The 57,671-nt window shown below is 58.8% G+C and carries 45 protein-coding genes (1 of these 45 running past the window's edge); 24 read left to right on the top strand and 21 right to left on the bottom strand.

Going from position 1 to position 57,671, the window contains the following annotated elements; translation table 11 throughout:
- Positions 1-451: 451 nt before the first annotated feature.
- From EI77_RS00005 to EI77_RS00025, 5 genes are all read right to left on the bottom strand, one after another.
- Positions 452-1,357, bottom strand: coding sequence for a TIM barrel protein (locus tag EI77_RS00005; RefSeq protein WP_208300220.1), 906 nt, complete (start codon positions 1,355-1,357; stop codon positions 452-454).
- 87 nt (positions 1,358-1,444) lie between these two features.
- Positions 1,445-2,269, bottom strand: coding sequence for a sterol desaturase family protein (locus EI77_RS00010; protein WP_166646921.1), 825 nt, complete (start codon positions 2,267-2,269; stop codon positions 1,445-1,447).
- 127 nt (positions 2,270-2,396) lie between these two features.
- A complete protein-coding gene (locus EI77_RS00015; protein WP_133792711.1) occupies positions 2,397-3,629 on the bottom strand; it encodes an RNA polymerase sigma factor in 1,233 nt (410 codons plus the stop codon).
- A gap of 12 nt (positions 3,630-3,641) precedes the next feature.
- Entirely contained in the window at positions 3,642-3,995 is a 354-nt protein-coding gene (locus EI77_RS00020; protein WP_208300221.1) for a YciI family protein, read from the bottom strand.
- A gap of 49 nt (positions 3,996-4,044) precedes the next feature.
- Positions 4,045-4,491: a YciI family protein gene (locus tag EI77_RS00025; RefSeq protein WP_166646922.1), complete on the bottom strand. Its 447-nt coding sequence runs from the start codon at positions 4,489-4,491 to the stop codon at positions 4,045-4,047.
- Between the two features lie 250 nt (positions 4,492-4,741).
- On the opposite strand from EI77_RS00025, the gene EI77_RS00030 reads away from it, so the two are divergent.
- Together EI77_RS00030 and dnaG are read left to right on the top strand one after the other, a co-directional pair.
- On the top strand, positions 4,742-6,070 hold the full coding sequence (locus EI77_RS00030; protein ID WP_133792714.1) for an MFS transporter: 1,329 nt from the start codon (positions 4,742-4,744) through the stop codon (positions 6,068-6,070).
- Positions 6,071-6,118: 48 nt separating this feature from the next.
- A complete protein-coding gene (gene dnaG / locus EI77_RS00035) occupies positions 6,119-7,930 on the top strand; it encodes a DNA primase (RefSeq protein WP_133792715.1) in 1,812 nt (603 codons plus the stop codon).
- An 18-nt stretch (positions 7,931-7,948) separates the two neighbouring features.
- On the opposite strand, the gene EI77_RS00040 is transcribed toward dnaG, so the two are convergent.
- The 5 genes from EI77_RS00040 to EI77_RS00060 all read right to left on the bottom strand — a co-directional run bounded on the left by EI77_RS00040 (position 7,949) and on the right by EI77_RS00060 (position 13,687).
- Positions 7,949-8,302 carry a VHL beta domain-containing protein gene (locus EI77_RS00040; RefSeq protein WP_133792716.1) on the bottom strand — a complete coding sequence of 118 codons (354 nt, stop codon included), beginning with the start codon at positions 8,300-8,302 and terminating at the stop codon, positions 7,949-7,951.
- A gap of 173 nt (positions 8,303-8,475) precedes the next feature.
- Positions 8,476-9,423 carry a tRNA lysidine(34) synthetase TilS gene (gene tilS / locus EI77_RS00045; protein ID WP_166646923.1) on the bottom strand — a complete coding sequence of 316 codons (948 nt, stop codon included), beginning with the start codon at positions 9,421-9,423 and terminating at the stop codon, positions 8,476-8,478.
- Positions 9,424-9,491: 68 nt separating this feature from the next.
- Complete coding sequence (locus EI77_RS00050; RefSeq protein WP_208300276.1) at positions 9,492-12,023, bottom strand: ATP-dependent Clp protease ATP-binding subunit; 2,532 nt, start codon at positions 12,021-12,023, stop codon at positions 9,492-9,494.
- Positions 12,016-13,137 (bottom strand): protein arginine kinase, encoded by a 1,122-nt coding sequence (locus EI77_RS00055; RefSeq protein ID WP_133792719.1) that lies wholly within the window; start codon positions 13,135-13,137, stop codon positions 12,016-12,018. The genes EI77_RS00050 and EI77_RS00055 overlap by 8 nt, the downstream gene beginning before the upstream one ends.
- A 67-nt stretch (positions 13,138-13,204) precedes the next feature.
- On the bottom strand, positions 13,205-13,687 hold the full coding sequence (locus tag EI77_RS00060; protein WP_133792720.1) for a UvrB/UvrC motif-containing protein: 483 nt from the start codon (positions 13,685-13,687) through the stop codon (positions 13,205-13,207).
- A 669-nt stretch (positions 13,688-14,356) separates the two neighbouring features.
- Between EI77_RS00060 and EI77_RS00065 the strand changes: the two genes are divergently transcribed.
- The 4 genes from EI77_RS00065 to EI77_RS00080 all read left to right on the top strand — a co-directional run bounded on the left by EI77_RS00065 (position 14,357) and on the right by EI77_RS00080 (position 21,354).
- On the top strand, positions 14,357-16,723 hold the full coding sequence (locus tag EI77_RS00065; protein WP_133792721.1) for a PSD1 and planctomycete cytochrome C domain-containing protein: 2,367 nt from the start codon (positions 14,357-14,359) through the stop codon (positions 16,721-16,723).
- A gap of 105 nt (positions 16,724-16,828) precedes the next feature.
- Complete coding sequence (locus EI77_RS00070; protein WP_133792722.1) at positions 16,829-18,187, top strand: DUF1501 domain-containing protein; 1,359 nt, start codon at positions 16,829-16,831, stop codon at positions 18,185-18,187.
- A gap of 96 nt (positions 18,188-18,283) precedes the next feature.
- Positions 18,284-19,723: a neutral/alkaline non-lysosomal ceramidase N-terminal domain-containing protein gene (locus EI77_RS00075; RefSeq protein ID WP_208300223.1), complete on the top strand. Its 1,440-nt coding sequence runs from the start codon at positions 18,284-18,286 to the stop codon at positions 19,721-19,723.
- A 17-nt stretch (positions 19,724-19,740) separates the two neighbouring features.
- The gene (locus tag EI77_RS00080; RefSeq protein ID WP_133792723.1) at positions 19,741-21,354 is read left to right on the top strand and encodes a sialidase family protein; all 1,614 of its coding nucleotides are present in this window, start codon (positions 19,741-19,743) and stop codon (positions 21,352-21,354) included.
- Between the two features lie 96 nt (positions 21,355-21,450).
- On the opposite strand, the gene EI77_RS00085 is transcribed toward EI77_RS00080, so the two are convergent.
- Together EI77_RS00085 and EI77_RS00090 are read right to left on the bottom strand one after the other, a co-directional pair.
- The gene (locus EI77_RS00085) at positions 21,451-21,711 is read right to left on the bottom strand and encodes a hypothetical protein (protein WP_133792724.1); all 261 of its coding nucleotides are present in this window, start codon (positions 21,709-21,711) and stop codon (positions 21,451-21,453) included.
- Between the two features lie 85 nt (positions 21,712-21,796).
- Positions 21,797-22,237: an NYN domain-containing protein gene (locus EI77_RS00090; RefSeq protein WP_133792725.1), complete on the bottom strand. Its 441-nt coding sequence runs from the start codon at positions 22,235-22,237 to the stop codon at positions 21,797-21,799.
- Between the two features lie 182 nt (positions 22,238-22,419).
- On the opposite strand from EI77_RS00090, the gene EI77_RS00095 reads away from it, so the two are divergent.
- The 9 genes from EI77_RS00095 (at position 22,420) to EI77_RS00135 (ending at position 37,775) form a co-directional block, all read left to right on the top strand.
- Complete coding sequence (locus EI77_RS00095) at positions 22,420-24,525, top strand: ATP-binding protein (RefSeq protein WP_133792726.1); 2,106 nt, start codon at positions 22,420-22,422, stop codon at positions 24,523-24,525.
- Positions 24,509-25,144, top strand: coding sequence for a response regulator (locus EI77_RS00100; protein ID WP_133792727.1), 636 nt, complete (start codon positions 24,509-24,511; stop codon positions 25,142-25,144). The genes EI77_RS00095 and EI77_RS00100 overlap by 17 nt, the downstream gene beginning before the upstream one ends.
- 193 nt (positions 25,145-25,337) lie before the next feature.
- Positions 25,338-30,281, top strand: coding sequence for a DUF1800 family protein (locus tag EI77_RS00105; RefSeq protein WP_133792728.1), 4,944 nt, complete (start codon positions 25,338-25,340; stop codon positions 30,279-30,281).
- Between the two features lie 35 nt (positions 30,282-30,316).
- Entirely contained in the window at positions 30,317-31,957 is a 1,641-nt protein-coding gene (locus EI77_RS00110) for a DUF1501 domain-containing protein (RefSeq protein WP_133792729.1), read from the top strand.
- 176 nt (positions 31,958-32,133) lie between these two features.
- Complete coding sequence (locus EI77_RS00115; RefSeq protein WP_133792730.1) at positions 32,134-32,793, top strand: hypothetical protein; 660 nt, start codon at positions 32,134-32,136, stop codon at positions 32,791-32,793.
- A 711-nt stretch (positions 32,794-33,504) separates the two neighbouring features.
- Positions 33,505-34,962 (top strand): circularly permuted type 2 ATP-grasp protein, encoded by a 1,458-nt coding sequence (locus EI77_RS00120; protein ID WP_133792731.1) that lies wholly within the window; start codon positions 33,505-33,507, stop codon positions 34,960-34,962.
- Positions 34,963-35,028: 66 nt separating this feature from the next.
- Positions 35,029-36,102, top strand: a complete 1,074-nt coding sequence (locus tag EI77_RS00125) for an alpha-E domain-containing protein (RefSeq protein ID WP_208300224.1) — start codon at positions 35,029-35,031, stop codon at positions 36,100-36,102.
- Positions 36,103-36,220: 118 nt separating this feature from the next.
- Positions 36,221-37,105 (top strand): transglutaminase family protein, encoded by an 885-nt coding sequence (locus tag EI77_RS00130; RefSeq protein WP_133792732.1) that lies wholly within the window; start codon positions 36,221-36,223, stop codon positions 37,103-37,105.
- Positions 37,106-37,238: 133 nt separating this feature from the next.
- On the top strand, positions 37,239-37,775 hold the full coding sequence (locus tag EI77_RS00135) for a pyridoxamine 5'-phosphate oxidase family protein (RefSeq protein ID WP_133792733.1): 537 nt from the start codon (positions 37,239-37,241) through the stop codon (positions 37,773-37,775).
- Positions 37,776-37,797: 22 nt separating this feature from the next.
- On the opposite strand, the gene blaOXA is transcribed toward EI77_RS00135, so the two are convergent.
- Positions 37,798-38,589 carry a class D beta-lactamase gene (gene blaOXA, locus EI77_RS00140; protein ID WP_133792734.1) on the bottom strand — a complete coding sequence of 264 codons (792 nt, stop codon included), beginning with the start codon at positions 38,587-38,589 and terminating at the stop codon, positions 37,798-37,800.
- A gap of 130 nt (positions 38,590-38,719) precedes the next feature.
- Here blaOXA and EI77_RS00145 point away from each other — a divergent pair, with 130 nt between their 5' ends.
- Both EI77_RS00145 and EI77_RS00150 read left to right on the top strand, forming a co-directional pair.
- Positions 38,720-40,345: a hypothetical protein gene (locus EI77_RS00145; RefSeq protein ID WP_133792735.1), complete on the top strand. Its 1,626-nt coding sequence runs from the start codon at positions 38,720-38,722 to the stop codon at positions 40,343-40,345.
- 18 nt (positions 40,346-40,363) lie between these two features.
- Positions 40,364-40,876: a hypothetical protein gene (locus tag EI77_RS00150; RefSeq protein WP_133792736.1), complete on the top strand. Its 513-nt coding sequence runs from the start codon at positions 40,364-40,366 to the stop codon at positions 40,874-40,876.
- 84 nt (positions 40,877-40,960) lie between these two features.
- Here EI77_RS00150 and EI77_RS00155 read toward each other — a convergent pair whose 3' ends face one another.
- Positions 40,961-41,587: a response regulator gene (locus EI77_RS00155; RefSeq protein WP_133792737.1), complete on the bottom strand. Its 627-nt coding sequence runs from the start codon at positions 41,585-41,587 to the stop codon at positions 40,961-40,963.
- On the bottom strand, positions 41,580-43,682 hold the full coding sequence (locus EI77_RS00160) for a sensor histidine kinase (protein WP_133792738.1): 2,103 nt from the start codon (positions 43,680-43,682) through the stop codon (positions 41,580-41,582). The genes EI77_RS00155 and EI77_RS00160 overlap by 8 nt, the downstream gene beginning before the upstream one ends.
- A gap of 629 nt (positions 43,683-44,311) precedes the next feature.
- Here EI77_RS00160 and EI77_RS00165 point away from each other — a divergent pair.
- Both EI77_RS00165 and EI77_RS23945 read left to right on the top strand, forming a co-directional pair.
- Positions 44,312-45,760 carry a DNA-3-methyladenine glycosylase 2 gene (locus EI77_RS00165; protein ID WP_133792739.1) on the top strand — a complete coding sequence of 483 codons (1,449 nt, stop codon included), beginning with the start codon at positions 44,312-44,314 and terminating at the stop codon, positions 45,758-45,760.
- Positions 45,757-46,266 carry a methylated-DNA--[protein]-cysteine S-methyltransferase gene (locus EI77_RS23945; RefSeq protein ID WP_133792740.1) on the top strand — a complete coding sequence of 170 codons (510 nt, stop codon included), beginning with the start codon at positions 45,757-45,759 and terminating at the stop codon, positions 46,264-46,266. The genes EI77_RS00165 and EI77_RS23945 overlap by 4 nt, the downstream gene beginning before the upstream one ends.
- Here the strand turns inward: EI77_RS23945 and EI77_RS00175 are convergent.
- Positions 46,253-48,130: a monovalent cation:proton antiporter-2 (CPA2) family protein gene (locus tag EI77_RS00175; protein WP_133792741.1), complete on the bottom strand. Its 1,878-nt coding sequence runs from the start codon at positions 48,128-48,130 to the stop codon at positions 46,253-46,255. The genes EI77_RS23945 and EI77_RS00175 overlap by 14 nt on opposite strands.
- 302 nt (positions 48,131-48,432) lie before the next feature.
- Between EI77_RS00175 and EI77_RS00180 the strand changes: the two genes are divergently transcribed.
- Positions 48,433-49,392, top strand: coding sequence for a class I SAM-dependent methyltransferase (locus EI77_RS00180; RefSeq protein WP_133792742.1), 960 nt, complete (start codon positions 48,433-48,435; stop codon positions 49,390-49,392).
- A gap of 27 nt (positions 49,393-49,419) precedes the next feature.
- Here EI77_RS00180 and EI77_RS00185 read toward each other — a convergent pair whose 3' ends face one another.
- From EI77_RS00185 to EI77_RS00195, 3 genes are read right to left on the bottom strand one after another with little or no spacing between them, the layout of a single operon-like run.
- On the bottom strand, positions 49,420-50,361 hold the full coding sequence (locus tag EI77_RS00185; protein WP_133792743.1) for an N-formylglutamate amidohydrolase: 942 nt from the start codon (positions 50,359-50,361) through the stop codon (positions 49,420-49,422).
- Entirely contained in the window at positions 50,358-51,218 is an 861-nt protein-coding gene (locus tag EI77_RS00190; protein WP_133792744.1) for an NlpC/P60 family protein, read from the bottom strand. Before EI77_RS00190 ends, EI77_RS00185 begins: the two co-directional genes overlap by 4 nt.
- On the bottom strand, positions 51,215-51,916 hold the full coding sequence (locus EI77_RS00195) for a BPL-N domain-containing protein (protein WP_166646924.1): 702 nt from the start codon (positions 51,914-51,916) through the stop codon (positions 51,215-51,217). Before EI77_RS00195 ends, EI77_RS00190 begins: the two co-directional genes overlap by 4 nt.
- A 293-nt stretch (positions 51,917-52,209) precedes the next feature.
- Here EI77_RS00195 and EI77_RS00200 point away from each other — a divergent pair, with 293 nt between their 5' ends.
- On the top strand, positions 52,210-54,192 hold the full coding sequence (locus tag EI77_RS00200; RefSeq protein ID WP_133792746.1) for a sensor histidine kinase: 1,983 nt from the start codon (positions 52,210-52,212) through the stop codon (positions 54,190-54,192).
- A gap of 36 nt (positions 54,193-54,228) precedes the next feature.
- Positions 54,229-54,888, top strand: coding sequence for a response regulator (locus EI77_RS00205; RefSeq protein WP_133792747.1), 660 nt, complete (start codon positions 54,229-54,231; stop codon positions 54,886-54,888).
- 62 nt (positions 54,889-54,950) lie between these two features.
- On the opposite strand, the gene EI77_RS00210 is transcribed toward EI77_RS00205, so the two are convergent.
- The gene (locus EI77_RS00210) at positions 54,951-55,409 is read right to left on the bottom strand and encodes a NanQ anomerase/TabA/YiaL family protein (RefSeq protein WP_133792748.1); all 459 of its coding nucleotides are present in this window, start codon (positions 55,407-55,409) and stop codon (positions 54,951-54,953) included.
- 204 nt (positions 55,410-55,613) lie between these two features.
- Here EI77_RS00210 and EI77_RS00215 point away from each other — a divergent pair, with 204 nt between their 5' ends.
- Both EI77_RS00215 and EI77_RS00220 read left to right on the top strand, forming a co-directional pair.
- Positions 55,614-56,462 (top strand): RNA polymerase sigma factor, encoded by an 849-nt coding sequence (locus EI77_RS00215; protein WP_133792749.1) that lies wholly within the window; start codon positions 55,614-55,616, stop codon positions 56,460-56,462.
- 69 nt (positions 56,463-56,531) lie between these two features.
- Positions 56,532-56,951: a DUF1398 family protein gene (locus tag EI77_RS00220; protein WP_208300225.1), complete on the top strand. Its 420-nt coding sequence runs from the start codon at positions 56,532-56,534 to the stop codon at positions 56,949-56,951.
- A gap of 17 nt (positions 56,952-56,968) precedes the next feature.
- Here the strand turns inward: EI77_RS00220 and EI77_RS00225 are convergent, their stop codons facing one another.
- Positions 56,969-57,671, bottom strand: the 3' portion of a protein-coding gene (locus tag EI77_RS00225) for a L,D-transpeptidase family protein (protein WP_133792750.1). It continues 284 nt past the right edge of the window; the window shows 703 of its 987 coding nt (coding positions 285-987); its start codon lies beyond the right edge, outside the window — the gene reads right to left on this strand; its stop codon occupies positions 56,969-56,971.

Raw genomic sequence — 57,671 nt, forward strand, 5'->3', positions numbered from 1 at the left:
AGGCGCGGCAGGGATGCAGAGATGGCGGGTGAACTCATGAGAGAAGAAGGCGTGAGGATGAAGTCTTGATGAAACCAGGACAGCAGGTGGGAGTCCCCGGCATGAGTTCGAGCTTGTCTGCGGGCTGCCATTCGGTGAGAATGGGCCCTGGATATGGTTCGGCTTCACGGCCGGGCATGGGACAGACACCCGCGCCAATCTAAACTGTAGGATCGTGACTCCTGAGCCGGTGGGCGGTCTGCGGGTGTCTGCTCCCACTTCCGAGTCCATGGGCCATCGCTATCGCGATGGCTTGATCTCTTCAAGGAGGACTCAATGTAGAGACAAGCCGGTGGTGAAAGGAGCGTAGCGACCGAGAACCACCGGACTTCCACACCACACACCACACACCACACACCAACCGCCAACCGCCGTTGCGTCCCGGAGGGACGCCGGAAAGGCACTCCCAATCCTACACATCACAAACCATGCACGCATGCCTTAACGCCAGCACCGGATCGTCCCAGGTCGGGATGAACTCATGGGCCACGTAATCGTGGTAACCGATGTCCAGCACGGCCTTCATGATGGCGGGGTAGTTGATCTCCTGGTTTTCATCCAGTTCACAACGGCCGGGATTCCCCGCCGTATGCAGATGGCCGATGTACTCCTTGTGCTGGTGCAAGCGGCGGATGACATCACCATTCATGATGCTCACGTGGTAAATATCAAAGAGCAGCTTGAAGTTGGGACTGCTCATTTGCTTGATCAGGTCCACGCAGAAATCCACATCATCGCCAAAGTAGCCTGGGTGGCCTTTCATGGGATGCGTATTGTCCCGGCTGTTCAGGTGCTCCAGCACCAGGGTGATGCCTTTTTTCTCGGCATGCGGCAGGACCACCTTCCAGGTATCCAGGCAGTCCTTGATGGCCTGATCACGGTCCATGCCGTCAAACTTCATGCCGGTAAAGGTAATCACCTTTTTACACCCCACATCGGCGGCCACATCAATGCTCTCCGTGAGGGCCTTGATGACCTCGTCTTTAAACTGGGGATTGCAGGGCCCTTTGGCAAAACCATGGGAGCCCACCAGACTGATTCCCAGTCCCAGCTTTTTCACATCTGGATACAGCTTCTTATCGATCCCCTCGATCCCGACCAGCCCGATGTCCTTCGCCTGCTGGGCCAGGACCAGCATGTCCATCGGCTTCCAGCACCAGCCCATCAGCGTGTGTTTGATGCCGCTGTTTTTGATCTTGTAGGCTGGATCAGCCGCCGCTTTGTCAATGGACACAGCAGAGGCCTGCGAGGCCATCGCAAGCCCGGTGGAGGCAGCGGCCAGGGCCGAGGAAGAGCGGAAAAAGGAGCGGCGGTTCATGAGACAAAAAGGAACGCACCCAAGAACACAAAACCATCATCTCGTTGCAAGCGCGGAATGGGCCGGCGGGAAAAAAGATACCGGATGTCACGGGTCCACAGAGCCCGACTTCCTCACCCAAAGTCGCCTCACCGGTTCCCACAACTGCCCCGGCAGGTGCTGCGGAAAATCCTCCGTGATGCCGAAGTCCTCCGGCACGCGGCCACGGGGCATGTAAAAGGTGCCAAAGATCAAATCCCACACGGGAAACAAACCCGCGAAGTTTTTATCCCAGGCCTCCCGCTGGCGGCTGTGATGCCAGCGGTGAAAAACGGGAGTGGAAATGACATACCGAAACGGGCCGAAATCCCAGTCTACCCGCGCGTGCAGAAAGATGGCATAGAGTGTGAAAAACGGCGCAGTGGAAAGGGTCACCCAGGGATTAAATCCCAGCAGTAGCAGTGGCGTCACCTGGATGAACTTGTTCACCAGATCATTCACCGGATGCACCCGAATGCTGCTCAGCCAGTCCAGATCCTCCGAGCTATGATGCACCGCATGAAAAGCCCACCAGCGCCCGCCATGGAACAGGCGATGGCTCCAGTAACCCAGGAGGTCCGCCAGCAGATAAATCTGCACCCCTTGGAGCCACAGCGGCTGACGCGAAACCGGACCAAAACCCGCATACGATTGCTGTCGAAAATCCTCCACACTAGCCACCCCGCACCAGACCAGCAAGGCTGCGGGTAAGATCAGCCCCGCCTTCGAAAGCACCCGCGTTACAAAAGGGGTGAAAAAGAAATAGCCCACATCCGTCAGCCACCCCCGCCGCAGCAGCGGCCCCCGCGCCCTCCCCAGCCCCCTTTCAATAACCAGGAAAAGAACAGTCAAGAAGAGTAGACCGAAGAGGATGTTTTGGAGGGAAGTGGACACACTAATGTAAACGGCGAAGAGGCGGAGTAGTAACGCCGGATTTGTTTTTTTTGGCGGGTTTTAAGTTCTCAGTGCACCGTTCGTAGGGCCCGGACTGGCTGCGGCATGAGCGGTCAAGGCGGGACGGTTATTCCTTTTTTAAATGGATGAGCCGCTGCGATAAAAAGGTCCGGACAGCAGGATCTTCAGTCAGCCCCAGGGCGCGTTTGTAAGCGATGGCAGCGGCATCGCGGGAACCCAGCCGCGTGAGCAGATGTGCCCGTGTGGCCCAGTACGGCTGGTGATCACGCACCATGGAGGCAGGCAGTACATCCAGGAGCTGCAAACCGGTGCTAGGCCCGTGCAGCTCGGACTGCGCCAGCGCCCGTCCGATCCGCGCCCCGATCGCAGGTGTCTTTTGAATCAATGCGTCATATAGCATGGCAATCACTCCCCACTCAATCTTTCCCGTGACCGCGCGCTGCGCATGCACGGATTGAATGGCCGCCTCGATCTGGTATCGCCCCAACTGCTGATGCTGTGCCGCGCGGCGGATCAGGGCTTCCGCCTCGGCGATGAGCGGCGCTGACCACCGCCGTACATCCTGTTCGGGCAAGGGCACAAAGGCGCCTTCGTTGCTGCGCCGTGCCGGATGCCGTGCGTGGGAGTGCAGCATCAGCGCCAGCAGGCCAAGGGCCTCAGGTGAATCCGGCAGCAGATGCACCAGCAGCCGGCCTAACCAAATGGACTCCATGGCCAGTCCACCGCCGGGCCCGCCGGAGCCCGCAGCCTCATCCCATCCGGTGGTGAAGGCGGCATAGAGGCTGTCCAGGACAGACTCAAAACGCTCCGGCCATTCATTTTCACCCGGCACATAAAATGGGATGCGGGCATCGCGGATCTTCGCTTTTGCACGCACCAGCCGCTGGCTCATGGCCGCAGGGGAGACGAGAAAGGCGGAGGCAATGCGGTCCGCCTGGATTCCCAAAACCGTCTGCAAACTCAGCGGGGCGCGTGCAGCGGGATCAATGGCCGGATGGGCGCAGACAAACAGCAGTTTGAGTCGTTCGTCAGGAAAAGTCAGGTCATCCGCCGCCTGCTCGGCCTCAAGCGCGGCGCGTTCCAGTTCCTCGGCCGCCATCTCGCGCGTCCTCTTTCGCCGGTACGCATCCACCTGCTTTCGTTGTGCGGCGCGCAGGATCCAGGCCCGCGGGTTGTCCGGAATCCCGTCCGCCGGCCACTGCCGCAGTGCCGCCAGAAAAGCGTCCCCGAGAGCATCCTCAGCAGAGGCCACATCACCATAACGGGAGGCCAGATAGGCCAGAAGCTGGCCATAGGCTGTCCGGGCGACTTCGTCCACCGCTTCTGCTGAGGATGTCATGGAGTCCAGGAATCAATCGCGGTTCATAGGCGGCAGCACGGGGCGCACTTCCGTGGAGCCACAACTGGCGGACGGAGCCCGTGCCGCCCACTCCAGAGCCACATCCAGATCCGGCACCTCAATGACAAAAAAGCCGCCCAGCATTTCTTTGGATTCGGCATAGGGACCGTCATGGACATGGCGCTGGCCATCCCGAATGCGCACGGTTGTGGCCGTCTCCGGAGGCTGCAGCCCGGCTCCGCTGACCATGATTCCAGATTCAACCAGCGCATTGCAATAGGCTGACCAGGCTCCCCAATAAACGGGCGCCTGGTCAGGATCCTGGCGCTTGGCGAATTCGGCGGCGGTCTCGGTGAAAATGAGCATGTATTCCATAATGTTTGGTTAGGCTAAGGTGAATGAATGTGAAGGTCTTTTACTGAGCAGGCATGGTTGGATTGATAAAATGGGGATGAATCTCCACATATCCGGAAGCGATTCCAGGTGACTTTTTTGCCCAATCCAGGGCCGCCTCCACGTCCGCCACTTCAATGATGAAATAACCTCCGAGCTCCCATTCGCCCTCGGCCCCGGCCGTTGGGTTTGCGGCGGCGGCAGGCCTGCCATCCATCCCGTGAACTGTCCGGACGCCTGCCTTTCCTGGAAGCGCCGTACCACCACGCAGGATGCCTGCCTGGGTCATCGCCTGCGCGTAGGCACCATAGGCCGCCCAGTAGGCCGGTGCTTTTCCAGGATCTGATCGGGCGGACAAGTCCGCCTTGGTTTCATAGATCAACAACGTGAATGGGTCTGCCCATGCCGGGCCGGTGAAAACCAGGGACAGGAGTAGCAATAATGGCGTTTTAAGGAGGTGTTTTTTCATGGTGAACAGATGATATGCCTGATGTGAATGAGGTCGGCCGGTTGCCGGCCTCATGACAGGGTCGTTTCAGCCATCGCCTGTTCGACATTGCGGATAAAAAAATGATGCCGCTGGTGAATTTCTTCCTTTTGAGTGACCGGAACAGCAGGAAGCCGGTTTCAGTTTTCGGTTTTCAGCATTCAGTTTTCCGAGTCCAGGGTCTGAAACCTGCATACTGTAAACCGCATACTGACTCCCCCTCCTCCCGCCAATGCCCCTTAACGCCCGTCTTTTCATCTGGTTCCGGTTGCTGTTTAACTGCCGCCTTTATTACCCCATCTTCACCGTCCTCTTCCTGGACCTGGGCCTGAGCATTGGCGAGTTCGCCGCGCTCAATGTCGTGTGGGCCATCACCATTGTTCTTCTTGAGGTACCTTCAGGCGCACTGGCAGACCAGTTTGGCAGACGTCCCCTCATCGTTGCCGCAGGCTGGCTGATGGTCGCCGAAATGGCCGTGCTCTGCCTCATGCCGGTGGGAAATCATGACGTGGTATTGTGGCTGTTCATTTTGAATCGCATCTTAAGCGGCACCGCAGAAGCCGCCGCCAGCGGGGCCGATGAAGCGCTGACCTATGACTCCCTCCCACAGGCGGAACGCCAGGTGCTGTGGCCCAAGCTTATGGCCAGACTCAGCCGGGCCATCGCCATTGGCTTCATCATCACCTCCGTCAGCGGCGGCCTGCTCTATGATCATGAAAAAGTGAGCGTGGCCCTCGGCTGGCTGGGCTTTGCGGACATCAGCCGCGCCTGGACGATGAAGATCCCCCTGGTGCTGAATTTCATCATCGGCATCGCCTGCCTCCTGGTGACTCTGCGCATGAAGGAACCCGTCACCGCCGAAACCCTGGCCGCCCAAGCACGCGGGGGCTGGCTCCATGAGGCGCGTCTGGCCCTGGGCCGCATTTTGGAAACGGGCCGCTGGATCTGGAATACGGAGGCCGCTTTTACGCTGATCCTGCTTGGCGTCCTGTTCGATAGCATCATCCGCCTCTTCCTCACCGTCTCCAGTAACTTCTATCGCCTCGTCGGCATCACGGAAGCCTGGTATGGCGTCATTGGCACGGTCGCTTCCCTGCTAGGGCTGGCCACGGCCGGTCTCATGGAGCGGATGGCCACCAAGGGGACCCTGCGGGGTAACTTCACCTGGCTTGTGGTCATGACCTTCGTAGGCCTGTGGTTCGCCGCGTATCCGCAGCCCGGATTCCTCGGCGTCGCCCTGGTGGTGCCGCTCATGCTGGGCATGCGTTTTTTGCAATTCTTCCTCTCCCATTACCTGAATGCCATCGTGGATTCCTCCCGCCGGGCCACCGCCCTGAGCTTTCGCGGACTGACCATGAATCTGGCCTATGGCGTGATGACCCTCCTTTTCGGCTGGCATACCGGCTGGCTCCAGGGCCAGCTCGGAGTGTCCTCGGAGGATCCCCAAGTATTCGCCACCAGCCTCACCTGGTGGCCGTGGTGGTTCCTCGGCACTTTGGCCGCTTCTCTCCTCTGGCTACGCTGGCGGCGCTATGGAGCGCAGACGAATCGTCGGCTTTAAAAAAAAACCGATGCCGACGGATCGTCGGCGCTCCATGTTGGGAGTCCCATGCCTCGCATTCCGGAAGAAACTTTGCAGCAAGTGCTCGCCGCCACGGACATCGTGGATCTGGTGGGGCGCTCCGTGAAGTTGCGCCGTGCCGGCACAAACTGGGTGGGCCTCTGCCCCTTTCACAATGAAAAGTCGCCGTCGTTCAACGTACGGCCTTCCACCAATTCGTATCATTGCTTTGGCTGTGGTGCGGGTGGCAATGCTTACCGCTTTGTCATGGAGCATGACGGCCTGACTTTCATGGAAGCGGTGAAACGCCTGGCAGACAGCGCAGGCATCCGCATCGAGGAAGAAGTGTGGGACGCCAATGCCGAGGCCATCGCCAAGCAGCGCACGGCCATGATCCGTGTGCATAAGGAGATCTCCGCCTGGTATCACCAGCTCCTGATGAAGCATCCCATGGCCGATGCCGCGCGGCAGTATCTGAAGAACCGAGGCATCACGGCGGAGGTGGCCAAAAGCTGGCAGCTCGGTTATGCCCCACCGAATACCCAACCACTGCGGGAATGGGCCATGAAGAACAAGTTCGGCTCCGGCTTGCTCATCGAGGCCGGTATCCTGGCCACCAGCGAGGAACGCGGGGATGCCTATCCTCGCTTCCGCCACCGGCTGATGTTTCCCATCCGCAATGACAATGGCGAAGTCATTGCCTTCAGCGGCCGGGTGCTCGAAGCCGATGCCAAGGCCGCCAAATACCTGAACTCGCCCGAGACCCTGCTTTTCAATAAAAGCAAAGTACTCTTCGGCTTCGACAAATCGAAACGCGCCATCTCCAAAGCCGGTCAGGCCATCGTCTGTGAAGGCCAGATCGATACCCTCATGGTCTTCGAAGCCGGGTTTCAAAACGTCGTCGCCGGACAAGGCACCGCCTTCACCGAATTCCATGCCCGCGCTCTGAAGCGTCAGGCGGATGAAGTCGTTCTTTGTTATGACTCCGACAACGCTGGCTATAAAGCGGCCGAGCGTGCATTCCAGGCCCTGGCCCCCTTCGGCCTCATTGTCAAAGTCGCCATGTTGCCCAAGGGAGAAGACCCGGATTCGTATATCCGTAAGCAGGGCGTCGAAGCATTTGGTGCACTGATCAAAGAGGCAAAGGACTTTGTGGACTATCAGTGGATCAGCGTCGGCTCCCGGCGTGACCTCACCGAGATGCGCGAGCGCATCAAGTTCGCCGAAGAGATGGCCGAAAACGTCAAGCTCTTCGATACCCCGATGGCCAAGGAGACCACCATCCAGCGCGTGGCCCGCAGCCTGGGCATCTCGGAAGAAGTCATGCGCAAGCTGGTGGCCCGTGCGGAAAAGAGCACCGGCAAGGCCAAGAAAGAAACTCCCAATGAGCGGCCCGGCGAGAAGCTCCTCGCCGCCCAGGATGCCACCGCCCTACTCCTCTGCCGTCTCGCCATCGCCGATGCCGAAGTGCTTCTCTGGCTACGTGAACATGGAGACAAAAACATCCTGCACGACCTATCCGGGACGGATCTATTGTCACGCGTCTGGTTAGACGACTACGATCCCGCCGTGCCGGATGCCTTCAACAGCTTCCTCATCAGCCTGGACCGGGATGAAGAAGCCGCCTTCAACCAGATCCTCCACATGCCCGCGCCCCCCGGCAATCTCGCCGATGCGCAGCATGCCGTCCAGATCCTCTCCATCAATCGCTTGCAGCAGCAAAAACAGCGCCTGCAGACCCAGCTCAAACAGCCAAACCTCGACGCCCAGGAAGCCGCCGACATCCAACGCGAAATCATGGACCTGCACAAAGAGCTGACGGAGGCGCAAAAGAGCGTCGCACCCCTCAAAGGTGCATGAGGCACCCGTAGAACACGGTTACCTCACCGCGGGAGCGATGATTTCGATTATTCGTGGCTGAGCGTCGGCATAATAGAGATGCCAGGCATTTCCATCTGTGTCTGTGATAAGCCATGGATGAGTCAGAAAGGTAATTTGCGCCAGCGCCTCCTGACTTTGGAGAGTTTTGTACAGTACCCTTTTGCCTGCATAATCCAGCCAGTAAATTTTTACCGACTCACTGCTCCGGTTGTGAAAAGTGATGAGGCTTTCAATGTCGCCGTTTTCAGACCTGATGCCTTTGCCCTCAGCAGGATGCGCCGGTGCAGCCATCAGAGGCAGGCAGGTCGTTAATACGAGCGATATGGACAACCCTAGTATGGACAGTTTCATGGTATGGATGACTCGATTGACTGATAGTGATAAACGTCGGTTGCATCAACAACGTTAGACTCGGCACTTCCTTAGATATCACGCTTGGACTGGCCACTTGCTGGACGATTCATAATATGTCCATGGCCAATATCTCATGGAAGCGGAGGCCTTTTGCCTTCGCCTCCAGGCTCTCACGCCCCTTCCACCCACATTCTCCCCGCCTTCCGACGCAGGTGGCGATTTTCGGGAAGGTTGATTTTGGCCGGGCCGCCTGGATGCAGCATAGACAGCACAGCGTCCATAATCACTGCATCCATGCCGGGCAGACCGAGGACGTAACCTAACCAATGATGCAATACACGGCTCAACACCGCCGGATGCAACGACCGCAGTTCCTGGCCTGCCCGTAGGGAGCCATCGGATTCGATGGCTCCTGCAGCGCTAACAAATTCCATCGCCTGCTCCCACAGACAGCCGTCATCGCGGGCTGCCTGGCGGCCGAGGCGGACAATCAGCGGGGCCACTTCCCGTTGATAAACCTGATTCAGCAAGGGCAGCACCTCATGCCGCAGCCGGTTGCGACGATGCGCCGGGCTGACGTTGCTGGAGTCTTCCCGATAGTCCAGACCATGGGTCTCGATATAAGCTTCGATCTCCTGCCGGGGCATGCCTAACAATGGACGGCAGAGAACCGGGCCGCCGGAGGTCTCGGCCAGCATGCCCTTGAGACCGCCGATACCCGTGCCGCGACAGAGGTTGGCCAGGATGGTCTCCGCCTGGTCATCGGCATGATGGGCCAGGTAGATGCGGGCCGCCTCGTGCTTCACCGCCATGCGCTGGAGGAAGTCGTAACGGGCATTGCGGCCGGCCATCTCCAGAGAGATACGCTGCGCCTTCGCCATGCCTGCGACGTCAGCTTTGGCGATCTCACAAGGCAGTTCATAACGCCGGGCCAGACGGCGGATGAAGACGGCATCCTGGCCGGACTCGCGGCCACGGAGGCCATGGTTGAGATGGCAGAGGATGAGCTGGTGATGCCCGGCGGTGACGAGCATGTGCAGCAGAGCCACGGAGTCCCGTCCGCCTGAGATGGCCAGCAATGCAGGTCCGGCGGGAGCTGGAAGGGTGACGGGATTCACAAATGCAAGTGGCCTTAATGACAAAAAAGGCGGGCCTTTGCAGGCCCGCCTTTTGATTGAACTATTGGTTAGACTGAGGTAGCCTCGACCACCTCGGCCTCGACGTTCACGGGCGTTTCCGCAGAGAACTTGAGGCGCTTGTTTTCGGCGTCGAAGGTCACCTTCACGTGATCGCCCTCGTTGATCGTTCCACCGAGGAGATGCTCGGCCAGAGGATCTTCGATGTTCTTCTCCACGGCACGGCGCATTGGACGGGCACCATACTGAGGATCGAAACCTTCCTTCATGAGGAACTCCGTGGCGCTCTCGTCGAGCACGATGTGGATGTTCTTGTTCCTGAGGCGGGCGACGACTTTGTTGACTTCGAGGTCCACGATCTTGACGAGCTGGGTCTTCTCAAGCATGCGGAAGACGATGAGGTCATCCAGACGGTTGAGAAACTCAGGCTTGAAGAACTTCTTGGCCATCTCAGACAGCTTGTCCTTGATGCTGGCGTTGTCCGCCTCGCCCTGGGCCATGGCGGCAAAGCCGAGGCTGGACTGCTTCTTGATGGTTTCAGCACCGACGTTGGAGGTCAGGATGACGATGGTGTTCCGGAAGTCGATCTTGCGGCCGAAGTTGTCCGTCACCTGGCCTTCTTCCAGAATCTGGAGGAGGAGGTTCATGACATCCGGGTGAGCTTTTTCGATTTCGTCAAACAGCACCACGCTATACGGACGGCGGCGCACAGCTTCGGAAAGCTGACCACCTTCTTCATAACCGACGTATCCGGGAGGCGCACCAATGAGGCGGCTGGCGGTGTGCTTCTCCATGTATTCGGACATGTCGAGCTGGATGAGAGCCTCGGCACTGCCGAACATGAATTCAGCCAGGTTCTTGGCCAGGAAGGTTTTACCAACACCGGTTGGGCCGAGGAAAAGGAAGGAGCCGATAGGGCGGCGGGGGTCCTTGAGGTCGGCACGGGAGCGGCGGAGCGCCTTGCTGATGGCGACCACAGCTTCGTCCTGACCGATGACCTTGCCTTTCAGCTCGGTTTCCATCTTCAGCAGCTTCTGGGCTTCGGCAGTCTCCATGCGCTGGAGCGGCACGCCGGTCCACTTGGAAACCACGGACATGATGTCGTCCTCGGAAACGTCCACGATACGCTCGGTATTGTTCTGTCTCCAGGTTTCCAGGATGTCGTCGTACTTCTTCTTGGTGTTCTTCTCGCTGTCACGCAGACGCGCGGCTTTTTCGAAGTCCTGATCCTTGATGGCGGTTTCCTTCTCGATGCGGATGGTCTCGATCTCAGCTTCGATGGTCTTGAGTTCGGGCGGACGGGTCATGGCGGCGATGCGGGCCTTGGAGCCAGCTTCGTCCATGATGTCGATGGCCTTGTCAGGCAGGAACCTGGAGGTCAGGTAGCGTGAGCTCAGCTTCACCGAGGAGGTGATGGCTTGGTCAGAATACTTGGCCTTGTGATGCATCTCATACTTGCCCTTCAGACCCATGAGGATCTGGATAGCGTCTTCCACGGAAGGCTCTTCCACCTTCACCTGCTGGAAGCGGCGCTCGAGGGCGGAGTCCTTCTCGATGTATTTGCGGAATTCGTTCAGCGTCGTGGCACCGATGACCTGGAGCTCACTGCGGCTGAGGGCGGGTTTGATGATGTTGCTGGCATCCATGGTGCCTTCAGCAGAGCCGGCACCGACGATGGTGTGCATCTCATCAATGAAGAGGATGATGTTCTTGTTGCGACGGATCTCGTCCATCACAGCCTTGATGCGTTCCTCAAACTGACCGCGATATTTCGTACCGGCGACCATGAGGGCGAGGTCAAGGATGACGACTTTTTTATCGCGCAGGATTTCGGGGACGTTACCGGCGGCGATTTCCTGGGCCAGGCCTTCGACGATGGCGGTCTTGCCGACCCCGGCCTCACCGATGAGGACGGGGTTGTTCTTGGTGCGGCGGCAAAGGATCTGGATGACGCGGGCAATCTCTTCCGTGCGTCCGATGACGGGATCCATCTCGCCTTTCTGGGCGATTTCGGTCAGGTCACGGCCAAAGGCACGGAGAGCGGGCGTCTTCTCGTTCTTTTTCTTCTTCTTGTCGTCTTCGGTATTGCCAGATGGGGAGACGGGTTCTGAATCCTCTTCTTCCTCTTCGCCGTTACCGCTGGTGAAGTTGGGGTCCAGTTCCTTGAGGATCTCGTTGCGGGCCTTGTCCAGATTGATATCCAGATTGCGCAGGACCTGAGCGGCCACGCCTTCGCCTTCACGGAGGAGACCGAGGAGGATGTGCTCCGTGCCGACGTAGCTGTGATTCAGGGCTTTGGCCTCCTTGCTGGCGAGGGCGAGCACCTTTTTCACGCGTGGCGTGTAAGGGATGTTGCCCACCATCTTGGTTTCCGGGCCGGAGCCGACCTGCTGCTCCACCTGGAGACGGACGGTTTCCAGGTCGAGACCGAGCTTGGTGAGGACGTTCACCGCCACCCCTTGGCCGAGTTTAATGAGGCCAAGAAGCAGATGCTCCGTACCGACGTAGTTATGGTTGAAGCGGTCGGCCTCCTTGCGAGCGAGGGCCAGAACCTGTTGGGCGCGTGGGGTAAAATTATTCATCATTGGAATCAGAGGGTTTTTCCTCCGAGGGTTGGTTGATTGTCGAAACGTTAGAAGGGCCAGTCAGCAATTGCAAACGCGTCCGGGTAATTTCCGCGCGGCGGGTGTCCCGCTCTTCCGGCGACAGGTCGCGCTCGGCACTGAGCTGGAGGTGGGCGGGCTGGATTTCGAGTAAGAGCATGTCGAGCAGACTCCGGTCGCAATTGGGGATCAAATCCATATCTGCCCCCAGTCTTAACAAAGAAAGCAGGTTGAGTGCCTCTTTCGAGGTCAAAACGTGCGCGTAACGCAAAATAGCAAAAGCACGGCCGACTTGGTCATGCAGCATGGTGGGATTATCCTCCAGGAGCTTCTGGCGGGCATTGACCTCCGAGCTGACGACGCGCTCGATGACTTTTTCGATCTGGGAGATGATTTCGCCCTCCTTTTCCCCCAGCGTGTGCTGGTTGGAGATCTGGAAAAGATTTCCCAGGGCCTCCGTGCCTTCGCCATACAGGCCGCGCACGGCCAGGCCGATCTTGCCGACTGCCTTGATAACGGGATTGATCTGGTCAGACAGGACCAGGGCAGGCAAATGCAGCATGACGGACGCACGCATGCCGGTGCCTAAATTGGTGGGGCAGGCGGTCAGGTAGCCCAGGCGGTCATCATAGGCATAAGGCAGCATGGATTCCAAGGCGGTATCCACTTTATCCACCAGGGAATAGGCACTGCGCAGGTTCAGACCGGCACGTATCCCCTGGATACGGAAATGGTCCTCCTCATTGATCATGATGGAAAGGCTCTGCTTACGGTCCACCACGACGGCGCAACCGGCAGCACGGGCGGCATGCTCCCGGCTGACGAGGTGGCGCTCCACGAGCACCTGCTTGCGGATTTTGCTCAGGCCGGAGTATTCCTCGCTGTAACCATCGGCCATTTCAGGCAGGGATTCCACACAGGGGCGGGCCAGTTCCAGCAGTTCCACGCGCTGGCGCTCGGCGGAATAGCCAGGAAAACTGAAGCCACGGAGGTTGCGAGCCAACCGTACCCGGGAGGTCATGACGACATCCGAGTGCAACCCGCTGCCTTTCATCCAGTCAGCTGGGTGTTTAATGAGGGTCGTGAATCGCATTGGGGGGGTGATTCTATAGAAGGGATAACGTCCTGGATTGTTCGATCAGATGCAGAACGATGATAAGTCAGGCGTGACTGGGATGGCTGGATTGCAGGGACTCGATTTCGGACTTGAGGCGGGCGGCGTCTTCGTAGCGCTCGTCACGCACCGCACTGGCCAGTTCCTCACGCAAAAGGCCCAGGTTTCCAGCGATGGCATTTTGGGTGACGATCTGGTGCGGTACCTTGCCGACATGGCGGGTGCCTTTGTGCATGGATTTGAGCAGACCATCCAGACCATCGCGGAAGGTGTGATAGCATTCTGGGCAGCCCATGCGGCCGATCTTTTTAAGCTGCGCGGCAGTAAAACCGCATTCTGGGCAGGCTGTCTCCGCACTGATGGGGGCGGGTGCCTGGCTCAAAAAAGCCTCCGCCAAGCCAAAGCCGGTTTCATCTGTGACTCCCTTCGCTTTCGAGCAGGTATCGCAAAGATTCACCGTGGTCATCTGCCCATTGATAATCTGGGTGAGAAACACGGTGGCTTCACTTTCGCAAACGTCACATTTCATAGAGATAATATTCCTGGCGGTGGAGCCATTGCATACGATACGCACGGCGCGCAATCCGGGTACTGCTAGGGCATAGAGAATCTCGCGTCAACACGCGGTCTGGCGGCGGAGAGGGGGGAAGTGCTCAGTTCGCAGTGCTCGGTGCTCAGTTCGTAGTGGGGGTGAGTGGGACTGATGGGATCTATGGGACGGATAGGTGGAAGTATGCGGCGTGTGAGGGTGTGCTTTTTGCTGAGGGCGGAGGGAACTGGGCGCTGTTGAATGGGGAAATGGGGATGATTTTTGATTTTTCCCCATTTGGGGATTTTAGGTGATAAGGCGTTGGCAGGCAGGGATTTGGGATGGGGATTTGTTTTCCCCATGGCATCCCCAGGCTCCCCACAGGGGGATTGAAAGGGGAAAACCGTGCCGGGTGAGGCATGATGCTGAAACCGTGTGAAGATGAAAGCGGGTGGCTTGGACGGCGACGCGGGGTTCTTCTGAACGGCTGGCAAAAGGCACCTCCAGTGGATGGAAATCGGGCTGCCAGCATAGGAAGAGTATCGGTTATCCGTGAGTGATTTGCAAGGTCGGCGGGTTGAGCCCGACGGCATTCTTTGAAAGCACGGAATCGGATAAAATGGCCAAGGGACGTAAAAGCGGGACTGAAGGACCGTATGTGAATGCCTGATGATGCAGCTTCCTTCCCTGTCTGCTTTTATACACCCTGCGTTTTGGCTGGTACTGGGGTGTGCCGTGAGCAGTGCGGGAACAGCGGAGATGACGACGGAGAGGCGGGCTTTTTTTGAGAGCAAGATCCGGCCGGTGCTGGTGAAGCAGTGTTATGAATGCCACTCCGCAGGGGCCAAGAAGATCGGCGGGAAACTGCTGCTGGATAGCCCGGCGGAGATGCTGGAGGGCGGGGAGTCCGGGGCGGCAATGGTGCCGGGGGATCCGGATGAGAGCTTGATCATCCAGGCTCTGAGGTATGATGGAATGGAGATGCCGCCGGATAAACCGCTACCGGAAGGGGTGGTGCAGGATTTTATCACCTGGGTGAAAATGGGTGCGCCGGACCCGCGGGAGAATAAACCGAGGCAGGTGGAGCGGATGACTGTGCCGGACCCGGCCACCGTCTGGGCGTATCAACCCGTGAAGAATCCGCCGGTGCCGGTGGTGAAAGATGGCGGGTGGCTGCGGGACCCGGTGGATGCTTTTATCCTGAAGCAGATCGAGCAGGCGGGACATCGCCCCGCCAGGGACGCGGGGGCGGAGACGCTGGTACGGCGGCTGTACATGGATCTCACCGGGCTGCCGCCGACGGCGGAGGAGGTGGAGGCTTTTGTGGCGGCGCTGAAAGCGGAAAAGCCGGGAGCGACGAGCGCTTATGAGCAGTGGGTGGACCGGCTGCTGCAGAGCCCGCATTTCGGCGAGCGGTGGGGACGGCACTGGCTGGATGTGGCGCGCTATGGGGAGTCCAATGGTAATGACGGACTGAGCCGCAACCCCAGCTTTCCCCATGCGTGGCGATACCGGGATTATGTGATCCGGGCTTTCAACGAAGATGTGCCGTATGCCCGGTTCATCACGGAACAGATCGCCGGGGATCTGCTGGCTGCGGAGTCCCCTGCCCAGCGTGACCGGCAGTTGATCGCGACGGGATTCCTGGCATTGGGGGCGAAGCCTGCGAAGGCGATGAACGAGAACTTTGAGATGGATGTGGTGGCGGACCAGATCGGTGTGGTGGGCCATGGCATCCTGGGACTGAGCGTGGGCTGCGCGCGCTGTCATGACCACAAGACGGACCCGATATCCGCCCGGGACTATTATGCGCTGGCGGGCATTTTTAAGAGCACGGAAACGCTGTGGGGCGCAGCGGCTCTGCAAGCACTGACGGCTCCGCAGACGGCGCTGCATGAGCTGCGGGACTCCCCTAGAGCAGCACCCAGGGAGGAGATCGAGCCAATCATCCTGGCCCACAAACCGCGCCGGGCGCAGGCCAAGGCCGCTTTCACTTACAAAAACAGCGACTGTCTGGCCATGGGTGTGCGAGAGGCCAAAAAGGTGGAGGATTGCAAGCTGAACATCGACGGTGAATCCAAGAAGCTGGGGGCCAGCATCCCACGCGGTTTTGTGACTTCGCTGGGAAATGTGACGCTGGAAAAACCCCTGGATGAAACACGGAGCGGCCGGCTGGAACTGGCACAGTGGCTGACGGACCCTGGGCATCCCCAGACGGCACGGGTGATGGTGAACCGCATCTGGCAGCATCTGTTTGGCGAGGGGCTGGTCCGAACGCCGGATGACTTTGGCGTGTATGGGGAAAGGCCGACACACCCGGAACTGCTGGATCATCTGGCCACACGCTTTGTTAGGCAGGGGTGGTCAGTGAAACGGATGATCCGGGATCTGGTCATGAGCCGCACATATCAGCAGGACAGTATCTGCGAACCAGGCGTGGGGAAGGCGGACCCGGACAATCTGCTGCATGCGCGGCATAACCGCCGGCGGCTGGATGCGGAAGCACTGAGGGATACGATCCTGAAGGTGAGCGGTGGACTGAATGCACAGCCTGGCCAGGGATCGCTGATCCAGGGGCGGGATGTGCTGATCAATGAACTGGGGCATCTGCATCAGCCCAGCCAGCACCGGAGTGTGTATCTGCTGATGCTGCGCAACTCAATGCCGCCGGAACTGACGCCATTTAACCTGCCGGATGGCACGGCGGTGGTGGGAAAGAGAGATGTATCGACGCTGCCGACGCAGTCGCTTTATCTGCTGAACAATGGATTCCTGGTGAAAGAAGCGGAACGCTTTGCCGAGAGGGTCCTGACAGATGCTGGAGACGAAGATGCGAGCCGGGTACGGCTAGCCTATAGACTCGGTTTGGGGCGGGATCCGACGGCTGAGGAAAGCGCAAGAGCGATGGAATTTATGCGAGAGATAGATCTGAACGCGGTGTCTGCTGAAGCGGATGATCAGAAGAGATTGAAAAGCACCTGGGCGATGTTTTGCCAGGCACTGCTGGCGAGCAGTGAGATGCGATATGTGGATTGAGGACTGTCTTAGCCAGGCAGCGGATGCGGCAGGTTGAGGGGCCAAAGAAAGTTCCCCTCAGGGATCTGCGTATTCTCAGTCTGGCCACACCCAGGCATCATGATCATGCACTCCGGTACCTACCCTCTTTCCAGACGTGACGTGCTGCGCACCGCTTCGTGCGGCTTTGGTTATCTGGCGATGTCTGGGCTGGCAGCGACGGCGAGTGGGAATGGGGCTGCGGATTTGACAGCGAGACCACCCCGGATGCAGGCGCGGGCCAAGCGGGTGATCTTTTTAAACATGGGCGGAGGCCCCGCGCAACTGGACACCTTTGATTACAAACCGCAGGTGGGTAAGGTGCCGCATGCGGGATCGGTGGTGAATTTCCAAAGGCAGGGCGAAAGCGGGCTGTGGATCTCTGACCTGATGCCGAATATTGCGCGTCATGCGGACAAGCTATGCGTGCTGAATGCGATGCATGCGGATACGGGCATCCATGCGCAGTCCATGCTGCAACTGCATACGGGTGACCGGCTGCGTCCCTGCCCGAGCATGGGCTCGTGGGTGGCGTATGGTCTGGGTACGGAGAATGCGAATCTGCCTGGATTCATCAGCCTGAATACATCCAAACCGGCCGAGTATTCCAGCGCCTGCCTGCCGCCCATCTATGGTGGCACACCTATCGGTGTGAATGGGGAAAACATGTCGCGGGCGACGATCAGCGACATTCAGGGGGAGCACCTGCCGCTTTCCATGAAAAGAAGGCAGCTTGATTTGATCCAGGCAATGAACCGGGACCATCTATCCCAACGGCGGGATGACGAGCGGCTGGAGGGGGTGATCCAGACGATGGAGCTGGGCTTTCGCATGCAGGCATCCGCGCCGGAACTGCTGGACATCAGCCAAGAATCTACAGCTACGCGGGAGCGCTACGGGGTGGGGAAAAACTACGCAGTGGGTACCTGCAAGCCGTCTGACTTTGGACGGCAATGCCTGCTGGCACGGCGCTTTTGTGAAGCGGGGGTACGGTTCATCGAATTGAATCATGGAAGCTGGGATCAGCACACAGATCATCGACGGGATCTGCACGCCAATTGCACCTCCGTGGATGCCCCCATCGCGGCGCTGCTGGATGATCTGGACCAGCGTGGACTGCTGGATGAAACACTGGTGGTCTGGGGTGGGGAGTTTGGCCGGCCGGGTCTGACACCCGGCAAGGATAACGACAAGACGGGACACAATGCGCGGGCTTTTACCTTTTGGATGGCAGGCGGCGGAGTGAAGGCGGGGCATGTGCATGGAAGCACGAATGAAACAGGGGCTGAATGCGTGGAGGGCAAGGTGCACTTCCGCGATATGCATGCGACGCTGCTGCATCTGCTGGGCCTGGATCATGAGAACCTGGCGGTGACGCAGGGCGGGCGCAGCATCCGGCTGACGGGGGTCCAGGGCGGGCAGGTGGTGAGGGAAATCCTGGCGTAAAGGGAAGGCGCAAACGTGCCCTTGAATGAGCGTGCAAAAAAGAAAAAAAAGAGACAGGTGGGGAGTGATTTTTTCTGATGATGAAGCGCGTACTTCATGAACCAACCCACCATGAAACACCGCCTCATTCATTGCCTGTTCATTTTTGGCCTAACGTACTCCTTAACAGCCGCTGATAAGCCGACCCTGAAGGCGGGGGCGGCAGCGGTGGACATCACACCGGAGCAATTTCCCATGAACATGCCGGGTGGCTTCAGTGCGAATCTGGCGGAGAAGGCGCATGATCCTTTCCATGCCCGGGCAATCGTCCTGGCGGATGGGCAGACGGAGCTGGCGATGGTGGTGGTGGACAACCTGGGCGCTGGACCTGATGTCCTGAATGAGGCCAAAAAAATCGCTTCAGAAAAAACGGGCATCCCAATGGAGAAGATGATGATCAGCTCCACGCATACCCACAGTGGACCATCCCTGAATACCCGCAGCGAGCAGGCGGCGGCGTATTACCAAAAGTTTGTCCACGGCGTATCGGACTCCATCATCCGTGCGCATGAGGCGCTGAAGCCTGCCACGGTGGGAATGGCTGCGCAGGCACTGCCGGATGAGGTGTTTAACCGCCGCTGGTATCTGAAGGAGGGGAAGATGCCGCCGAATCCCTTTAACCGGCTGGATCGTGTGAAGACGAATCCCGGATACAGCCGGGATGTCATTGACCGCCCGGCGGGGCCTACGGATCCTGACATCACGGTTCTTTCCATTCGGGATACCAAGCGCAACCCCATCGCCCTGTATGCGAATTATTCCCTGCACTATGTGGGCGGCGCACCGAAGGGGCAGATGTCAGCGGATTACTTTGGTGAATTCGCCCGGCTGATGCCTTCACGAATCCGGGGTGATGAAAACTTTGTGGCGATGATGTCTAACGGAACATCCGGGGACATCAACAACCTGCCTTTCGGCGTCACTCGTCCACCGCGCGAGCCGTTTGAGCAGATCCGCATCGTGGCGCAAAAAGCGGCTGATGCAGCCTGGGTGGCTCATGGGAAGATCGACAAACATGAGACAGGCCTGCGGCTGGGCATGCTGCAAAGGGAGGTGACGCTGAAGTATCGCCGCCCCTCCGCCCAGGAGGTGGCCGAGGCCAAAGCGGTACTGGCGGTCAAAGACAAGGAGGCCGTGGCCAAGCTGCCGGGGCGGGCGCAGAACTATGCACGCAATACGGTAAGTGCGGCAGAAAACCCTGAAGAGACACTGACTGTGCAGATCCAGGCGATCCGCATCGGCGACTACGCGGTGTGTGGGATTCCCTTTGAGGTGTTTGTCGAAATCGGCCTGGACTTGAAAAAGCGTAGCCCTTTTTCCAAAACGATGGTGGTGGGTCTGGCCAATGGCAAGCATGGCTACCTGCCAACGCTGGAGCAACATTCGTTAGGCGGCTATGAGACGTGGCTAGGCACGAACCGGGTGCAGCAGGATACATCGGTCATTTTAACGGATCATCTGCTGGAGATGATGAAGGAGCTGAAGGAGATCGAATAACTTCCGAAAAAACCGAGATGAAATTCTACGCTCTTTTTCTCTTCGGCATGGCCTCAGTTGGGCTCGCCCAAGCGGCGGACGACGAAGGCATCCAATGGCTGGTGAACTATGATGGCAAGGCGGTGCCTGATGGCGCATGGACAGCCGTCGGCAAACCGCAAGCGAGCCTTGAAAAAGACGGGCTACGACTTGCGGATGATGCCACGGGTTTTGGTCACTATCGCCAGGGCTGGAAGGCAGGGCCGGAGGATGAGATCATCGTGGAAGCCACGGTGAAGACGGGTGCCATCACCGGGGCGAGCAAGAACAAACCGGCGACCTCCCTGTGGCCTTGGCGTGATGGGGCACCGGTGATGGTGCAGGTGAGTGATGGCAGGCACCAGGATGGCCTGGTGCTGTTTCCAGCGCAGGCGACGAGCTTCACCGACCGATTCATCCCGATGGATACAACGAACCGATTCCACACCTATCGGCTTGTCATTCGCGGGACGGATATGAGCATGTGGGTGGATGGCGTGCAAAAGGTGACGGGGCAGAATGCCTTTTGGAAAAAAGCGGATTCGCCTGAGCCTTTCATCCAGTTTGGCTCCAGCGCCAAAGTGCCTGCGGGGGAGGCTTGGTGGGCATCGGTCAAGCTGGGTGTGCGCAAAGTGACTGCGCCTCTGCCGAAGGATCCGGTGAAGATCACCGTCAGCGAGCCGTGGGCGATCCCGCGCGAGGATGTGCGCCAGACGCGGCCTTACCTTTATGACATGGGCCAGGGCCTGCTGCTGATGAGTGTGGCACAAGGGCCGGATGCGCTATACGAACCCTATGGCCTGCTGAAATCCACCGATGCAGGCAAGACATGGACGCCTATCCCCGGACTGGACAAACTGGATACGACTCCACTGCCCGTGCTGCGTCGGCCGGATGGCAGCATCCTGGCCGCCTCACGCTGGACATGGTTGCAACCGGATGGATCGCTCCTGGCGAAAACGGTGCATCTGGATGTCACTGCCTCCAAGTTTACCATGATGGATAGCAAGATCGTGCTGCCGAAGCTATATGCGAACGAGGATAAGAATGACCAGACCATCTGCGAGCGCCACATTTGGAACGACGATGACGGCGGAGCCACCATGGTCATCTGGACCCGGAAGCGGGTACCGCGAGCGGATGGCCGGCGTGATACCGAGCGATGGTCCCATCTGGTCAAGACCACGGACAATGGCCTAACATGGAATTATGTCTCGACGATTGGCCCTGGTGGAGAACCGGCGGCAGTGCGACTATCCCCCACAGAAATGACGGCGGTGATCCGTGGGGACCGGGACTCGCAAATGAAGCAGATGTTTTCCCGAGATGCGGGCAAGACCTGGAGTAAACCCATCGCCATGGAAGAGGGCAAGGTGTTGCCGGATCTGGTGCTGATGAGCAATGGTGTGCTGGCATGCAGCTATGGCCGCCCGGCCTCCTGCATCATGTTTAGCCTGGATGGTGGCAAGACCTGGCCTTCCCATCATGTGGTATCGGATCGCGTGTCCTTTAACTATACCTCCATCCGGGAGATCAGTCCGGGGCGGCTGCTGTATGTCCATGACGCGCCGAGAATGAACGCGCTTTATATTGATGTGGAGACTGTGAATTAAAAGGGCGTGAAGGCTCGTGCTCCTGATGCAGCCCGCAGTATTCGCATTGGTTACCAGCACGTTTTCTGAGGCGCTGTTTGATCACGGCATCCATGATCAAGCGGGAGACAGGCGCGCGAGATAAAGTCTTGCTTGAGCTTGAAGGACTGAAATAAAAGTACTTTCACGCACCCAATTTTCATATTCCCGGTGCTCTTCAGGAGTGAGTGTGGCCTCATTGCATTTTTCAGCAAGAGCGTCCATTCTCTCAAGAATTTCTTCATCTGTGCTCAAAGCCAATAACCGTCTGGCACCGTCTTCAGAGAAAATGGGATTGGCGGGATCAAACAACTCCGAGAGAGGATCAGAGGTCTTCATGTTGGACAGATTGCACGTCGAGACCCAGTTATCAAGGACCTTCCTGGACAAGCCCATGCGGTGTGGGCTTCCCTCTGAGCCATCCCTATCTGCGTTTGCTGATCTCATCGCCCAGCCGTCGCTCGGCGTCTTCGCACATGCTTTTGAGCATCTCGGGGCTGGTCCAGTCGGCCCCACAGGCGAGGATGGTTTCGCGCACCATGCCGTCGGCGGAGACGACCTGCATGGGATGCTGCCGGGCATAGCGACTGGCCAGACGCTCGATGATGGCATCCGCCGTGGTGGTTGCTTCGGCATAGATGACCTGAAGACCTTCCGGTTCGCGCTCCTCGCTGCGCTGGGAATGGGTGCCATCAAAGACGAGGACAACCTGCTTTCCAGTCATGTCTTGATACGTGCGAAGGCGTTTCATCAGTTCCAGCCGGGCCAGGTGGCGGCGGCTGGCGCTGCGCTGGTCACGCTTCAACTCCGGCCAGGCGTGCATCACGCTGTGACCGTCCACGAGCAGGTAAGAAAGAGCGGACATGGATTGTGAAAGCGAGGCCAGCAAACAAGAGGGCACGCGTCGACGCAACCCTGCACATCCGTAAACATGGCATAAAGCAATGAAAGAGGGACGCCAAAGGCATATCTTAACCGACAAAGTTTTATTGCTAAAAAAGTCCCTTGCCTACAGGAGCCAAAATTTGGCAAACTTAGACAACTCAGATGACCAACCCATCTGCCAACGCCTACGGCTGGCTGCTCCTGGCCTGCCTTTTTCCACTTTCCGCCTTGCGGGGGGATGTCCCCGTCATGACTATTGCCGAAGCCAAAGCGCATCTGGCCCGGCGAGAATTTCAGGATCCAGTGCGGATCAGAGGAGTGATAACCTTTAGCAACCAGCGGCTGGGGCTGGCCTATGTCCAGGATGCCTCCGGGGGCATCGGATTTGACCCACGCACAAATGCATCTCCACTGCCCAAACCAGGGGACATGGTGGAGGTGGAAGGATACCTGAGCCGACACCAAGGCCTGACCATGCTTCTGCGCCATCGCACACGACTCGGCCCGCCGGAAGTGCAGCCTGTTTTCACCCCTGCCAAACAGTCACCCGCACCGCTCAGCTTCGATCTAGACGCGGCCGCTGAATTGCGCATCGACGGCTTGCTGACCACCGTTTCTGGCGTCGTGAGAAATGTCTCCGTGCCCGTGGAGGAGAGTGAACCGATGATTGTGGAAATCAGCTCCCCCAGCGGTCATGCCATTGCCCGGCTGCCATGGAGGGAGCCCCAAGCAGTGTTAGACAGTTGGTTAAACGCACCAGTGGATCTGAATGCGGTGCTCGTATCCAGGGCCGCGTCCCCGTTGCTGCCGGAAGATGCCGATGCACTGCTCCTGGTATCCTCCCGTGCCGACTGGAAATTGCAGCCGCAGGCTTTGGAGGAGGTTTTCCAACGAACGCCGGTCACAGCCGTCAAAGCCATTCAGGCCACACCCCGATCTGCCTTGAGAGAGAGAACCCATGTGGTGGGGACGGTGACTGCGGCTAAAGCTCGCTCCTGGGTCTGCCTGCGGATGGAAGACGGGAGCATCGAGGTCTCCACCCGGCAGATGCAGGACTTTAAACCAGGCCAGCGGCTGGCTGTGGCAAGCTGGCCCCAGAACAAAGAAGGACGCCTCATGCTCCAGGATGGCGTTTGCCGGGTGATGGGCGAAGGCACACCGCCCCTGCCGGTGAAGCTCAATAAAGGCATTTTTAATGTCAATCTGCACAGGGAGCTGATACAGGTGACCGGCATACTGAATACCCATTCCCTGCCCGGTGGCACTCCACGCTATACCCTGACCCTGCCCAGCGGTGTTCATTGCCGCTTGGCCTGGGAGCACTTCCTACTCCCTAACCAAATCCATGATCTGGAAAACGGCAGCCGTATTCGCCTCACTGGCATCTGTCACTTCACCCAGGACAGCAGCAGCATCCCGGAAAGCACCGGCCTGAGTATTCTCCCCCGCAGTCTGGAGGATATTGTCATCCTAGCAGGCCCCTCATGGTGGACCAAAGAGCGCCTGATGTTAACGGTCTGGTGGCTGCTGGGGCTTGTGGGTATCGCATTGCCGGGCGCTCTTGTTTTCCGCTGGCAGCTCTGGCGCCAGTCCCAAAGAATACGCGAGATCGAATGCGAGGCCGCGACCGAGGAAGAGAGGCTGCGCATCGCCCGTGAATTTCACGACTGCCTCCAGCAGCAGCTCTCCAGCGCGGCTTTGCATCTGGATACGCTCAAGGGGGCCCTGCATGCCGCCCCGGAAATGCTGCCTCGCCTTATCGATGACACCGCCGCCATGCTGCGCCATTGCCAAGTGGAGGCCCGGCACTGCATCTGGGATTTGCGCAGCGATGCCGCCGTCCGCAGCAGCCTCACTACGTCTCTCAACGACTGGTTAGGCAGCCGCATCCGGCCGGATATCAACACCCAGGTCCAGTTCGTGCATGAAGGCACGGAACCGCCCCTCCCTGAAGGCACCCCGTTTCAGCTCATGCGCATCGCCCAGGAGGCCATTGCCAACGCGCTCGCCCATTCTTCCGCACGTCATATTCAGGTCCGTCTCCGCTGCACGCGACAGCACGTGGAAATGATCATAGAGGATGATGGCCGTGGCTTTGAGCCAGGCCTCCTCACCCATCCACGCCCCGGCCACTTCGGCCTCAGCGGCCTCAAAGAGCGCGCTGCTAAAATCGGTGCCGACCTGGAGCTCACCACGCGGCCAGGCACGGGCACACGCATCGCCGTCCGGCTTTCCCTTTCCTCACTCCAGCATGAATCCAGTTTCTGAAAATACCATTCGTGTCATGATCGTGGACGATCACTTCTTCACCCGCCTCGGTGTCTCTGCCGCGCTGAATCTGGAGCCAGGCATCGGAGTCATTGCCGAGGCTTCCAGCGGCCAGGATGCCATTGACCTCTTCGCCCGACACCAGCCCGATATTGCCGTGCTCGACGGCCACCTTCCAGACATGCACGGCACCGATGTGGCCCGGGAAATCGTCAAGCGATTCGATACGGCTCGTCTGCTCATCTTTTCAGTCGAAGAAACGGAGGAGGACATTCATCGTGCCGTGGCGGCAGGGGTGCGGGGTTATCTGCCCAAATCAGCCTCCAGGCCGGACCTCATCGAGGCGGTGCGCACCGTGGCTTCAGGGAAGCGTTATTTCCCCCAGCCGCTTTTGGGCAAGCTCAATGACCGTCGCAGTCACATTTCCCTCTCAGCCCGTGAGCTCGAAGTTCTCAAAGCCATGGCCAAAGGCTGGCCTAACAAACTCATCGCCGCAGACATGTCCGTATCGACGGAGACGGTGAAGACTTTCGTTGCCCGCATCCTCAGTAAACTGGGGGCAGAAGACCGCATCCAGGCGGTTATGACGGCCCTCGACCGTGGTCTGCTCAAACGCTGACTCACCCAGGGGATTCTAAAGCCCACCGCGATGGCTAAGCTTCGCCAATTACATTGTCATACTTTTTGTTATTCGACCTGGCCAAACATGGAAAACATTTCATTCGCTTCTGGCCTTAGGAATGGTCGTCCCCCGAAATGGTGACATCACATCTCTTCCCATATTGAACGCGGATCGCTGAAATGCGTCCGTTATGGCCAACCAACCACCTCGATACCAGCCAGGGCTGCGCGTTTTTTGCACATGGGTGCGGAACGTCGCGCTAGCCGTCACCCTCGCCTCGGGAGCTGCCCACGCCGCCCCTGCCAATTTTGAATCCCGGGTCATCACCACCCCGGTGCAGAGTACGGGGGATCAATGGAACGCAGTCACCTTTACCCGCACCTTTGCCACTCCGCCGGTGGTCATCATGGGCCCGGCCACACAGACCAACAGTGAGCAGTGCTTGATGCGGGTGCGCAATGTCACCACCACCGGATTTGAGTATCAGATTGATGAGTGGGATTTTAAAAATGGCTATCATCCGGCTGAGACGGTGCACTTCTTCGCCCTGACGGAAGGCACGCATGTCTTCGGCACCCAGCGCTGGCAGGTTGGGCGCGCCAGCGCCGTCAATCGCACCCCCGTCTCCATCAGCCTCAGCGGTTTCACCGCGGCTCCAGTGGTGCTGGGCCAGGTGGAAACCACGGTTAATTCCGCCGGTGTCACGGGTAAAGGAACCAAGGCCCTGAAGACCCGCATCAGCAGCGTCACCACCTCCGGTTTCCAAGTGAAATTGGAAACACAGGAGCTGGATACTGCCGCCATTTCCAATGAAGGCATCAGCTACGTCGCCGTCTCCACAGGCACGGGTTACCTGGATGGAAAGATCCTCAGCGCAGTGCGCACCACGGGCGGCATCACCAGCACACTGGCCACGGTCACCTTCCCTGCTGCTCATACCGCTCCGGTGCTGATCGCCCAGACACAGTCCGCCACTGAAGCGGATGCAGGTGAAGTGAAGATGGCCTCCCTCAGCACTACCAGCGTGCAGCTTCGCATCCAGGAGGAGACTTCTCTGGATGCTGAGACCACGCACGTTGCGGAAGATCTCGGTTACATCGTCCTGGGAGACATGAACGGAGAACTGGCGGCCAAGGTGGAAGTGGGTGATGTCATCGTCACTCAGGCCAGCGCCACTACCTGGACCACGGTCACCCTGGCCAGCAGCTATACCAATCCCGTGGTCGTCATGGGGCCACTTTCATACCGCAGCAGCACCTCCATGACCGTGCGTGTGCGAGACGTCACCGCCACCAGTTTCCAGTTCCAGGTGGACCGCTGGGATCACCACAGCACGCAGTCACATAACACAGCTGAAAAACTCAGCTATGTCGTCATGGAATCCGGCAGTTATGCCATTGGCGGCACCCGCTGGGAGGCTGGGGTAAAAACCGGCGTCACCCAGGCAGGCACTACCCAGGCACTGGCCACAGGATTCCCAAATACACCCGCAGTTTTCTCCCAGGTCGCCACCACGGCGGACCCACAGGCCGTGCAGTCCCGCGTCAGCGGCATCAGCAGCACCGGCTTCACCGTGGAGCTGGACGAGTCCGAAATTGATGCCACTCCGCACGCGGCCGAGACGGTTCACTGGATCGCCATGACTCAAGGCACCAGCAATTTCTTCAGCACCCGCATGCGCTTCCAGGCAGGCCAGGGAACGAACATCGACAGCTCCTTCCGCACACGCACTTTTAGCCGTGTGCATGCAGACCCCTATCTCTTCGCCTCCATGCAGACAAAGGCGGATCAAGATCCTGCCACCCTCCGCTGGCGTTACTTGTTTGCGGATCGCGTGGACCTCGTGGCTCAGGAGGATGCCCATCCTGCCCAGTATGGTGAAGGCACCGTCAACAATACCCACACGGCAGAAACCGTGGCCTTCCTCGTCGTCCAGGGAGCTGAAGACCTGGATGAAGACGGTGCGCCGGATGCCTGGGAAAGCACCGTGGGCCTGAGCGCCACCAATGGTGCCGATGGTGGTCTTGACACTGACAGTGACCTCCTGACCAACCAGCAGGAATTTCATAATCGGCTGGATTTCGTCACCTCCAGCGACCCCTCAGGCTTCACGGGCGGCGTCATCACCGTCAGCACCGTGACCACCAGCGGTTATGAAGTGAATGACACCTCAGTCAGCCCCACAAGCCGGACCAATGCCCGGCTAAGGCTCAACCGAAACGGCGGCTTTGCACCGATGACGATCAATTTCACCCTCGCCGGCACCGCCACCACGGATACCACCCGCGCTCCAGCGAGCAGTGCTGACTATACCGCCTGGACCGGTGCCACCAGTGGCACGCAGGTGACCACCAGCATCCCCATTGCTGCGAATGCCCAAAGCGTGGACATCTATATCCGCCCGGTGGATGACGGCCTGAACGAATACCCAGAAGGCCTGCGCATGACCGCAGCGCTGAATGGCAGCCTCTACACCATCGGCTCCACCACCAATTCAGTCGTGATCATCAATGATTCGATGGACATCCCGGCTAACCAAAAGCTCTTCCTCGGCACCTTCCTGGCCCAGGGCAGCGCAGTGACCACCGCTTCTGGATTTGCCACTGTGATTTTGAACGGACCTAACAACAAGGCTAAAATCTCCACCGTCTTTAACGGCCTCACCACCCCGCAGGCGGACATTGACGGCAGCCATGTCCACTACAACGGCGGCACCATTGTTTATGGGGATCCGGACGGCCTGCCCAATGGCCCGCTCTCTGAGTATCCCTGGACCATCACGGATTCCGGTGGATACAAAGCCCAGAAGATCATTGATGCGCTGTTCCGCAAATCTGCTGGCGAACTCCTGTATGTGAACGTGCACACCACCCGCTACTCCAGTGGGGAAATCAAAGCTGAGCTTCAGCGCGTCGTCGGCACCGGTCCCTTCATTGAGCCTGCGGCACCCGGCACTTTGGAAAACTTCACCACGGATGAACAGGTACGCCGTGACTGCGCTCGCTTCCTCACCCAGGCCACCTTTGGTGCCAGCCAGGCGGATGTGGATGCCCTTTACACCAGCATCGGCGGGGACAAGAAACTCGCCACCAACCGCATCGCCGCTTATACGACGTGGATCACCAACCAGTGGGCGCTTCCACAGACCACCCTGTATGATTATCATCTCGCCGCCAATACGGAGGAATTTGCCCTGCGCGGACTCCAGGCCAATCTGCCCGCTGTCGTGGACAATCCGCTGACCACGGTGGACGAAACCTACCCAGCCGCGCCGCCTCCTGACAATGCACTGGACTGGACACGCTGGGGCTCCGTCCCACCTGCTGGCACACCGCCTGCCAACTGGACCTACCGCCCGATTCCTCCAGGCTTGAACAAGGAATCCTACGACCCGGACCAATTCAACCGTCGCCGTGCTTGGTGGACTGTTGTCAACCGCGCCCAGGACCAGCTCCGTCAGCGCACGGCCTTCGCCCTTGATCAAATCTACATCGTCTCAGACCGCCTCGGCACAGTGCAGACCCGCACCTATGGCCACAGCCGCTACTATGACATGCTGGCCGACTTTGCCGACAGTGTGCGCAACCAGCAGCCGCCGAATACCACCTACAGCACAGCGACTGGCGCGCCCATCACCATCCGCCACCTGCTGAAGGACGTGAGCAAGCACCCCATCATGGGCAAATACCTCAGCCATCTGAAAAACCAGAAGGCCACTTATGATGGCAGCGGCAATCAGATCCTCTCTCCGGATGAAAACTTCGCCCGTGAAATCATGCAGCTTTTCTCCATCGGCCTGCTTCAGCTTCATCCAGACGGCACCATCATGCTGGGTAGCAACGGCCAGCCCATCCCGACCTATGACAATGATGACATCAAGGATCTGTCCAAGATCTTTACGGGATGGAGCTTTGCCTACACCACCGGCAGCGCTGCCAACGGCTACCTCCCCACAGGCGCTCAGAATAACTTCCTCAGCGGCAGTGAAGGAGCCGAATACTTCCATCCCGGTTATGAGAACCCGATGAAGAACTTCCCTGCCTATCACGATGAAGGGGAGAAAGTCATCCTCGGCAGCACCCTTCCGGCTTATGGCGGAAGCTCCACCGACAACACTGCCCGCATGAATTATGCTGAGGCTGACCTGGATGCCGCCATCGGCCTTCTGTTTGACCATGACAACATCGCACCCTTCCTGAGCAAGCAGCTCATCCAGCGTCTGGTCACCAGCAACCCAAGCCGTGGTTATGTCTATCGCGTGGCTAACGTGTTTAAAAATAACGGCAGCGGTGTCCGTGGCAGTCTGAAGGATGTGATCCAGGCCATCCTGCTGGATTATGAAGCCCGCACCCTAACGAATGTGGATCCCCAGGTGGTCAATAGCACCACCTCGGTCAACGTTGGCTTTGGTAAGGTGAAGGAGCCGATCATCCGTTACATCCAGGTCCTGCGCGCCTTCAATTCCAGGTCGCAGATCAGCATGGCCGGGCTGAATACCAATTATGGTTATCCTTTGACCCAGCTCAACAGCCTGGGCAGCGGTGCCACCAGCTACCGCTACAGTGATACCAATGCAGACCTGGGCCAAACACCGAACAACATGCCCAGCGTCTTCAACTGGTATCTGCCGGACTATACCCCCGGTGGCCGTGTCGCAGCCGCAGGCCTTGTCGCCCCGGAACTGCAGATCATGACGGAAAACCTCGTCGTCCGCACGACGAACTACCACCGCACGATCGATTACAGTTCCATCGTCGATCCCACAGCAGCACTGCCCGCAGGCCAGTCCACCGGAACACTGCTGGGTGATACTGGTGCCCTGCTGGACAATGTCTTCATAGACCTCGGCCCCATCACGACTGCCTACCGCGCAGCCCGCGAAGCTGCCGGTGCCACGGATATCTCCGCGACCACCATCCTGGTGGACCAGTTGGATGCGCTCCTGTGTGCAGGCTCACTCAAGGCCAAGTATCCCTACGTGGCAGGCGGTAAAGATCCGCGCAGCATCATCATCGACCAGACAGCAGCCACCTTTGTGGACGCACCACCGGTCAGCCAGGGGAATGCAGGCAACCGCGTCCGCACGGCACTCTACCTGATCACCAACGCCCCTGAGTTCGTCGTCCAGAAATAATCCGCCACGATTCGAAACCACTTCACTTGAACTTTATGAAAAATCGCAAGCATCAAGACCACTTCGATACCCGGCGGAATTTCCTCTGCCGCTCCGCCTGCGCCGGCCTTGGCGTGACCTCCGTCGTCAATACTCTGGCGCATTTGCGCCTCGTCCAGAGCGCCATCGCCCAGAGTGCCCCCACGGATTATAAAGCCATCGTCTGCCTTTTCCTCAATGGCGGCAATGACTCCAACAACATGCTGGTGCCCCTGGATGGCGTCGCGCGAACCAATTATGATTCCGCACGTCCATCCACCCACCCCATTCACATCAGCCCTACGGCGGCGCTGCCCCTCACGGCCCCGGCGGGCGGTTTTGGCCAGTCCAATGCCACCGGCTTTGGTGTGCATCCCAGCATGACCAATACCCAGAGCCTGTTTAACAGCGGGGATCTGGCATTCGTTGCCAACATCGGCACCCTGGTGGAGCCTATCACCCGGGCCGAATATGTGGCCTCACCCCGTGTCATCCCGGTTCCTCCGCAGCTCTTTTCGCATAGCGACCAGCAGCTTCAATGGCAGAGCAGTCTGCCGGACAAGCCCTTCCAAAACGGCTGGGGTGGACGGGCAGCCGAGCTGCTCAACAACGTCGCCAATCCGGACAGCAAGGTCTCGATGAATATCTCCATCGCAGGTCAAAATTCCTTCCAGGTAGGCAGTTCAGTCGTCCAGTATGCGGTCGGCACAAGCGGTGTCGTCGGCCTCTCAGGTTACAATAAAAGCTCAGGTGCCTACTTTGGTACGGGGACTTACGGACATGCGGCCAACTATTCCGTCAACCCTGTCGCCTATGCGCCCAACGATCCGGGCCGCACCCTGCAGGCGCTCGATACCATCACCAAACTGACACGCATGCAGTTAGGCGAAACCGAGAGCCACTACCAGCATCATCTGGAGGAGGGGTACAATGATGTGATGAAGCGGGCACGGGACAATGAGGCGCTCGTCGGCTCCTCCCTCAGTGCCGCCACCACTGCCATTGACAACGCCTTTGCCGCCGCTTTTCCCGGAGTCACCACGCTGCCGGACATCGCCAACCAGATGAAGATGGTGGCCCGCCTCATCCAGGGCCGATCCTCCCTGGAAAACAACCGCCAGATCTTCTTCGTCAGCATGGGCGGTTATGACACCCATCAAAACCAGGAGGCTGACCATGCCACCCTCATGGGCAATTTGGACAAGGCACTCAAAGGTTTCAAAAGCGCCGTGGATGCCATCACGACCGCTGAAGGAACCGGAAACCTGTGGAACGATACCATGGTCTTCACCCAGTCCGACTTCACCCGCACCCTGCAACCCAACGGTGGCGTCGCAGCTTCCGGCACAGACCATGGCTGGGGCGGTCACCACATCGTCATGGGCGGCTCCATCATCGGCAAGAAAATCTATGGCAGCTTCCCCGACCTCGCCCGTGCTACCGGCCAGGATGTGGATAGCAACCGTGGACGCTGGATTCCCGGCCATTCGGTGGACCAATACTCCTCCGTCATCGCCAAATGGTTCATGAGCCAGGGCACCAGCTACATCCCCGGCATCACTGGAGCGAACATCAACGACATCTTCCCCAACCTCGGAAGGTTCCAGAACTCACTCACCATCCCGAGCGAGCTCGGTTTCGTTGACTTCACTGTGTAAAACAGCCCGTCCGTTTTGCGCCCGCGCTTTTAAACAAAGCGCGGGCGCTTTTCCCTTGATCCTCCATTCCACTCATCCAACAGCCCGCCAAAAACTGAGCACTGAGCACTGAGCACTGAGCACACGCCCCCTGTCCCGCGCGACTTCGGGATGAGCCCTGATATCCCCCTCCTCCCATGAAACCCCTCCGCCATTTCGGTTTCGCTTTTCTTCTGGTGTCCATTCTCGCCATCGCCTGGTGGCTGGCAGGCCAGCCTCAAGCCACCCCTTCCCCCGACCGTCTCACGGACCGCGCCAGCACCGAAGGCCCCATCGAACCCGCCTTCTGCGGCCCACTCCGCCCGCCGATGCCGCCACCTCCCATGGACAGCCCCTTCGGCATCCATCTCTATGCCACCACAGCCAAAGGCATCATTCATCCGCTGCCGGTCATGGAGATCGTGGACGCCCTGCCTGCTCCTGAAGGCACCCCCAGCCCCAAGATCACCCACAATTCCGCCATCCCCAAAAACGAAACCCTCTATGATGACGTCCAGACCGTCACCATCCTGCTGGAAGAATTCCGCCGCGCCTTCGGGGCCATGCCCACCGGGGAGCTTAACGATGAAATCGTCCGCCGCCTCCAGGGAGAAAACCCCAAAGGCATCGCCGTGCTGCCCAAGACCCACCCCTCCATCAGCCCTGAGGGTGAGCTCCTGGACCGCTACGGCACGCCTTACCGCTTCCACCCCGAAAGCGCCTGGCAAACGACCATCCGCTCCGCAGGCCCCGACAAAGAGATGTGGACCTCAGACGACCAGCTCAGTGAAGGCGAATCCGGTGTCTTGCAGCTTTGAAAACATCAGGATAAATCATGTGTTTTCTGGAAGCCTTTTCCCATAACTCACCAACTATCCGTATCCCTGACACTGACCCAAATTAGCCGCACCCACAAAGCCAGGAGTACCAGTCCCGGACCCGCCAGCATCCATCCTCCATGATTCCAACTCTTGAGTGCCGGCCACCAGAAATACCCGCCCATGACATTCAGTAGCGCTCCGCAAATGAGGAGCGATACAGGCTCCTGCAGCCGCCTAAAGCAGTAGATAGATCCCAGGAAGAATCCGTTGCCAGCGAGGATAAATTTCAAAAAATCGGCTTTTTTTCCCGCTTCCCACCCCAAACCCCACATGAGGGCAATCGCACTGAGCCATAAGAAAGGCATCCATGCGACCACAAAGGCAAAGCAGCCGACCGACCGAAGAGAGGAATGAGGAAGATCCGAAGACATAACACTCGATCATGCGCATTCTTTCCCGTCAAAGGATCACTCATCTCTAGACACGCCTGATCAGGGAAAATTAGGGCGGCCTGGGCAATGCTGTCCGCCTCTGTATCCTGTTTGGCTTAGATTTACGGCTTCCCTCCTTCCCTTTCTTGTGATTGCCTGAGCCATGCTACGAATATTGGCTTTCTTTAAACTCGAGCGAGTTCACGGATGACCAGTCAAACTTGGCCCCACTCTTGCTAATTTATTTTTCAGCCAACCAAATCAGGCTACAACCACCATGCTTTTCGACAACTACCAGCCGGAGAACTTCTTCGATGAGATGTTCACTGCCGACGGCACCACCCGTCCGCACTACCGCAGCGTCGCCGCCGCGCTCAACGATGTGGATCCCATCGAATTCCGCAACAAGCAGACGGCTGTCGAAGCCTCCTTCATGCGCGGCGGTGTGACCTTCACGGTGTATAGCGACTCCCAGGGTACGGAACGCATCTTCCCCTTCGACTGCGTGCCGCGCGTCATTTCGGCCGAGGAATGGGAAGTGGTCGAAAAAGGCCTCATCCAGCGGCTGACGGCGCTGAATCTCTTCCTGCATGACATCTACCATGATCAAAAGATCATCAAAGACCGCGTCATCCCGCCGCAATATGTGCTCAGCGCCAAGCATTTCCGCCGCGAGTTCATGCACTTCGAAGTGCCAAAGGACATCTATGTCCATATCTGCGGCTCGGACCTCATTCGCGACAAAAACGGCCAGTACCTCGTCCTGGAGGACAACCTGCGATGCCCATCAGGTGCCAGTTACATGCTGGAAAACCGCGCCGCACTGAAGCGCACTTTCCCGGAGCTTTTCAAAGCCAGCGGCGTCCATTCCGTCTCCAATTACCCCGCTGAACTGCTGAAAGTGATGCAGTATTGCGCCCCGGCGAATTTCCGGGCCAATGATGCGCCCAACTGCGTCCTCCTCACCCCCGGTGTCTTCAACAGCGCCTACTTTGAGCACGCTTTCCTGGCCCGTCAGATGGGCATCCCCATCGTCGAGGGCCGAGATCTCGTCGTCCGCGATTTCAAAGTTTACATGCGCACCACCGCAGGGTTGGTGAAGGTGGACGTCATCTACCGTCGCATTGACGATGATTTCCTGGACCCTTCCGTCTTCCGGGCAGATTCCCTTCTCGGCGTCCCTGGTCTCGTCAATGCCTACCGTGCAGGCAATGTCAGCTTGGCCAACAGCATCGGCACCGGCGTGGCAGATGACAAGGTCGTTTACTACTTCGTCCCTCACATGATCAAGTACTACCTGGGAGAGGACCCGATCCTTCCGAACGTGGATACTTACCTCGCCTCCGAGCCGGCCGATTGCTCCCACATCCTGGCCAACCTGGACAAACTCGTCGTCAAGTCTGCCAACGAAGCTGGCGGATACGGCATGCTCATGGGACCCTGGGCCTCCAAGGCCGAGATCGAAGAATTCCGCAAGATGATTGAGGACAATCCGAGAAACTTCATCGCCCAGGATCCGATCTCTCTCAGCCGTCACCCCACCTGGACGGAAGAAAGCGGCTTCGAAGGCCGCCACATTGACCTGCGCCCCTACATTCTTTACGGGGAAAAAATCGTCGTCACGCCTGGCGGACTTACCCGCGTGGCCTTGAAAAAAGGCTCCCTCGTCGTCAACAGCTCCCAGGGCGGTGGCTCCAAGGATACTTGGGTATTGCGGAATTCGGTTCCAGAATGAGACATGAAATTGGATTAACAAAATCTCAGTTCTCAAATTTCTAATCTCAAACTTTCCCCCTTCCTCATGTCCAAGTCTCCCCCGACCCAAGAAGAAGTCGCCCGCCACAAGCAGACCAACGTCATGCTCTCCCGCGTGGCCGGCAGTCTTTACTGGATGAGCCGCTATCTTGAACGTGCCGAAAATTTGGCCCGTCTCATGGATGTCAACTTGCAGATCCTGCTCGATTTCGGCCAGGTATCCGATGACACCCTCAAAGAGCATTGGCTCCCCATCCTCCGCTCCACCGGTGATGAAGACCTCTTCTTCGAGCTATACGAAGTCGCGGATAGCGAAAGCGTCATGGAGTTCCTCACCTTCCGTCTGGAAAATCCGAACTCACTCCTCACCTGCATTTCCAATGCCCGTGAAAACGGCCGTCAGGTGCGTGACCAGATCTCCAGTGAGATGTGGGAGGTGCTCAACGACGCCTATCACTACCTCAAGGCTGCTGATGCAGCGAAACTATGGGATGGCGGAGCCAGTGCCTTCTTCGACCAGATCAAGTGCTATTCCCACCTCTTCCAGGGCATCACCGTTTCCACCTTCTCTCGCAACGAAGGATTCGAATTCATCCAGTTCGGCAAATACCTGGAACGGGCGGATAAAATGACCCGCCTGCTGGACATGAAGTATCATATTCTTCTGCCCAAAGTTACCGATGTGGGCGGTGCCGTGGATGCCGCCCAATGGCAGGCCGTCCTCCGCTCCGCCAGCGCGGTGGAGCCCTACCGCCGGTTCTACGTCGCGGACATCCTCTTCTCCAAGGTCATTGAGTTCCTCATCTTCGAGGATACCTTCCCACGCTCCCTCATGTTCTGCCTGGAGCAGATGGATGATTTTGCCCACCTCATCGCAGGCACCCCCGCTGGCGAGTACCGCAGTGATGGAGAGCGCCGTTTCGGCAAATTCCTCAACAACCTTCACTTTACCACGGCCAAGGACATCATCGGCCGCGGTCTGCATGAATTCTTATTCGAAGTGCAGACGGAGATCAGTGCCTTTGGCGGCCACCTTTACGATACCTTCATGTACCATCCGCCCGTGGACATGCAGGCAGAAATCCGCTTTCACCAGCAGCAGGAGCAGCAACAGCAGTAACGGCAATCTCAGTGAGGCTCCCCTCGTGCCACTGGGCAAATGCATACGTGGACTTGACCTTTCCACGCATCTGCCTACCCAGCCTACCGCCCACTGACGAAACCGACCCTTCCGCCTGATGGATTTTCCCCCGCCCTCCGCCGCCGCTCCCGTGCCAGGCATGCGCCTCCGCGTGCGCCACCTCACGCGTTTTCACTACGATGGACCGGTGCTGGACAGCTTTAACGATGCCCGTCTTTGCCCCGTCTCGGATCCCCTTCAGCGTTGTTCCACCTTTGACCTGAGGCTGGATCCCCAAGTCCCCGTCCATACCCATCACGATTTTTATCTGAACCGTGTGGACCACTTCGAGCTCCATCAGCCGCATGAGACCCTGGAGATCGAATCCAACTCCATCGTCGAAACCCGGCCTGATACTCGCGGGCTTCCCCCCTCCGGTCTCACTCTGGATTCCCTCCATGGTCCTGGAGTGAATGAGAATTATTTCGACTTCCTCGCCGAATCCAAGTTCATCTCCCAAAACGTCACCATCTGGCGGGAAGCCGTGGACGTCATCGGCCAGAGCGTCAGCGACCTCTGGGCGGATTCCCTCCGCCTGGGCCAGCATGTGCATTCCATGTTCGCCTATGACCCGGACTGGACTCATGTGCATACCAATGCGGCGGAGGCAATCAAAGACCGACGGGGCGTGTGCCAGGATTATGCCCATGTCATGATCGCCCTCTGCCGCAGCCAGGGCATCCCCGCCCGCTACGTCAGCGGCTATTTTTACAACGGTAAAACCGGCACGGAAAACGAGGCCTCCCATGCCTGGATGGAGGTCTTCCTTCCCGGTTACGGCTGGAAAGCCTGGGACCCCACCCATGGTCGCGAAGCCGATGCCCGCTACATCAAGCTGGCCATCGGCCGGGATTACGACGATGCCAAACCCGTCTCCGGCCGCTTCCGTGGCAAGGGCAAGCAGCACATGGATGTCCACGTGCAGATCCGTCTTGCCGACTGACCGGCTGCGCGGGTATCTCGTTTATAATCCGGCGCGATCTCCCCTAGAGACGCCCTCGTATCTTTGCGCCCTCATCGGAATTCAAAGTCCGCCAGCCCGCTGCCACGCGAATTAGGTGCACCCCTATTCGCGCATGAACTCCATCAACAATCAGCAGCAGGAAACCAATCACGAAGACCTCATCGCCCAGGATGCAGTCGAAAAAATCAAAGAAATGGTCGCCCGGGCGCAGACCTGTTTTTTCTGCACCTGCGTCACCACCCAGGGCTCCACCCAGGCCCGCCCCATGGCCGTCCAGGAAGTGGATGATGAAGGGAACCTGTGGTTCCTCAGCGCGGATGATAGCCATAAAAACGAGCAGCTCGCCCATGACCCTGCCGTCACCCTGTTTTTCCAGGGTTCCAAGCATTCGGATTTCCTCCAGCTCAATGGTCACGCCACCGTCTTTCGCGACAACGCCAAGATCAAAGAACTTTGGGAACCCGTCATCCGTACCTGGTTCACCGGCGGTGTCGATGACCCCCGCATCACCATCATCAAAGTGACCCCTTCAGATGGTTATTATTGGGATACCAAACACGGCAATGCCGTCGCCGGTCTCAAAATCCTGATCGGTTCACTGCTCGGCAAAACCATGGACGATTCCATCGAAGGCCGCCTCTCCGTGTGATCAGCGGACGTATCCGCTACCCCTACCAGATCCCCAATACCTCCAGGCATTCCAACGCGGTCGGAATACGTTTCTTCGCGTCCTCCATCGACGGTATTCTCGCATTCAGGGCAAAGGGGTAGCTTCGTCCGCCTTTATCCACCCAGCCGACCCACCAACCAATCTGGTCCCCCTTCGTCCCGGACCAGCCCGTCTTTCCATAGATCACCGCGTCAGCCTTTGTTTCATAAAAGGTCAGCACTTTTACTGCTTCCAGCGTTTCTTTTTTCAGGGGCAGTTCACCCGCCGTCAGCCGCCGCAGAAAGTCCACCTGCCCCAGGGCAGAGATCTCCATCGGCCCCTCTAGCCAAAATCTCCGCCCGATGTCCTCCCCGGTCTGCTCATTCCCATACTTAAAGGCGGTCAAATGCGTCTTCAATCTCTCCAGGCCGATCCGTTTCGCCACTTGGTGGAAAATGGCCACGTTGGAAAGCTTCATCGCTTCCTTCAGGTTCATGTCCCGTTCCCACTCCTTCATCCATTCCTTCGTTCCGCCATAGGGGATCACTTCGTCCACATCCCGCACCGCCCCCGTATCCAGACCGATGAGCGCCATCGGGATCTTAAATGTGGAAGCAGGAAGAAACCTCTCCTCCGCCCGCTTCGGATTATAAACGTGCAATGTCTCCGTTCGCGGATCCAAAACCACAAAACACCCCTCCAGCCCCCGCTTCTTAAAACACACTTCCAGTCCAGGCTCCTCCACCTGCTTTTGAGCCAAAAGCTGAGCCACCAGCCCAAAGAGGGAAACCGCCAATAAAAGGGATCGCATCATTCACCCTTCATAGCTCAATCCACAGGCGAAAAAAAGTTTCCTCACAAGTATAAATCCCTCACTCCTCCTCCCTGCTCCACCCCTCATCACCCTTGCCTCCCTGCTCTCCCCTTGCTACCAATGCATCCGCATGACACGTGCCCGTTGGATCATCGCCAGTTCCTGGCTCCTGCTGTTCTGGCTCATCGCCGGCGCAGTCTGGGCACCTGCGCTCCAGCGGCAGCTTGAAGCCAGCGCCACCACCTCGCTGCGCGGACTGGAGACTGGCTATCCCGCTGTCACCGTGACCTTCAGCGGACAGCACGCCCACCTCAGCGGCAAAGTACGTCATCCCAGCGAGCGCCAGGAAATCGAATCGCGCATCGCCGAAAAACTGAAAGCTCCGGGGCTATTCAAATCCGCTTGGAATCCCGTCGCGCGTGTGCGCAATGACATCGCTGTTTTCCCCTACCCTCCCGGCTGGCTGCTTCTCGCGGCCCAGGGTCCCCGCGCCATCGTTCACGGCACCCTGGCCAGTGATTATGAAGCCCGGGATATCAGCCAGCAAATCCAGGATCGCTGGGCCAAACTGGGCGGCCGCATCACCAGCCAGTTCAAGACGGACTTCTCACGCTTTGATGAAGCCCCCGGCATCCAGCCCACACTGGATCAGCTCCCACCTCCCCGCCACGAAGGCGGTGGCGATACCGCTCAGGTCCACCTCGCACGCCCCGGCACCCTTTGGGAAAGGCTCACCCTAGATGCTCCCGATGACCTTTTACGCCAGCAGTTCGCCTCATATCCCATCAGCGATGCCGAGTGGGAAAAGTACATCCAGCCCGCCCTGGCGCAGACCCGCCGTTATCAGCAGAATGAGCGCGCCCGCATCGCCGAAGCCGCGCATCAGGCCAGCCTGCCTCCCCCACACGTCTTCTTCGCCGCACGGGATAAGCGCCTGCTCATTCGGGGTGAGCTGGCCAGCCTCAAGATCAAGCGCGAGCTGCTGAACCTCATCATCGGCACCTTCCCGGAATGGCGCGTGCTGGATGACCTCCGCGTCAATGACCAGCGCCGCGCCGTCGCTGAATTCGGCCCCATCACCACCGCCCTCTTGCCTTTGCAAATCGAGCCCACGCCAGGCAAATCCCTCGCCCTCGGCCTCTCCGGCAGTGCCTGGCAATTTGTGGACTGGCAGGTCGGCGCAGATGGCCAGCCCTGGAAGGCCCTGCTACCTCCGGACCTACCACCCGCCTTGCTTCAGGAGGATAGCCGCATGGTCACCCAGTGGCTGCAAGGCAATGCCCAGGGCATCCCCACCCTGCCCATCCCCGCGCAGCCCAGCTTCCTCACCCTCACCCTCCTTCCGGACAAAGTCATCCTGGCCGGCCAACTGGCTGAAGAAGGATTGCGCACCCAGTTGATCGAAGCCGCCCGCCGCGCTTATGCGGGCCAGGCGGTCATTTTTTCGGAGGCCCTCCTCGCCCGTGGCACCTGCCAGCCCACAACAGATGTGGAGCAGACCATCCGCAGCTTCCCCCATCTGCCCCAGGAAAATGACGCCCCCGTCGTCGCCTTTGCCCAGCCCGGTCAGGTGTGGAAAAGCCTGCCCGCCACAGAGGCACTGCTGGCTCCAGGTGCTCTCAGCAAAAGCGGCCTTACCCCCCTCGGCTTCCCCGCGGCCATGGCGGAGGATACCTTCGCCGCAGAGGCCTACGATCACATCCGCCATCACCTGCGCCAGCCGCCCACCCCTGTTCAGGAAAACCCCGCACGCTGATTTCCCCCCACCCTCATCATGGAAGGCTACCTCTGGCTCCTGCTCCAAACTCTGCCGCTGCTCACCGCCGCTGCAGCCGTCTTTTTCATCCTCGGCTGGCGCTGGCGTGGCCAGGACAGCCGCCGCGACGAACAGACGCAGAGCCATCAGATAGATGCCGAAAACATTGAGGCCAACGCCGCCCGCCAGGAACGTGACGAAGCACGGGCTCTGGAAGAAAAGCTCCGCCAAAAACTCGCCGAAACCCAGGCTGAGCTGAAGGAATCCACCGACCGCCAGACCCAGTTCCAAAAAGAAATTCTGCGTCTTTCGGACGAACTGAAAGCCGCCCAGCAGGCTCTCGCGGAGAAACCCTCGCACGAGCCAGCCCCACCCGCAGTACCAGATCCAGAGCCTGTCTCCAAGCCCGCCGCCCCCGCCGCAAAGAAGCCGCGCACCAAATCACCCAAGGAGCCAAGATCACCCAAATCCTCCTCCGACCCCAAGCCCAAAAAGCCCCGCTCTCCCAAACCTTCCAGTCCGGCCGAGTGAGCACCATTTGAAAGAACTAGGTTCCATGTGATCTCCCCACCTCGGCTCCCGGAGGGAGCGGGGACAGATGCATTCAGCTTTTCGTTAGACCCTCACCAGCCCCCGCCGGATGGCCTCCGCTGTAGCCTGCGCACGGTCATTCACTTTCAGCTTCAGCAGGATGCGGCTCACATGCTGCTTTACCGTATCCTCACCGATACCCAGCGTGGCTGCGATTTCCTTGTTCGCATTTCCCTGCGTCACCAGTGTCAGGATCTCACGCTCACGCGGCGTGATCTCTGGCTCGGCCGTGCGCTCTCGCAGCCGCGCCTCAAGGTCAGCAGGCAGCCACTTTTTACCCTGGGCCACACTGCGGATAGCAGCGAGCAAATCATCGCGTGAGGAAGATTTTTGCAGATAACCCAGCGCACCCGCTCTTAGTGCCGCTTGCACCTCCTCATCTCGGGCAAAGGTGGAAAACATCAGCACCCTGGCTTCCGCATAGTCCGCCATCAGCCGCATCGTTGTTTCGATCCCCGATATGCCCGGCAGTTGCAGGTCCATCAGCACCACCGTCGGCTTCAGTTTCGCATACGCCTCCAGGGCCAGTTCCCCACGGTCCACCTCTCCGGTCACCCTCAGGTCATCCTCCAGTTCCAAAGAAGCAGCCAGGCCACTGCGCACGACAAAGTGGTCGTCCACGAGAAGAAGAGTGAGGGTCGTATCAGCCATGATCAGTCAGAGAAAAAAGGGGTAAGGTCACGCGCACCTGTGTGCCATGCGGGGTCACATTCAGCCATTCCACCTGCGCACCGATGCGCAGGCAGCGCTCCCGGATGCCCATGCAGCCGAAGTGTCCGGCCTGACCCTGGGTGGATGTCTGCTCCAGCCCCTGGCCATCGTCTGAAATAGTCAGGCACAGCTCCCCATCCTGGGTCTTTAGCCCCAGCACAATGGACGACGCATGCGCATGCTTCAGCACATTCGTCACTGCTTCCTGGGCGATCATCCGCAAATGATGCGCCACATGCACTGGCAGCGCAGGCAGCGGCGGCTCCACCCGCACCTGCACCTCCAGCAGGTCGCTCAGCGTCCGCTCCGCCAGTTCATTCAGCGCCGCAGGCAGGTCCGTCACACTTTCCGGGTCCGCACGCAGATCCGCCACCAGATTGCGCGCCTCCGTCTGGATGCGCGAAACCAGATGGCGGGAGGTCTCCATCAGGCGCTTCGCCTTGTCTTCCAGCGGCCTCGTCATCGCTGCATCCAGGCGCAGAGAAAGCCCCGCCAGTTCCTGCTCCAAAGTATCATGAAATTCCCGGGCGATCCTCTGCCGCTCTTCCAGCGCCGCCTCATGGGTGATCCGCCGCCGCAGTGCCTCCCCCTGCTTGGCCACCTGCCTGCGCAGCAGCGTGATCCAAAGCAGCCCACCCGCCATCACCGCCAGCAGCAGGCCGATCAGCCCCACCAGTCGCTGCACCGTCCACCAGGACGGCTCGCGTAAAATCACCAGATCCTCCTCACCCCGTAGCAGCAGCATCGCACTCTCTGGCCGTGAGCGAAACCCCTTGTCCGAGGACGACTCCACCCGGCAGATGCCCGTCAGCCGCAGCAGGGAACCCTGCCTCGGCACATCCCCCCCTTCACGGGTCGGCAGCAGTGCCCGCATTGGCATCTCGGTCGAAACCAGTCTCAGCTCCCACCCTGAGCCCGTGCGGAAAGCATCCACCAGTTCCGCCTCTAGACTCACCAGATCCGCATCCAATGTCCCTTCCAAAATCTCCTTCACCGTCACCTCCACCGGCTCAGCCTCCGCCTCTTCCGCAGCCCCCCCCTCTTCCTTCACCAGCACTGCATCCACTAGGCTGGCGCTGAATCCATCCATGTTAGGGAAACCAGCCACATCCAGCCTCTGGCCAGGCTTTAAAGACAGGGGCCTCGTCAGCCTCAAGGCCAGTGCCGCAGGCCGCACCTTATCCTCCGTACCTTTAAGCCTGGGGGAAGAAGGCACCACCGCCTCAGCCGTCAGATCCCGGATAAAAACCTGCCCGTCAGGAAAAGCCGCCAGCACCGTCCCCGCCGTCCGCACCCGGTGGCCAAAGTCTTCCATCCGTGCCGGGTCAAAACGCAGCAGCCGCGCCGCAGGCAGGACCTCCAGCGCCTCCAGCGCCGGGGCCGCTTTGACTATTTTCACATCGCTCCAGTCACTCACCCGCAGATAGGGAAACACCAGTTGCCGCCGGTCATTGATCCCCCCTGCTGCCAGCGCGGTGATTTGTAGGCGCGCATCCACCCACTCCTCCTGTTTTTCCGGCAACGGCGCATCCACCCGGACCTCCACCACCCGGCTGCCTAACGCCAAGTGCAGTACAGATCTGTTTTCCTCCGGCACCGACAGACGCCGCCCGATGCCCTCCACCTGCACCATTTGATAATGGAACCTCCCCGTAGCCAAGTCCTCATACCCCGCAGGCACAGGCACCGGAGGCTCCCCGGACCCCAGTAGATCATAAGACTGCGCCTCCACTCCCGTGAGATAAAGTCCCGGCACACTTCTCCCCTTCACCAGCACCCGGTCACCCACCTTCAAGCTTTTGACCCGTCGGCTGGCCCGGAAAAAAGTCCCCCCCGTCTCATCCTGAACGAAGACCGTTCCCCCTCCAGGGGATTCGATAAAACCCACCACTGCCTGCAGTTCCACCGGCACTCCCGTCAGAGCCACATCCGGCGGCAGCCCCCTCACCTCCGCCGCTCGCGTCAGCACCTCCTGGGCCTGGCCGCCAAGCGCCAGTCCAAGAACAAGACATGCCAATATCCCGAGTCGAGTCATCTCCCCCCAATGGACCCCCACCCGCCCCCAAATGCAACCCGCGCCATACCTCTCTTTCGTGAGGGTTCGCAAAACATCTCAATGATGTCCGCTTCGTCCTTACCCATTCCCCTTTGTGAACAGCCCTACCGTCACACTGTCACACTGTCCAGCCCACCATGCTTGCAATCTCCACCTTTTACTATATCATAAAATAGTGTAAAACAAATGACACCAAACCCCCTCTCTTCAAAATCTTGTTAATCCTACAATCCTGGTAATCCTGTAAAAAAATGCCCGCCCGTCCATTCCCCATCCGGGGACACTGGGGACCGATGGGGAAAACCATCCCCATCGCCAACCTCTTGATTTACAATCCATTACCCACCAAAATCCCAAATGGGGAAAAAACAAAAATCATCCCCATCCCCCATTACATCATAAAAAAATATCATCCATCACACTTCAAAGCCCCCCAAGACCCCCATTCTCCGCCACCTCTGCCTCACCGCCCCTCTGCGGCCATCCACCCAACCCAAAAACACCCTCTTAAACAGTCCATGACTGAGCACTGAGCACTGAGCACTGCCCCCTCACCACCCCGTCCGAAAACTGCCAGCGCATCTCTCATTCCCTGCCATCTTCCTTCCATGAAACTGACCGACGCCAACTGCTACACCGCCCTCCAGGCGCGGGATGCACGGTTTGATGGCGTCTTCTTCACGGGTGTCAAAACCACCGGCATTTATTGCCGCCCCATCTGCCCGGCCCGCACCCCAGCCCCCAGTTCCTGCACCTTTTACCCCACCGCCAGCGCGGCAGAATCCGCAGGCTTCCGCCCCTGCCTGCGCTGCCGTCCGGAACTCGCCCCCGGCTGCCAGGGCAGTTCCCTGGCGGAGGCCGTCCTCCGTCGCCTTCAGGAACGTGCGGTCGAAGGCACCCGCCTCGAAGATCTGGACCAGGATCTCGGCCTCAGTTCCCGCCAGGTACGCCGCCTTCTCGAAAAAGAATTTGGAGTCACCCCGCTCCAGGTCATCCAGACCCAGCGCCTGCTCCTGGCCAAGCAGCTTCTCCAGGAAACCTCCCAGCCGATCAGCGAGATTGCCCTGGCCGCTGGCTTCCGCAGCCTGCGCACCTTCAACGCCCTCTTTAAAGAGCGCTACCACCTCGCCCCCAGTGCCTGTCGCCGTTCCACCAGCAAACCCAAAACGGGCGAAGGTATCCGCCTGCGCCTGGCCTACCGCGCCCCCTTGGCCTGGGAGGCCCTCATGGATTATTTCCGCAGCCGTCTGGTTCCCGGCGTGGAGGAAATCGAAGGCCGTGAATACCGTCGCACCGTGGCTCTCGGGCAGGCCAGTGGCTGGATGCGCGTCTGGCCCCATGAAACGGAAGCCGTTTTGATCGTCGAAGTCTCCCCTTCCCTCACCCGTCATCTCGGCGCGGTACAATCAAGAGTTAGGCGCATGTTTGACCTCGATGCCCGGCCCGATGCCATCCTGGAAGTGCTCGGCTCAGATCCCCTTCTTGCGCCCGTTTTTCATCACTTCCCCGGCCTCCGTGTCGGTGGGGCCTGGGACAGCTTTGAACTGGCCGTCCGCGCCGTGCTCGGCCAGCAGATCACCGTGACCGCCGCCACCACGCTCTCTGGCAGGCTCGCCGCTCGCACAGGTACCGCCATTGAGACACCCTTTAAAAATCTGCACCGTCTGGCGATCACGGCCGAGGCCTTGGAAAAACTGAGTGTGGATGACCTTTGCAATCTCGGGCTCGTTCGTGCCCGTGCCTCAGCCCTCATTCATCTGGCCGCTTCCGCGCTCAAAGGCGGACTCGAGTTTCCTCCCGGTCTGGACCACGAGGCCGCAGTCGCACGCCTCATTGAGCTGCCCGGCGTCGGCCCCTGGACCGCTCATTACATCGCCATGCGTGCGCTCCGTTTTCCCGATGCCTTTCCTGCCGCTGATCTTGGTCTGCGCAAGGCCATCGGCAATGGCGAGCTCATCCCCACCAAGCAGGCCGAGTTGCGTTCAGAGCCTTGGCGTCCTTGGCGCGCCTATGCTGCCGCCGCCCTTTGGAAAAGCCTCTCCCCACTCACCCCATGACACCCGTCCGTTACTTCACCCAGACCTCCTCGCCCATCGGCCCCATCACGCTCGTCGCTACCGATGCCGGACTCTCCGGCCTTTATCTTGAAGGCCAGCGCCACTGGCCTCGTGATGCGGAAACCTGGAAGCGCGAGGACGATGGCACCCGCTTTGATCCCGTCCTCACAGCCCTCGCCCGCTACTTCATGGGCAAGTCATTTCATTTCGATCTCCCGCTGGATTTCGTCACCGGCACCCCGTTCCAGCAGCAGGTGTGGCAGGCACTCAAACTCATCCCTGCCGGACAAACTTGGACCTACTCGCAGCTTGCTGCCCACGTCAATGCCCCCGCCGCTGTTCGCGCAGTGGGTGCCGCTGTGGGCCGCAACCCACTCTCCATCATCATCCCCTGCCATCGTGTCATCGGCGGCAACGGCTCACTTACGGGCTACGCCGGAGGCCTCGAACGCAAGCGGTGGCTGCTGGCTCACGAAGGCTGGGAACTGCCCGTCATGACTCCTTAGGCCCGGCCACATCCCAGGCATCCTCACGGTCCAGATGCTGCCGCCGCAAATCCTGACGAAACACCGCTTCCAAATTCTCCAGATGCTGCCGCGCCACCGAGACATAAGTTGCCTGGTCCCCTCCATAATGCTTGGCCAGGTCACGCACACTTTGCTCCTCATAGCAGCGGAAGATTTCCACCGCTCTCACCGCCCGATGCGCCCGAAATCCAAGAGCACGCAAAATATCCGTGCTCAGGTCCAGCGAGCTGCCCAACAGATCCCGCCGGAAGTCCGTGACGCCACGTTGAATGAGCTGATAAGCATGATCACGGCTGGTGGCCCTGGCCAGGATGCGCAGATGCGGAAACTCATGGCGGACCAGATCCACGATTTCCAGCGACTTCGCCTCCTCATCCACCGCACAGACAAACAGCTTGGCCTTCTCCGCCCCCGCCGCTGCCAGCAGGTCCGCCCGGGAGGCATCTCCATAAAAGGACTTCAGTCCAAAACGCGCCAGCATTTCCACCTGGTCAGGATCATTGTCCAAAACCGTCACCCCAAATCCGTTGGATTGCAGCAAGCGCCCGATGATATGCCCGAAACGGCCGAATCCCGCCAGGATCACCGGGTGCTCGTGGGATTCCACCACATCATGCTCCCGTGCCGGTTTCATCCTCGCAAAACGCGGCTGAATCAGCCGGTCATTGGCGATCAGCATCAACGGCGTCAGCGCCATGCTGATGGCCACCGAGGCGTTCAGCAGGGCTGCGATCTCCGGCTCCACAAGCCCAAGCTGCCCGGCAGTGCCCAACAAAACAAAACAGAACTCACCGCCCTGCGCCATGGCACAGGCAAAAACAAAAGACGCCCCCATCCCCAGCCGGAAGGTCCCTCCCAGAGCCAGCAGCACCAGGAACTTAATGCCGATCAATCCGGCGACCATCATGGCGATCATCCCCGACTGAGCCATCACCAGACCGAGGTTCAACCCGGCCCCCACCGCCATGAAAAACAGCCCCAAAAGCAGTCCTTTGAAAGGCTCCACATCCGCCTCCAACTGATGCCGGTATTCGCTTTCAGCCAATACCACCCCGGCAATAAAAGTCCCCAGTGCCGCCGACAGCCCGACCAGATGCATCAACCAGGCCACACCCGCGACCACCAGGAGGGTGACGACCGTGAACATCTCCCTCAACTTCGAAGCAGCCACATAGCGGAAAAGATAGCGCAAAAAGTAGTGCGCCACCACGATGACGCCCACCACCGCGCCGATCGTGCACATCGTCTGCGCCCACTGCGGCAGGTGGGCCAGGGCGGATTCATGGCCATGGGCCGCAGCATCCCCCGCCGCCGCTTTTCCATGCAGGGTATGGGCCAGCCAGGGAAAGACGGCCAGCATGGGAATGACCGCGATGTCCTGAAACAGCAGCACCGAAAAACACGCCTGCCCGCCCCGAGTATTCAGCAGATTTCTCTCCGCCAGGGACTGGATCACGATGGCGGTGGAGGACATGCTCAAAATCAGGCCAATGGTCACCGCCATCGGCCAGGCCAGGCCCAAAAGCATCCCCACCCCAGTGACAACCGCCGCCGTGCACAGCACCTGCGCGCTGCCCATCCCCAGGATGGGTCCACGCAAACGCCAAAGCAGACTCGGCCGTAGTTCCAACCCGACGACAAAGAGCATGATCACCACACCAAACTCCGCCACATGCTGCACATCCTCCACTTCTCCCACCAACCCCAAAAGGGAAGGACCAATCACAATGCCCGCCAGCAAATAACCTAGGACAGAACCCAGGCCCAAACGTTTGGCAATGGGCACCGCGATAACGGCAGCGAGGAGGTAAACAACTGCTTGAAACAGAAACTCGGAACTCATGATAAAAGGGCGGATCAGCGAAAAAACTAGTTCGCATAAAGCCGCTGACAGACCCAAAAGCATCTTTCTTTAGCCCAAATCGACAAATTTTAGACGCAAATGCGATGACCCTTGCGATTAGCGGCATTTTTTAAATTCAAAACATCCCGTTCTCAGGACCCACTAGAAATAACTATATTTTTAAGAAACAAAGTTCCCAAAATGCAACATTTCGCATTTTGCCCGGCTTAATATCTCGGTTATTTTAACAAAAGACACTGCCTGATTTCCAATCGGACGGGATATTTTAAAATAACACTGAGATGCCGCCTCCCTACTCCATCCTCACTGCAGAGTCGCCCGTTCTCAGTCGGCGTGAGTCTCATCTCCTTAACTCATTCGATGACTTGCTGCATGACTTTTTGAGTAAAGGGGGTCCGCTTCCGCCGGAGTATAGTGTGCTCAATCGTGCGGTGCGCCACCTGGGGGATGCGGTGCGCGGCGGCAGTCTATACCAGGATGAAGTCTCCACTTATATTCGGGATCTCACCCAGACTCATCTGAAGGGCACCATGCAGGCGCAAGCACTGGAGAGGAAGTATGGGTATAGCGGGGACTTTGAAATCATCGACCGCATCTATACCCGGCATACCAGCCAGGACCCGGACCTCCGCCTGTGGGATCTATACTTTCACAGCCAAGCGGCACCCGTTGCCGTTCGGAATCGCAAAGGATACTTCCAGGACCTGATGCAGGCCCACCTGGATGCCCATATCGGCAAAGGCACCCTGGCCATACTCAATGTGGCCAGCGGCCCGGCCCGGGATGTCCGTGAATTCTTCCAAAACCATCCCGATGCCCCCGTCTATATGGACTGTGTGGACATGGATGCACATGCCATCGAATACGCCCGCAAGATGTGCGCGCCATGGTCATCGCAGATCAGCTTTCACCACCGCAACGTGCTGCGCTTCGTCCCCACACGCGGGTATGATCTGGCGTGGTCCGCAGGCTTGTTTGATTACCTGAGTGACCGCGTCTTTATCCATGTATTAAAGGCCATGATGGCAGTCACCAAGCCGGGTGGAGAGGTGGTGATCGGCAACTTTTCAGACTACAATCCCAGCCGGGATTACATGGAGCTGCTCGGCCACTGGCAGCTCATCCATCGCAGCCGCGAAACCCTGACCGCCCTCGCCGCACGGGCCGGTGCCTCACCCGACCAGGTCAAGATTTTCTGGGAACCCGAAGGCGTGAATTACTTCATGCATATCCGTTGCTAACGTCAGATGGTCTAACGAAAAGAACGGTTATTGAGCAGCGGAAGGCGTTTCAGCAGGGAGCGCAGCGGGTTCATTAGCACGCCCGCCATCCAGGCGAAGACCGAGACGGTCTGAGAGAAAGGTATTCAGTGAGGAGGTCAGCGCTTTGGCAAAGGCGAGCCTGTTAGCCGGAGTATCCCGGAGACGGGGGCGGTTGGCCTCGATCTGAAAGCCGGTGACATGGCGGGAGGCATCACAATGCCTAAAGATGGTATAACCTCCTTTAAAATAAGGTTCATCTGGCACGGGCAGCCGAGGACTGGGGGTGGCTGCAAAGCCGCGTTCCTCCAGCAAGGCACCGAAGCTCATCGGGCCCCGAAGCAGTTCCGTATAAGTCAGCCCGCCCCGTGCAGCCACCAGCTCCAGGCTGCCTGCCCCAGTATAGGACGGCCCATTGAGCGCTTCTTCGCAGTCAGACATTTCCAAAGGCGTATGCAGGTAACCCAACTCCACACGCGGCTCCTTGTGCCCATGACCATGCAGATCAATCAGGAAAGCGACCCCGTGCTGACGAACAGCTTCCGCACAGGCATGCTCAATCATGGCATGATGCTCATGCCAGGCCTGCTCAGCCAGGGCATTCCCTTGAGCAGCCTCTGTGATTTCCCGGTTGGCATCCAGCTTGCTGCGATGCAGTCGGCAGATGACCAGGTGGATATGGCGTCCGGTTTCAGCATGGATGACAGCGGCGATGGTGCGTGCCAGCTCCTGGGTGTTCGCATCGGAATCGGTCACTCCCTGTCGGCGGTCCGGGATCTCTGGAGGTAGCAGCCGACCTCCATGCGGTGCCACAATGATGATGGGCAAGTCCCCAGGCACATACTCGATGAAGTTATGCTGCCCAAAGACACTGTTCCCAGGGGACATATCCTGGGCGGAAGCCATCCAGGGACAGAGGCCGAATAGGATAACAAAAAGGATGTTTTTCATCGGGATACTGTTTTAGGACCATCAGGGATGATGCGCAGAGCGTGGCTGGCCTGCCGAAAATACCAGGACCTAGGGGTAAAAGGTCTCAGGTAGATGCCATCGGGGATCTTGTTTTTGCTGGCATCCAGACTGCCGGAACCGGTGCTGTCCAGAATGAGCGGAGTGCCGTCCGGGGAATCTCCTATAGCCCCGACCCAAAGCACGACATGGGACAGAGCACCGCTAGTGTTGTTAATGTAGAGCAGATCACCCGTCAGCAGGGTGCGGTTGTATTCCTCGTAGTTTTTTGGGAGTTCGATGCGCCGAACTGGAGAGGTGCGACGTGGGCCCGGACCGGTGACATCCGTCATTTCAGCCTGTTTGCGCACGTCTCCCGTGGGCTTGATACCCAGAGCCAGGTTATACACAAAGGCAGTGAAGTTGCTGCAATCCACTCCCTTGGCTGCCGGTGTGGTCTGATCCGCATCCTTGGTCCAGTCAGCAGGTGGATCCCAGTCTGGTACATGGTGATGCTGGTAGGAATAACCAACGAAACGCAAGCCCGTGGCGATGATTCTCTCGCGGGACCAATCGGGACTCTTCGAGGCCAACCTAGGAGGTGGATCGAAGTGGCGGGCTGCCGGGCCGCGATATCCCCAGCGCACTTGGTTGCGCGGGTTATACCATTCCCCATACGGAACGCTGGCGTGGTCTTTCCAGTCAGATCGCGGCCCCGTGAGCAGATCCCCAATGAGATCACTTTCCTCAAAAGAAAACTTTACCTGATAAGGTGACTGGTAGCTTTTGCGGTCCGGTTCCTCGGCTGAAAGTCCGGTAACAATGGCCAGCAGTGTGAGCAAAAGGGTCGCCGTTTTCATGGTGTATTCCCCTGTCTTGCTGGGTATTGATCCTGGCCAGCGGCCCAGAGAAGAGCCCGTGGGATAAGGTTTTCCAGGCCTGGGGTATTCTCAGGATGCGGGCTGGAAATGAATACACGGCCCAGGCCAAAGGTGCCCACGGCCTGGGCAGGAGAGTTCACCATGACGCCAGCAGGAGAATCATTCTCCGCCAGTTCAGTGCGAAAAAGGGCCACGGAGGTATAGGCAGGAATGTGTGGACTGCTGCCCGGCTGGATGACGGGGCCATTGTTATACCTGACTTTGAAAGTTCCCTTCACCTCCCCCAGTAGAGACTGACCCAAGGGTGTAACTTCCTGCTCCAGGTAGCCGCTGCCCCGCCGCCAGCGGGTGGAGACGGTGGAGGCATTGAGGATGCCCAGGCTCCAGTCAAAACCCGAGCAGGAGAGGTAAGCCCCAGCGCAGATACCCACGTATCCGCCCCCTTGACGCACATACTCGCGGACATTCTCCTTGCCGAGCTCACCTATGTTTTTTGCCTGAACACGGGCGCTGCCACCACTGAAAACCACCACATCGAAAACGGACAAGTCCACATCTCCCATCTGGGCTGGCGGTATAAGAACGACGTCACCCCCAGGAATGGAAGTCACGGCTTTCATCACTGCCTCCACGCCCGCTTTAGAAGATCCTTCTCCATCATAAATGGCGACTTTCAAAGGTCTTACTGAAACAGGAGCGGGGATGACTGACCGGAACCCGTTAATATCAGGAGGAATCTCGGGAGATGATGAAACAGGTAGTCCAGGGAGTGTTTCCTGGGCAAAAAGTGGCTGGCTTTGACTGCCCAAAGCAATGAGAACTAACAATGGAATCAGCGGGTTCATACAAGGTGCATCTCGTGAATTGAGCTATCGAATGCATCTCATCCTGAGGCAGGCTTCATGGATGTCACCTCACCAAAATAAGTGAGGAGACATGGGCGCGCGCGCGTCTATCCTGAGGCGAGCGCATGAAGTTTTTGAGCACCCTGATGACAGCCGCCTTTTTATCCCAGGCGGTGGATTCCCAGTGGGTGCGTGGTTTCGGCTTTTGGGCTTGGGGTGACTTGCAGAGAATGGACCACCGGCTGGAGGAGCTGGATCAGCAACTGGCCACCCTGCCGGAAATGGTGCCCATCAACAGTTCTATCCGCGTTGGCTTAAAAACGGGTTATACCACTACGGAAGACACCCGCTGGATCGAGATGAAGCTGCCCGAGACAGCCCTGGTGGATACCATCGTCATGGTGCCGCCACTGGCGAAAGGGGCCAATGCGGTGGTGGCCGGATACGGTTTTCCTATCCGGTTCAAGCTGGAGGTCTTTGATGATGAAGGCCGGAGTTCCATCGTCATGGACCAGACGCAGGAGGACTTTCCCAATCCTGGCTGTTACCCGGTGGTGGTCCGTTTTCCCCCACAGCCGCTGCGGAGTGTCCGCCTGACGGCCACAGAGCCATGGTCCGCCGATGGACCCGAGGTCCTGGCCCTGGCAGAAATGCTTGTCCTCTCCGGCAGGCGAAATCTGGCCATCAATGCCAGAGTTCAAAGCTCCAGCACCCGCAATGCACCCCGTGCCTGGACGCGGCCAAACCTAGTGGATATGGTGACTCCGCTGGGGCTGCCCACAGCGCCGCAGGTCGGAGGCACCCTGGGGTATCACAGTGAGGTGGCTACCAAAAGTGATGTCCAAAAATCCATCACCCTGACGCTGCCTGAAATCACCGAGCTAGATGAGGTGCGGCTGCTGCCGGTGCGCCGCCGTGATGTGCCCCTGTGGTTCGACTATGGCTTCCCGATCCTTTACCGTGTGGAGACGGCCACCCGCGAGGACTTCAGCGATGCCACCTTGCTGCATGAGGTGACCGATACCTTTTACCCCTCCCCCGGTATGAACCCGGTCTGCATCCCGGCAGGAGGAAAAGCCGCGCGCTTCATCCGCATCACCGCTAACAAACTATGGTATCGACGCAATGATTACGTCTTCGCCCTGGCGGAGGTCCAAGCGCTGAAGGACGGGATCAATCTGGCCCCGAGAGGCAGCTTTAGCGCAACGGATGTGCTGACCGGGGAAGAAGGTGCCGCATGGAGCCTGGCCGCGCTAACGGACGGCCTGGTAGAAAACGGGCGTCTCATTGAACTGCCGGACTGGTTTTCCCAATTGGAGCAACGCCGGGCGCTGGAAGAGGAACGGCAGGGGCTGATGACCGGGCGTGAAGCTCTGATCCAGCGCACTCATCAACAGATGGCCTATGGAGGCATCGGCAGTGTGGGCGTGCTCACGCTGTGTTTTGGCCTGCTGCTGTGGCGGCAGCACAGCCACCGGCGCAGGGATGCGCAGCGGATGCAAGACAAGCTGGCACGGGATCTTCATGATGAAATCGGATCCAATCTGGGCAGCATCACACTCATCTGCTCCATCGCCACCCAGCCGGATGCGACTCCCGAATCCGTGCAGGCAGACCTTTCTGAGATCGGCCGGGTGGCAGAAGAAACGGCCAATTCCATGCGCGACATGGTGGACCTGATCCGCAGGCCTTCTCCCGACAAAGGGCGCGACTGGCTGGACGTGCTACACAGCCTGACGGAGCGCCTGCTACGCGGCCTGGAACTGGACTGTGCGCTGCCGACCACTCCGCTAACCAAGGAGCCTGACATTGAAATGCAGCGGGAGATCTACCTCTTCTGCAAAGAAGTGCTGCACAATATCTCCCGCCATGCCGGGGCCACACGGGTACGCTTTTACCTCATCCCGACCGCAACGGGACTGCGCATCGAAATCGCCGACAATGGCATCGGTTTTGACACCGACCAGACATCCACAGGTCATGGCATGGGGAACCTCCGTGAGCGAGCCGCCGCCATGCATGCGCGCCTGCATCTTTCTTCAAAACGAGGGGAAGGCACCGTCATCCACCTGGACCTGCCCCGCACCCATCGATGGCGTCCCCGCTAAATTCCTAAAACATAAAATCCCCCCTCCATCACAAACTTGAAAACCGACAATCTCATCCGTGTCTGGATCGTCGAAGACCACGATATATTTCGTCGTTCCCTGCTACGTCTCTGCACTCCTGCCCATGGTCTGGCCCCAGGCATGGCCTTTGCCAATGCTGAAACAATGCTCACCGTCCTGCGCAACCACATCAAAGAAGAACTGCCTCAGGTGCTCCTGCTAGATGTGGGCCTGCCTGGGCGCAGCGGGCTGGACATCATCGGCGATGTGCACCGTCACGCGCCAGAATGCCGCATCGTCATCCTGACGGTATTTGAAGACGAGGCAAAAATAAGCCAGGCCATCAGCGCAGGGGCTAGTGGTTACCTTTTAAAAACGACGCGGGCAGAAACGGTGGCGGAAGCGGTGCTGGAGGCTCATCAAGGCGGCTCCCCCATGTCCCCCAAAGTGGCGGCCAGTGTGGTGCAGATGCTAGCCAGGCTGACCAAACCAGCCGCCGCGCCAGTCTCCCTCTCCAAGCGCGAGCAGGAACTGCTGGCCCTGCTGGTGGAGGGACTCACGGCCAAAGAAATCGCCGACCGGCTGGAAGTAAGCATCCACACCACAGGCACCCATACGCGCAATCTTTTCTCCAAGCTGGGAGTGCATAGCCGTGCTGCCGCAGTCGCCCGGGCGCTGCGTGAGCGCCTCGTGTGAGATGCCGTCAATTCCCTGCCCTTTTCTGAAATCAGGAAAGGGCAAATGAGGCGGGATTGATCTCAATCCACGGCCACTTTTACCACCACTTTGAAGACCTCCGAGGGAGCGTCCCATTCCACACAAGGAGCATGAGCATCCTCTGGATAGAGGATGCAGAAGTGACCCGCACTTAAATGCAGCGGGGTCATGTCTGGCACCAGTTTCCACAAAGCGGCCTCCTTCTCCGCATCATAGGCGCGGGTCTCTTCCTTCATTGTGGCCAAGGGTGCCCACAGGATGGTCTCGCGCCCGGAGTAGAGAAACTGCACATCAATGTATCTGCGGTGAGCCTCAAAGAGTGCCTTTTCCTGAGGCTTTGTCGTGTAAGTCTGGACGATAGCGAAGACATCATCCCCCGCGATGTCAAAGCGCCCCAGGGGCTGAGTGCCGTCCACCCCGCGCAGATAGGCAAAAGCCTGCGCAAAACGGGGCGATAAAGCTTCATAACGGGCAGACTGGTCGAGGGTGTCTAGGATCATGGCAGAGGATGGAGTCCAGTGTTTAAAACCGGGCCGTGGCCTGCGCAAGTGTGGAGACGGCAAAGAGGCCTAACAAATGCCTTCAATGCCATCCCTTGACGTTCTCGGCCCAGGAGCTCGGGTTGCGACCAGGACCAGCTGAAAAGATGATGAAGTCTTGTTTGATATCTGCTCCTCCTTCTGGAAAAACTTTATCACCTAATCATGGCCGCCGTTGAAACATCTGATGAGGACCTTGTATTCGCAGCCGTGCAGGGCGAACTGGCAGCGCTGGATACTTTGGTGCGCCGGCATCAATCGTGGGTTTTTAATCTGGCGCTACGCATGGTCTGGCGGAGAGAGGTGGCTGAGGATGCCACGCAGGACATCCTGATCAAAGCGGTGACGCACCTGGGCACCTTTGAAGGTCGCAGCAAATTTTCCACTTGGTTGCACCGCATCGCCGTGAATCATTTGCTCAATGTCAGGAAATCAGAAATGGAGGAAAAGGCGATGACTTTTACTGACATGGCAGCCTCGTTGGACACGGTCATGGATGAGGAACTGGCTGATGTGAAATCCCTGCCCGTGGAAATGGTACTTTTAGTGGAGGAGGCACGGCTGGGCTGCATCACGGCCATGCTCATGTGCCTGGACCGGCGTCAGCGCCTGGCCTTCATCCTGGGGGAGGTCTTTGGCGAATCCGGGGATGCAGCGGCTGCGGCGATGGAGATCAGCCCGGCCAACTTTCGCCAACTGCTGTCGCGGGCCCGGCATGATCTTTATCAATTCATGAACCACAAGTGCGGACTGGTGAATACGGCCAATCCCTGCCGTTGCGCCCGCAAAGCCGCCGGCTTCATGCGCAACGGATGGCTGGACTCGTCTAACTTACAGTTTAGCAAAGACCGGATCGCCGAGATGAGAGATGGCGCACCGGCCCATCTCGAGGAGTTGCAAAAGCTGGACCGGCAGCATGCGCAGCTCTATCACACCCAGCCGTTTCTGGCGGGGCCGGATCTGGCAGACAACCTGCGCCACCTGCTTTCGCAGTCGAGGTTTGACAAAAATTAATCAAACTCACCTGAACTGTCACAACGCGACTGCGGGGATGTCACATCTCATGAAGCCCACCCTGGGCACGTGAATATCGACACCCTCATGAATACCCAACTCATCACCGCAGCAGCCCAAGCCACCCTGGACGGAGGCACTCCGTTTCCGACCATCGTCGCTCAACTTATCGAAGCGGGCGTGGAGTCTTATCAGGTGGATTACCTTTCCCTGCGAAAGACCTTTTACAGCGGCAATGGAGCGACCGTTTCCACTCCCCTAACCATTGAAGGATTGCCGCGTGTGGCGGCTGAATTCGATGCGCCTGCTTTGCGAGCCAATATCCTGGACAGCCAGCAAAATGGACAGCATTTCCGGGCCTTTACCCTGCGCGCCATGGAGGCGGGCGTGCAAGGTTACATCGCCTTTTTGCGAGGGAAAAGAGTGACCTATTTTGGCCGTCAAGGAGACCAGCACACGGAATGGTTTCCAGGTACCTCTGCTCCCTGATGGGAGCACGAATACAATCACTGAATGGTCACAGGCATGCCCTTCGCCACCAGGGTATAAAAGGTGGCTGCATCCCAATTGGAAAGGCGGATGCAGCCATGGCTTCCTGAGCGCCCGATGGTTTCAGGAAATGCAGTGCCATGAATGCCTACGCCGGGCCGGTTTAGACCTGTCCAGAGGACTCCGACAGGGCTGTTTGGCCCTGGAGGAAGGTTATAAAAGGTCTCGGTGCGCTCTCCACGTTTCAGCACTCCTTCATCGTAGCGATACCATGGCCAGGGGACAGCCCCCGTGATCTTCCATTCCCCCAGCGGGGCGGGATGCTCATCCGAGCCGGGTGTGAGGGGAAAGGCGGCGAGGAGGCGATCTCCCTCCGTCACACGCAGCATGCGAAGTCCTGTATCCACCTGCACACGACGTGTACCAGCCACTGAAGACTGTGGCCGGGAGTATCCCGAGGGAAACGCATCCACGCGGAAGGGTCGGTCGATATTCGGCACGGTGATCACCTCGCCAGGCGTCAATGCATCCATCTGGCGACCCGGATTTAGCTCGGCCATGAAAGCCACTGTGGTATGAAAGCGCTCAGCAAGCAGCTCGGTCAGACCGATGTAAGGGAGCGTCTTTTGCTGAGCTTGCTCCGCAGGTTCCAGGGCCATCGTTCCCAGCCGACGAAGATCATCCTCCGTCACGGCATACTGGGTATAAGGCTGGATGCCG

The sequence above is a fragment of the Prosthecobacter fusiformis genome (genome assembly GCF_004364345.1).
Lineage (GTDB): Bacteria > Verrucomicrobiota > Verrucomicrobiia > Verrucomicrobiales > Verrucomicrobiaceae > Prosthecobacter > Prosthecobacter fusiformis.

What these genes read in the sequence shown, in the direction of transcription:
- EI77_RS00005 (WP_208300220.1), bottom strand. Translation starts at nt 1,357, where the DNA reads ATGAACCGCCGCTCCTTTTTCCGCTCTTCCTCGGCCCTGGCCGCTGCC.
- EI77_RS00015 (WP_133792711.1), bottom strand. Translation starts at nt 3,629, where the DNA reads ATGACATCCTCAGCAGAAGCGGTGGACGAAGTCGCCCGGACAGCCTAT.
- EI77_RS00020 (WP_208300221.1), bottom strand. Translation starts at nt 3,995, where the DNA reads ATGCTCATTTTCACCGAGACCGCCGCCGAATTCGCCAAGCGCCAGGAT.
- EI77_RS00025 (WP_166646922.1), bottom strand. Translation starts at nt 4,491, where the DNA reads ATGAAAAAACACCTCCTTAAAACGCCATTATTGCTACTCCTGTCCCTG.
- EI77_RS00030 (WP_133792714.1), top strand. Translation starts at nt 4,742, where the DNA reads ATGCCCCTTAACGCCCGTCTTTTCATCTGGTTCCGGTTGCTGTTTAAC.
- dnaG (WP_133792715.1), top strand. Translation starts at nt 6,119, where the DNA reads ATGCCTCGCATTCCGGAAGAAACTTTGCAGCAAGTGCTCGCCGCCACG.
- EI77_RS00040 (WP_133792716.1), bottom strand. Translation starts at nt 8,302, where the DNA reads ATGAAACTGTCCATACTAGGGTTGTCCATATCGCTCGTATTAACGACC.
- EI77_RS00050 (WP_208300276.1), bottom strand. Translation starts at nt 12,023, where the DNA reads ATGAATAATTTTACCCCACGCGCCCAACAGGTTCTGGCCCTCGCTCGC.
- EI77_RS00055 (WP_133792719.1), bottom strand. Translation starts at nt 13,137, where the DNA reads ATGCGATTCACGACCCTCATTAAACACCCAGCTGACTGGATGAAAGGC.
- EI77_RS00060 (WP_133792720.1), bottom strand. Translation starts at nt 13,687, where the DNA reads ATGAAATGTGACGTTTGCGAAAGTGAAGCCACCGTGTTTCTCACCCAG.
- EI77_RS00065 (WP_133792721.1), top strand. Translation starts at nt 14,357, where the DNA reads ATGATGCAGCTTCCTTCCCTGTCTGCTTTTATACACCCTGCGTTTTGG.
- EI77_RS00070 (WP_133792722.1), top strand. Translation starts at nt 16,829, where the DNA reads ATGCACTCCGGTACCTACCCTCTTTCCAGACGTGACGTGCTGCGCACC.
- EI77_RS00075 (WP_208300223.1), top strand. Translation starts at nt 18,284, where the DNA reads ATGAACCAACCCACCATGAAACACCGCCTCATTCATTGCCTGTTCATT.
- EI77_RS00080 (WP_133792723.1), top strand. Translation starts at nt 19,741, where the DNA reads ATGAAATTCTACGCTCTTTTTCTCTTCGGCATGGCCTCAGTTGGGCTC.
- EI77_RS00085 (WP_133792724.1), bottom strand. Translation starts at nt 21,711, where the DNA reads ATGAAGACCTCTGATCCTCTCTCGGAGTTGTTTGATCCCGCCAATCCC.
- EI77_RS00090 (WP_133792725.1), bottom strand. Translation starts at nt 22,237, where the DNA reads ATGTCCGCTCTTTCTTACCTGCTCGTGGACGGTCACAGCGTGATGCAC.
- EI77_RS00095 (WP_133792726.1), top strand. Translation starts at nt 22,420, where the DNA reads ATGACCAACCCATCTGCCAACGCCTACGGCTGGCTGCTCCTGGCCTGC.
- EI77_RS00100 (WP_133792727.1), top strand. Translation starts at nt 24,509, where the DNA reads ATGAATCCAGTTTCTGAAAATACCATTCGTGTCATGATCGTGGACGAT.
- EI77_RS00105 (WP_133792728.1), top strand. Translation starts at nt 25,338, where the DNA reads ATGGCCAACCAACCACCTCGATACCAGCCAGGGCTGCGCGTTTTTTGC.
- EI77_RS00110 (WP_133792729.1), top strand. Translation starts at nt 30,317, where the DNA reads ATGAAAAATCGCAAGCATCAAGACCACTTCGATACCCGGCGGAATTTC.
- EI77_RS00115 (WP_133792730.1), top strand. Translation starts at nt 32,134, where the DNA reads ATGAAACCCCTCCGCCATTTCGGTTTCGCTTTTCTTCTGGTGTCCATT.
- EI77_RS00120 (WP_133792731.1), top strand. Translation starts at nt 33,505, where the DNA reads ATGCTTTTCGACAACTACCAGCCGGAGAACTTCTTCGATGAGATGTTC.
- EI77_RS00125 (WP_208300224.1), top strand. Translation starts at nt 35,029, where the DNA reads ATGTCCAAGTCTCCCCCGACCCAAGAAGAAGTCGCCCGCCACAAGCAG.
- EI77_RS00130 (WP_133792732.1), top strand. Translation starts at nt 36,221, where the DNA reads ATGGATTTTCCCCCGCCCTCCGCCGCCGCTCCCGTGCCAGGCATGCGC.
- EI77_RS00135 (WP_133792733.1), top strand. Translation starts at nt 37,239, where the DNA reads ATGAACTCCATCAACAATCAGCAGCAGGAAACCAATCACGAAGACCTC.
- blaOXA (WP_133792734.1), bottom strand. Translation starts at nt 38,589, where the DNA reads ATGATGCGATCCCTTTTATTGGCGGTTTCCCTCTTTGGGCTGGTGGCT.
- EI77_RS00145 (WP_133792735.1), top strand. Translation starts at nt 38,720, where the DNA reads ATGACACGTGCCCGTTGGATCATCGCCAGTTCCTGGCTCCTGCTGTTC.
- EI77_RS00150 (WP_133792736.1), top strand. Translation starts at nt 40,364, where the DNA reads ATGGAAGGCTACCTCTGGCTCCTGCTCCAAACTCTGCCGCTGCTCACC.
- EI77_RS00155 (WP_133792737.1), bottom strand. Translation starts at nt 41,587, where the DNA reads ATGGCTGATACGACCCTCACTCTTCTTCTCGTGGACGACCACTTTGTC.
- EI77_RS00160 (WP_133792738.1), bottom strand. Translation starts at nt 43,682, where the DNA reads ATGACTCGACTCGGGATATTGGCATGTCTTGTTCTTGGACTGGCGCTT.
- EI77_RS00165 (WP_133792739.1), top strand. Translation starts at nt 44,312, where the DNA reads ATGAAACTGACCGACGCCAACTGCTACACCGCCCTCCAGGCGCGGGAT.
- EI77_RS23945 (WP_133792740.1), top strand. Translation starts at nt 45,757, where the DNA reads ATGACACCCGTCCGTTACTTCACCCAGACCTCCTCGCCCATCGGCCCC.
- EI77_RS00175 (WP_133792741.1), bottom strand. Translation starts at nt 48,130, where the DNA reads ATGAGTTCCGAGTTTCTGTTTCAAGCAGTTGTTTACCTCCTCGCTGCC.
- EI77_RS00180 (WP_133792742.1), top strand. Translation starts at nt 48,433, where the DNA reads ATGCCGCCTCCCTACTCCATCCTCACTGCAGAGTCGCCCGTTCTCAGT.
- EI77_RS00185 (WP_133792743.1), bottom strand. Translation starts at nt 50,361, where the DNA reads ATGAAAAACATCCTTTTTGTTATCCTATTCGGCCTCTGTCCCTGGATG.
- EI77_RS00190 (WP_133792744.1), bottom strand. Translation starts at nt 51,218, where the DNA reads ATGAAAACGGCGACCCTTTTGCTCACACTGCTGGCCATTGTTACCGGA.
- EI77_RS00200 (WP_133792746.1), top strand. Translation starts at nt 52,210, where the DNA reads ATGAAGTTTTTGAGCACCCTGATGACAGCCGCCTTTTTATCCCAGGCG.
- EI77_RS00210 (WP_133792748.1), bottom strand. Translation starts at nt 55,409, where the DNA reads ATGATCCTAGACACCCTCGACCAGTCTGCCCGTTATGAAGCTTTATCG.
- EI77_RS00215 (WP_133792749.1), top strand. Translation starts at nt 55,614, where the DNA reads ATGGCCGCCGTTGAAACATCTGATGAGGACCTTGTATTCGCAGCCGTG.